Origin of the sequence: Pseudomonas sp. IT-P12 (genome assembly GCF_949767465.1) — a bacterium.
GTDB lineage: Bacteria > Pseudomonadota > Gammaproteobacteria > Pseudomonadales > Pseudomonadaceae > Aquipseudomonas.
Window position 1 is genome coordinate 171,673 of sequence record NZ_CATKPY010000028.1, and the last position, 41,646, is coordinate 213,318.

At 61.7% G+C, this 41,646-nt stretch carries 43 protein-coding genes (1 of these 43 only partly in view); 25 read left to right on the forward strand and 18 right to left on the reverse strand.

The features are described from left to right. From ACM6IM_RS29110 to tldD, 3 genes are all read left to right on the forward strand, one after another. Nucleotides 1-3,406: the 3' portion of a YhdP family protein gene (locus tag ACM6IM_RS29110; protein WP_414866993.1), read on the forward strand. The gene continues 398 nt to the left of window position 1, outside the view; only the last 3,406 of its 3,804 coding nucleotides appear in the window; its start codon lies beyond the left edge, outside the window; its stop codon occupies nucleotides 3,404-3,406. A gap of 71 nt (nucleotides 3,407-3,477) precedes the next feature. Next, complete coding sequence (locus ACM6IM_RS29115; protein WP_414866994.1) at nucleotides 3,478-4,326, forward strand: carbon-nitrogen hydrolase family protein; 849 nt, start codon at nucleotides 3,478-3,480, stop codon at nucleotides 4,324-4,326. 17 nt (nucleotides 4,327-4,343) lie between these two features. Beyond that, nucleotides 4,344-5,786 (forward strand): metalloprotease TldD, encoded by a 1,443-nt coding sequence (gene tldD, locus ACM6IM_RS29120; RefSeq protein ID WP_414866995.1) that lies wholly within the window; start codon nucleotides 4,344-4,346, stop codon nucleotides 5,784-5,786. A gap of 49 nt (nucleotides 5,787-5,835) precedes the next feature. On the opposite strand, the gene yjgA is transcribed toward tldD, so the two are convergent. Further along, nucleotides 5,836-6,360, reverse strand: coding sequence for a ribosome biogenesis factor YjgA (gene yjgA / locus ACM6IM_RS29125; protein ID WP_192309650.1), 525 nt, complete (start codon nucleotides 6,358-6,360; stop codon nucleotides 5,836-5,838). 108 nt (nucleotides 6,361-6,468) lie between these two features. Between yjgA and pmbA the strand changes: the two genes are divergently transcribed. The 6 genes from pmbA (at nucleotide 6,469) to ACM6IM_RS29155 (ending at nucleotide 11,724) form a co-directional block, all read left to right on the forward strand. Beyond that, the gene (gene pmbA / locus ACM6IM_RS29130) at nucleotides 6,469-7,815 is read left to right on the forward strand and encodes a metalloprotease PmbA (protein WP_414866996.1); all 1,347 of its coding nucleotides are present in this window, start codon (nucleotides 6,469-6,471) and stop codon (nucleotides 7,813-7,815) included. Between the two features lie 148 nt (nucleotides 7,816-7,963). Next, on the forward strand, nucleotides 7,964-8,371 hold the full coding sequence (locus ACM6IM_RS29135; protein ID WP_192309655.1) for a FagA protein: 408 nt from the start codon (nucleotides 7,964-7,966) through the stop codon (nucleotides 8,369-8,371). Continuing rightward, a complete protein-coding gene (locus ACM6IM_RS29140; protein WP_414866997.1) occupies nucleotides 8,352-9,728 on the forward strand; it encodes a class II fumarate hydratase in 1,377 nt (458 codons plus the stop codon). The genes ACM6IM_RS29135 and ACM6IM_RS29140 overlap by 20 nt, the downstream gene beginning before the upstream one ends. A 27-nt stretch (nucleotides 9,729-9,755) precedes the next feature. Then, nucleotides 9,756-10,187: a hypothetical protein gene (locus tag ACM6IM_RS29145; protein WP_414866998.1), complete on the forward strand. Its 432-nt coding sequence runs from the start codon at nucleotides 9,756-9,758 to the stop codon at nucleotides 10,185-10,187. 1 nt (nucleotide 10,188) lies between these two features. After that, nucleotides 10,189-10,800, forward strand: coding sequence for a superoxide dismutase (locus ACM6IM_RS29150; protein ID WP_414866999.1), 612 nt, complete (start codon nucleotides 10,189-10,191; stop codon nucleotides 10,798-10,800). A gap of 30 nt (nucleotides 10,801-10,830) precedes the next feature. Further along, complete coding sequence (locus ACM6IM_RS29155; protein WP_414867000.1) at nucleotides 10,831-11,724, forward strand: ZIP family metal transporter; 894 nt, start codon at nucleotides 10,831-10,833, stop codon at nucleotides 11,722-11,724. 46 nt (nucleotides 11,725-11,770) lie between these two features. Here ACM6IM_RS29155 and ACM6IM_RS29160 read toward each other — a convergent pair whose 3' ends face one another. The 10 genes from ACM6IM_RS29160 to ACM6IM_RS29205 all read right to left on the reverse strand — a co-directional run bounded on the left by ACM6IM_RS29160 (nucleotide 11,771) and on the right by ACM6IM_RS29205 (nucleotide 18,793). Next, the gene (locus ACM6IM_RS29160; protein ID WP_192309666.1) at nucleotides 11,771-12,043 is read right to left on the reverse strand and encodes an HPr family phosphocarrier protein; all 273 of its coding nucleotides are present in this window, start codon (nucleotides 12,041-12,043) and stop codon (nucleotides 11,771-11,773) included. Nucleotides 12,044-12,058: 15 nt separating this feature from the next. Next, nucleotides 12,059-12,916: an RNase adapter RapZ gene (gene rapZ / locus ACM6IM_RS29165; RefSeq protein ID WP_192309668.1), complete on the reverse strand. Its 858-nt coding sequence runs from the start codon at nucleotides 12,914-12,916 to the stop codon at nucleotides 12,059-12,061. Nucleotides 12,917-12,918: 2 nt separating this feature from the next. Next, a complete protein-coding gene (gene ptsN, locus ACM6IM_RS29170) occupies nucleotides 12,919-13,383 on the reverse strand; it encodes a PTS IIA-like nitrogen regulatory protein PtsN (RefSeq protein ID WP_192309670.1) in 465 nt (154 codons plus the stop codon). A gap of 12 nt (nucleotides 13,384-13,395) precedes the next feature. After that, nucleotides 13,396-13,704, reverse strand: coding sequence for a ribosome hibernation-promoting factor, HPF/YfiA family (hpf, locus tag ACM6IM_RS29175; protein ID WP_047537716.1), 309 nt, complete (start codon nucleotides 13,702-13,704; stop codon nucleotides 13,396-13,398). A gap of 74 nt (nucleotides 13,705-13,778) precedes the next feature. Beyond that, entirely contained in the window at nucleotides 13,779-15,272 is a 1,494-nt protein-coding gene (locus ACM6IM_RS29180) for an RNA polymerase factor sigma-54 (protein ID WP_192309672.1), read from the reverse strand. 182 nt (nucleotides 15,273-15,454) lie between these two features. After that, nucleotides 15,455-16,180, reverse strand: a complete 726-nt coding sequence (lptB, locus tag ACM6IM_RS29185; protein ID WP_192309675.1) for an LPS export ABC transporter ATP-binding protein — start codon at nucleotides 16,178-16,180, stop codon at nucleotides 15,455-15,457. Beyond that, nucleotides 16,180-16,728: a lipopolysaccharide transport periplasmic protein LptA gene (lptA, locus tag ACM6IM_RS29190; RefSeq protein WP_192309677.1), complete on the reverse strand. Its 549-nt coding sequence runs from the start codon at nucleotides 16,726-16,728 to the stop codon at nucleotides 16,180-16,182. The genes lptB and lptA overlap by 1 nt, the downstream gene beginning before the upstream one ends. Next, a complete protein-coding gene (gene lptC / locus ACM6IM_RS29195) occupies nucleotides 16,715-17,287 on the reverse strand; it encodes an LPS export ABC transporter periplasmic protein LptC (protein WP_192309679.1) in 573 nt (190 codons plus the stop codon). Before lptC ends, lptA begins: the two co-directional genes overlap by 14 nt. A 7-nt stretch (nucleotides 17,288-17,294) precedes the next feature. Further along, nucleotides 17,295-17,819, reverse strand: coding sequence for a KdsC family phosphatase (locus ACM6IM_RS29200; protein WP_192309682.1), 525 nt, complete (start codon nucleotides 17,817-17,819; stop codon nucleotides 17,295-17,297). Beyond that, on the reverse strand, nucleotides 17,819-18,793 hold the full coding sequence (locus tag ACM6IM_RS29205) for a KpsF/GutQ family sugar-phosphate isomerase (protein ID WP_192309684.1): 975 nt from the start codon (nucleotides 18,791-18,793) through the stop codon (nucleotides 17,819-17,821). Before ACM6IM_RS29205 ends, ACM6IM_RS29200 begins: the two co-directional genes overlap by 1 nt. A gap of 275 nt (nucleotides 18,794-19,068) precedes the next feature. On the opposite strand from ACM6IM_RS29205, the gene ACM6IM_RS29210 reads away from it, so the two are divergent. The 10 genes from ACM6IM_RS29210 (at nucleotide 19,069) to hisC (ending at nucleotide 27,018) form a co-directional block, all read left to right on the forward strand. Then, nucleotides 19,069-19,878, forward strand: coding sequence for an ATP-binding cassette domain-containing protein (locus ACM6IM_RS29210; protein ID WP_192309704.1), 810 nt, complete (start codon nucleotides 19,069-19,071; stop codon nucleotides 19,876-19,878). Next, nucleotides 19,878-20,675, forward strand: a complete 798-nt coding sequence (gene mlaE / locus ACM6IM_RS29215; RefSeq protein WP_192309706.1) for a lipid asymmetry maintenance ABC transporter permease subunit MlaE — start codon at nucleotides 19,878-19,880, stop codon at nucleotides 20,673-20,675. Before ACM6IM_RS29210 ends, mlaE begins: the two co-directional genes overlap by 1 nt. After that, nucleotides 20,675-21,142: an outer membrane lipid asymmetry maintenance protein MlaD gene (gene mlaD, locus ACM6IM_RS29220; RefSeq protein ID WP_007901560.1), complete on the forward strand. Its 468-nt coding sequence runs from the start codon at nucleotides 20,675-20,677 to the stop codon at nucleotides 21,140-21,142. Before mlaE ends, mlaD begins: the two co-directional genes overlap by 1 nt. A gap of 11 nt (nucleotides 21,143-21,153) precedes the next feature. Continuing rightward, a complete protein-coding gene (locus ACM6IM_RS29225; protein ID WP_192309708.1) occupies nucleotides 21,154-21,795 on the forward strand; it encodes a phospholipid-binding protein MlaC in 642 nt (213 codons plus the stop codon). Then, a complete protein-coding gene (locus tag ACM6IM_RS29230; RefSeq protein ID WP_192309710.1) occupies nucleotides 21,792-22,097 on the forward strand; it encodes a lipid asymmetry maintenance protein MlaB in 306 nt (101 codons plus the stop codon). The genes ACM6IM_RS29225 and ACM6IM_RS29230 overlap by 4 nt, the downstream gene beginning before the upstream one ends. 113 nt (nucleotides 22,098-22,210) lie before the next feature. Continuing rightward, the gene (locus ACM6IM_RS29235) at nucleotides 22,211-22,450 is read left to right on the forward strand and encodes a BolA family protein (RefSeq protein ID WP_192309712.1); all 240 of its coding nucleotides are present in this window, start codon (nucleotides 22,211-22,213) and stop codon (nucleotides 22,448-22,450) included. Between the two features lie 22 nt (nucleotides 22,451-22,472). Next, nucleotides 22,473-23,738: a UDP-N-acetylglucosamine 1-carboxyvinyltransferase gene (gene murA, locus ACM6IM_RS29240; RefSeq protein WP_192309714.1), complete on the forward strand. Its 1,266-nt coding sequence runs from the start codon at nucleotides 22,473-22,475 to the stop codon at nucleotides 23,736-23,738. A 128-nt stretch (nucleotides 23,739-23,866) separates the two neighbouring features. Further along, nucleotides 23,867-24,502 (forward strand): ATP phosphoribosyltransferase, encoded by a 636-nt coding sequence (gene hisG, locus ACM6IM_RS29245; protein ID WP_192309717.1) that lies wholly within the window; start codon nucleotides 23,867-23,869, stop codon nucleotides 24,500-24,502. Between the two features lie 126 nt (nucleotides 24,503-24,628). Beyond that, nucleotides 24,629-25,963, forward strand: a complete 1,335-nt coding sequence (gene hisD, locus ACM6IM_RS29250; protein ID WP_201194691.1) for a histidinol dehydrogenase — start codon at nucleotides 24,629-24,631, stop codon at nucleotides 25,961-25,963. A 2-nt stretch (nucleotides 25,964-25,965) separates the two neighbouring features. Further along, the gene (hisC, locus tag ACM6IM_RS29255) at nucleotides 25,966-27,018 is read left to right on the forward strand and encodes a histidinol-phosphate transaminase (protein ID WP_414867001.1); all 1,053 of its coding nucleotides are present in this window, start codon (nucleotides 25,966-25,968) and stop codon (nucleotides 27,016-27,018) included. Between the two features lie 85 nt (nucleotides 27,019-27,103). Here the strand turns inward: hisC and ACM6IM_RS29260 are convergent, their stop codons facing one another. From ACM6IM_RS29260 to algW, 4 genes are all read right to left on the reverse strand, one after another. Next, nucleotides 27,104-27,520 (reverse strand): hypothetical protein, encoded by a 417-nt coding sequence (locus tag ACM6IM_RS29260; RefSeq protein ID WP_414867002.1) that lies wholly within the window; start codon nucleotides 27,518-27,520, stop codon nucleotides 27,104-27,106. Nucleotides 27,521-27,735: 215 nt separating this feature from the next. Next, entirely contained in the window at nucleotides 27,736-28,455 is a 720-nt protein-coding gene (locus ACM6IM_RS29265; protein WP_414867003.1) for a DUF4198 domain-containing protein, read from the reverse strand. A 12-nt stretch (nucleotides 28,456-28,467) separates the two neighbouring features. After that, a complete protein-coding gene (locus ACM6IM_RS29270; protein WP_414867004.1) occupies nucleotides 28,468-30,573 on the reverse strand; it encodes a TonB-dependent siderophore receptor in 2,106 nt (701 codons plus the stop codon). 87 nt (nucleotides 30,574-30,660) lie between these two features. Then, the gene (algW, locus tag ACM6IM_RS29275) at nucleotides 30,661-31,821 is read right to left on the reverse strand and encodes a Do family serine endopeptidase AlgW (protein WP_192309730.1); all 1,161 of its coding nucleotides are present in this window, start codon (nucleotides 31,819-31,821) and stop codon (nucleotides 30,661-30,663) included. 102 nt (nucleotides 31,822-31,923) lie between these two features. Between algW and ACM6IM_RS29280 the strand changes: the two genes are divergently transcribed. The 3 genes from ACM6IM_RS29280 to cysN all read left to right on the forward strand — a co-directional run bounded on the left by ACM6IM_RS29280 (nucleotide 31,924) and on the right by cysN (nucleotide 35,742). Then, nucleotides 31,924-32,682 (forward strand): Nif3-like dinuclear metal center hexameric protein, encoded by a 759-nt coding sequence (locus tag ACM6IM_RS29280; protein ID WP_192309733.1) that lies wholly within the window; start codon nucleotides 31,924-31,926, stop codon nucleotides 32,680-32,682. A 234-nt stretch (nucleotides 32,683-32,916) separates the two neighbouring features. Beyond that, nucleotides 32,917-33,834 carry a sulfate adenylyltransferase subunit CysD gene (gene cysD, locus ACM6IM_RS29285; RefSeq protein WP_192309734.1) on the forward strand — a complete coding sequence of 306 codons (918 nt, stop codon included), beginning with the start codon at nucleotides 32,917-32,919 and terminating at the stop codon, nucleotides 33,832-33,834. Nucleotides 33,835-33,843: 9 nt separating this feature from the next. Continuing rightward, a complete protein-coding gene (cysN, locus tag ACM6IM_RS29290) occupies nucleotides 33,844-35,742 on the forward strand; it encodes a sulfate adenylyltransferase subunit CysN (RefSeq protein WP_192309735.1) in 1,899 nt (632 codons plus the stop codon). A 166-nt stretch (nucleotides 35,743-35,908) separates the two neighbouring features. On the opposite strand, the gene ACM6IM_RS29295 is transcribed toward cysN, so the two are convergent. The 3 genes from ACM6IM_RS29295 to ACM6IM_RS29305 are packed head-to-tail and all read right to left on the reverse strand — an operon-like array spanning nucleotide 35,909 to nucleotide 39,313. Next, nucleotides 35,909-36,814, reverse strand: coding sequence for an acyltransferase (locus ACM6IM_RS29295; RefSeq protein ID WP_414867005.1), 906 nt, complete (start codon nucleotides 36,812-36,814; stop codon nucleotides 35,909-35,911). Beyond that, a complete protein-coding gene (gene pta, locus ACM6IM_RS29300) occupies nucleotides 36,815-38,914 on the reverse strand; it encodes a phosphate acetyltransferase (protein WP_414867006.1) in 2,100 nt (699 codons plus the stop codon). Between the two features lie 60 nt (nucleotides 38,915-38,974). Further along, nucleotides 38,975-39,313, reverse strand: a complete 339-nt coding sequence (locus tag ACM6IM_RS29305; RefSeq protein ID WP_192309739.1) for a DUF3565 domain-containing protein — start codon at nucleotides 39,311-39,313, stop codon at nucleotides 38,975-38,977. On the opposite strand from ACM6IM_RS29305, the gene ACM6IM_RS29310 reads away from it, so the two are divergent. From ACM6IM_RS29310 to ACM6IM_RS29320, 3 genes are all read left to right on the forward strand, one after another. Continuing rightward, nucleotides 39,282-39,767 (forward strand): FKBP-type peptidyl-prolyl cis-trans isomerase, encoded by a 486-nt coding sequence (locus ACM6IM_RS29310; RefSeq protein ID WP_192309741.1) that lies wholly within the window; start codon nucleotides 39,282-39,284, stop codon nucleotides 39,765-39,767. The genes ACM6IM_RS29305 and ACM6IM_RS29310 overlap by 32 nt on opposite strands. Before the next feature lie 122 nt (nucleotides 39,768-39,889). Further along, on the forward strand, nucleotides 39,890-40,372 hold the full coding sequence (locus tag ACM6IM_RS29315; RefSeq protein ID WP_192309744.1) for a glutathione peroxidase: 483 nt from the start codon (nucleotides 39,890-39,892) through the stop codon (nucleotides 40,370-40,372). 140 nt (nucleotides 40,373-40,512) lie between these two features. Then, nucleotides 40,513-41,616, forward strand: a complete 1,104-nt coding sequence (locus ACM6IM_RS29320) for an NADH:flavin oxidoreductase (protein WP_414867007.1) — start codon at nucleotides 40,513-40,515, stop codon at nucleotides 41,614-41,616. The last annotated feature ends 30 nt before the right edge of the window (nucleotides 41,617-41,646 follow it).

Below are 41,646 nucleotides of genomic sequence, written 5' to 3' on the forward strand. Positions count from 1 at the left end.
GGAAGGCCTGCCGGTGCAACAGGACCAGCCGCTGGACCCGGAACAACTGCTCAATCGCATGCAGGCGGTGCAGCAACTGTCGGTGCTCGACAGTCAGGTGACCCTGCAGCCCTTGGACCAGCCACCGCTGACATTGACCTACGTTGGTTTGAACCTGAAAACCGGCGCCTACCGCCAGCGGCTCGATGCGCGGCTGAACCTGCCCGATGGCCAGCCCGTGGCGATGAGCCTGCGCACGCGTATTCGCGCCAGCCAGTGGCAGGACGGCGAAGCGCAGGCCTATTTGAGCCTGCCACAGAGCGATTGGTCGAAATGGCTGCCTGAGCGCATGACCCGGCAATGGAATTTTTCCCGGATCAAGGCCGGTGGCGAGCTTTGGTTCAACTGGGACAAGGGCGCGTTGCAGAGCGGCGCGGTCCGTTTGAACGCGCCGCAGATCAAGGGCGCCTACGCCGAGCGCAAACCGGTCCAGATCAACAACCTTGCGCTGAACGGTTACTTCCAGCGTGGCGCCGAAGGCCTCCTGGTGACCCTGGACTCCCTGGCCATGAATCTCGGCGAAACCCGCTGGGAGTCGCGCTTGCAACTGAGGCAGAGCCTGGCCACCGACAAGGCCCAGGAACTCTGGCACCTGCAAGCCGACCGCCTCGACCTGACCCCGCTGACGCCGTTGCTCAATGCCCTCGCGCCGCTCCCGCAGGGGTTCGCCACAGCGATAGAACGGCTCAAGGTCACCGGTGGCCTGCGCAACGTGCTGGTCGACTTTCGGCCCGGTGCCAGCGACGACACCAAGGTCAGCTTTGCCGCCAATCTCGAGCAGGTGGGTTTTGACGCCTACCACGGTGCGCCGGCCGCGCGTAATGTCAGCGGCAGCATCAGCGGTGACCTCGGTCACGGCGAGCTGCGGATTGACAGCAAGGATTTTGTCCTGCACCTGGACCCGATCTTCGCCAAACCCTGGCAGTACATCCAGGCCAATGCCCGTCTGACATGGAAGCTCGACAAGGAAGGCTTCACCCTGATCGCGCCCTACCTGAAGGTGCTGGGCGAGGAGGGCAAGATTGCCGGGGACTTCCTCATCCGCCTGCATTTCGACCACACCCAGGAAGACTACATGGACCTGCGGGTCGGTCTGGTGGACGGTGATGGCCGATACACCGCCAAGTACCTCCCCGAAGTGCTCAGCCCGGAACTCGATGAGTGGTTGCGCACCGCCATCCTCAAGGGCGCGGTCGATCAGGGGTTCTTCCAGTATCAGGGCTCGCTGAACCATGGGGCCGCCGACGCTGACCGCAGCATCAGTCTGTTCTTCAAGGTCCATGATGCCGAACTGGCGTTCCAGCCGGGTTGGCCGCATGTCAGCAAGGTCAGCGGCGATGTGTTCATCGAGGACAGCGGCGTACGGATTCTGGCGAGCAAGGGCCAGTTGCTCGACACCCAGGTCAGCGACATCTACGTCAACATCCCGCATGCGCCTGCCGGGAAGTCTGTCCATCTGTTGCTCGATGGCGGCTTCGCCGGGGGGCTGGGCGACGGCTTGAAAATCCTTCAGGAAGCGCCGATCGGCACCGCCGACACCTTCGCCGGATGGCAGGGCGAAGGGGATCTGCAGGGCAAGCTGAAGCTGGATATCCCGCTGGCCAAAGGCGAGCAGCCGAAGATTCTGGTCGACTTCAAGACCGCCAAGGCACGCCTGAGGCTCGCCGATCCGGAGCTCGAACTGACGCAGCTCAAGGGTGATTTCCGCTTCGACAGCGACAAGGGGTTGAGCGGGCAGAACATCGCCGCCCGGGCCTTCGACAAGCCGGTCACTGCGCAGATTTTCGCCGACGGCAGCCCGGGCCGGATCAAGACCCGGGTCAGTGCTTCGGGACAGGTCGAGGTCAAGAAACTCACCGACTGGCTGAAGGTGACGCAGCCGTTGCCGGTGTCAGGGTTGATCCCGTATCAACTGCAACTGAACCTGGGGGGCGACGACAGTCAGTTGCTGATCAATTCAAGCCTCAAGGGCGTGGCGGTCGACCTGCCTGCGCCGTTCGGCATGGCGAGCGATGTCGGGCGCGACACGATGTTCCGCATGACCCTGCAGGGGCAGGAGCGTCGTTACTGGGTCAAATATGGCGAGCTGGCGAGCTTCACCTTCGAAGCGCCACCGGCGAATTTTGCCGAGGGGCGTGGCGAGTTGTTCCTGGGTAACGGCGATGCAGTGCTGCCCGGCGCCAAGGGCCTGCGGGTGCGCGGCGCGCTTTCCGAACTGGATATCGGGCCGTGGAAAGACCTGGTGGACAAGTACGCTGGCCAGGACCCGGGCAGCAGTGCCAAGCAGTTGCTCAGCAGTGCGGACTTCAAGGTCGGCAAGCTCAGCGGCTTCGGGACTACGCTGGACCAGGCATCGGTGCAGGTGAACCGCAAGCCGGCAGCCTGGGCGCTGCAACTCGACAGCCAACAGGTCAAGGGCACCGTCGGCATTCCGGACGCAAAGGCCGCGCCGATCGCGGTCAATCTGCAATATGTGCGGTTGCCGGCGCCGGACCCGACGGTCCTGGCCGATGAAAACTCACCGGACCCGCTGGCCAGCGTCGATCCCACCCGGATCCCGGCACTGGATATCACCATCAACCAGTTGTTCCAGGGACAGGACCTGGTCGGTGGCTGGTCGCTGAAAGTGCGCCCGACCGGCAAGGGCATCGCGCTCAATACCCTGGACATGGGGCTCAAGGGCATTCTGTTGCAGGGCGATGGCGGCTGGGAAGGTCCTCCAGGTGCCTCAGCCAGCTGGTTCAAGGGGCGGGCCAGCGGCAAGAACCTTGCGGATGTGCTGAAGGGCTGGGGCTTTGCGCCGAGCGTCACCAGTGAAGAGTTCCACATGGACGTCGACGGCCGCTGGCCGGGTTCACCGGCGTGGCTGGCCACCAAGCGCTTCTCCGGCACCCTCGATGCCTCGCTGAACAAGGGGCAGTTCGTCGAAGTGGAGGGCAGCGCCCAGGCCTTGCGGGTGTTTGGCCTGCTCAACTTCAACTCCATTGGCCGTCGCCTGCGCCTCGATTTTTCTGACCTGTTCGGCAAGGGCCTGAGCTACGACCGGGTCAAGGGACTGCTGACCGCGACGAACGGCATCTACGTGACCAGCAAACCGATTGTGATGACCGGCCCGTCGAGCAACGTGGAGCTGGATGGCACGCTGGATCTGGTGAACGAGCAGCTTGACGCGAAACTGCTGGTGACCTTGCCGGTGACCAACAACCTGCCGATCGCCGCGCTGATCGTGGGTGCACCGGCCGTCGGGGGCGCCCTGTTCCTGATCGACAAGCTGATCGGTGATCGCGTGTCGCGTTTCGCCAGCGTGAAATACACCGTCAAGGGCCCCTACAAGGACCCGAAAATCACCTTCGACAAACCTTTTTGAAACGCCATCCTTCGGACCGATGGAGTAGCATGGCCGTAGCATCGTGTTGATTTCAAATAAGGATACAGCCCATGTCAGTCGCGGTGATTCAAATGGTCAGCCAGAGCGATGTGCTGGCCAACCTGGCCCAGGCCCGGCATCTGCTCGAACAGGCCGCTGCCCAGGGGGCGAAGCTGGCCGTGCTGCCGGAAAACTTCGCCGCCATGGGGCGTCGCGACATCGCCGACATCGGCCGCGCCGAGGCGTTGGGCGAAGGTCCGATCCTGCCCTGGTTGAAACAGACCGCCCGCGACCTCAAGTTATGGACAGTGGCTGGTACATTGCCATTGCCGCCGATGGATCGGCCGACGGCCAAGGTGCATGCGTGTTCGTTGCTGGTCGACGATCAGGGCGAGACAGTGGCGCGCTACGACAAGCTGCACCTGTTCGACGTGGATGTGGCGGACAGCCGCGGGCGTTATCGTGAATCCGATGACTATGCTTTCGGGAGTGGTGTGGTGGTGGCGGACACGCCGGTCGGCCGAGTGGGCCTGACGGTGTGTTATGACCTGCGCTTCCCCGAGCTGTACAGCGAATTGCGTGCCGCCGGCGCCGAGTTGATCACCGCGCCGTCGGCCTTTACCGCCGTCACCGGCGCTGCGCATTGGGAGGTGCTGATTCGTGCGCGTGCCATCGAGACTCAGTGTTATGTGCTCGCGGCCGCCCAGGGTGGAACGCATCCGGGGCCGCGGGAAACCTGGGGCCATGCCGCGATTGTCGACCCCTGGGGGCGGATACTGGCCCAACAGGATCAAGGCGAGGCCGTGCTGCTGGCCGAACGTGATAGCAGCGAACAGGCGTCCATCCGGGCGCGGATGCCGGTGTCCAGTCACCGGCGCTTTTTCTCGCAGGGCGCCCGGCGACCTGCCTCAGAACGATGAATTAAGGCGTAAAGCATATGAGCGAGTTGTTGTCCTCAGTCAGTGAACATCTCCTGGCGCCCGGTGGCGTCACCATCGAAAGCCTGCAAGCAGTGCTCGGTGATCTGGCCGGCCCGGGCATCGATGCCGCCGACCTGTATTTCCAGGGACAGATTTCCGAGTCGTGGGCGCTGGAAGACGGGATCGTCAAGGAAGGCAGCTTCAATCTCGACCAGGGTGTTGGCGTGCGCGCGCAATCGGGTGAAAAAACCGGATTTGCCTACAGCAACGCCATCACCCTGGAAGCCCTGGGCGCGGCGGCTCGCGCTGCCCGTTCCATCTCCCGTGCCGGACAGAGCGGCACGGTGCAGGCGTTCACCGCCCAGGATGTCGCTCAGCTCTACGCCCCGGACAACCCGCTGGAAGTGCTGACCCGCGCCGAGAAAGTCGAATTGCTCAAACGCATCGACGTCGCGACCCGCGCCCTCGACCCGCGAATCCAGCAAGTGACCGTGAGCATGGCCGGGGTCTGGGAGCGCATTCTGGTGGCCGCCACCGATGGCAGCCTGGCGGCGGATGTGCGGCCGCTGGTGCGTTTCAATGTCAGCGTGATCGTTGAGCAGAACGGCCGGCGTGAACGTGGTGGTCATGGAGGGGGCGGGCGTACCGACTACCGCTATTTCCTCGCCGAAGACCGCGCCATGAGTTATGCCCGTGAAGCGCTGCGTCAGGCGCTGGTCAATCTCGAAGCCATTCCGGCACCGGCCGGTACGTTGCCGGTGGTGTTGGGCTCGGGCTGGTCCGGCGTGCTGTTGCATGAAGCGGTCGGCCATGGCCTGGAAGGGGACTTCAACCGCAAGGGCAGCTCTGCCTACAGCGGTCGCATGGGCGAGCGCGTCGCGTCGAAACTCTGCACCATCGTCGATGACGGCACGCTGGCCGGTCGTCGCGGGTCGCTGAGCGTCGACGATGAAGGCACGCCAACCGAGTGCACCACGCTGATCGAAAACGGTGTTCTCAAAGGCTACATGCAGGACAAGCTCAATGCGCGCCTGATGGGCGTGGCCCGTACCGGCAACGGTCGTCGCGAATCCTATGCCCATCTGCCGATGCCCCGCATGACCAACACCTACATGCTGGCGGGCGAAAGCGACCCGGCGGAAATCATCGCTTCGGTGAAACGCGGCATCTACTGCGCCAACCTCGGCGGCGGCCAGGTGGACATCACCAGCGGCAAGTTCGTGTTCTCCACCAGCGAGGCGTACCTGATCGAGGACGGCAAGATTACCGCGCCGGTCAAAGGCGCGACGTTGATCGGCAACGGTCCGGAAGCCATGAGCAAGGTGTCGATGGTCGGTAACGACCTGGCGCTGGACAGCGGCGTGGGCACGTGTGGCAAGGATGGGCAGTCGGTGCCGGTGGGCGTCGGCCAGCCAACGCTGAAGATCGATGCGATTACCGTGGGTGGCACGGGCGCATAAAGGAAAGGAGCGGCGAGTGGGTCGCGTGGCGACTCACTCGCCTGGACACTCAACGCAGGCCGCGTTGCGTTTCGTCCAGCTCACGGATGTACTTGAAGATTTTACGGCTGGAGGCAGGAGGCTTGTTTTGCGCAACCTCGTGCTGGGCCTGACGGATCAGGGAGCGCAATTGCTGGCGATCGGCGTCCGGATATTCGCTGACGAATTTTTCCAGAACGGCATCGTCACCGGCAATCAGGCGATCGCGCCAGCGTTCAAGGTTGTGGAAGCGTTCGTTGTACTGGCGAGTGGAGGCATCGAGTTGATCGAGCAGAACCAGAATGGCGTCAGTGTCCTGATCGCGCATCAGTTTGCCGATGAACTGCAGGTGCCGTTTACGCGCGATGTGCGCAACGTGCTTGGGCGCATCGGCCAGGGCCCGGCGCAAGGCGTCGGTCAAGGGCAGTTTTGCCAGCAGGTCAGGCTTGAGTGTCGTGAGGCGCTCGCCGAGGTCAACCAGAGCATGCAGCTCGCGTTTGACCTGGGATTTGCTTTTTTCTCCCGTATCGAGGGAGTCGTCGTAAGAATCAACCATGGTGGCCGTCCGCATGAAAACGCCGCCATGATAACCAGTCGGGGGCCGCTTGTCCGGCCCGGTCGCTCGAAGGCCTTTACCGAAAGCAGAATTTGAGTGGAGAACAGCATGAGTGCAGTTGAAAGCGTCGGCCCACAAGCGTTGCCGGCACTGCAGGAACAAGTCGAGCAGATCATCGCTGAAGCCAGGCGCCAGGGCGCCAGCGCCTGTGAAGTCGCGGTGTCGCTCGAACAGGGCCTGTCGACGTCGGTGCGCCAGCGTGAAGTCGAAACTGTCGAATTCAACCGTGACCAGGGGTTTGGCATCACCTTGTATGTGGGCCAGCGCAAAGGGTCGGCCAGCACCTCGGCCAGTGGCCCGGACGCCATTCGCGAAACCGTTGCGGCGGCACTGGCCATTGCCAGGCACACCTCGGAAGACGAAGCCTCGGGCCTGGCCGATGCCGCGCTGATGGCCAAGGATCTGCAGGATTTCGATCTGTTCCACGAATGGGACATCTCCCCGGAACAGGCCATCGAGAAAGCCTTGCTCTGTGAGGCGGCGGCCTTCGATGCCGACGCCCGGATCAAGAACGCCGATGGCACCACGCTGAGTACTCATCAGGGCTGCCGTGTCTATGGCAACAGCCATGGTTTCATCGGCGGTTACGCGTCGACGCGTCATAGCCTCAGCTGCGTGATGATCGCCGAGGCCGACGGCCAGATGCAGCGCGATTACTGGTATGACGTGAATCGCCTGGGCCATCTGCTCGCCGACCCGGTGAGCATCGGCCAACGCGCGGCGCAGCGGGCAGCCAGCCGCCTGGGCGCGCGCCCGGTTCCGACCTGTGAAGTGCCGGTGCTGTTTTCCGCCGAGCTGGCCGGTGGCTTGTTCGGCAGTTTCCTGTCGGCGATTTCCGGCGGCAGCCTGTATCGCAAGTCCTCGTTCCTGGAAGGCACCCTCGGGCAGAAGTTGTTCCCGGAGTGGCTGACCCTCGATGAGCGTCCGCATCTGGCACGTGCCCTGGGCAGCGCGGCGTTCGATGGCGATGGCCTGGCCACGTACGCCAAACCGTTCGTCGAAAAAGGCGAGCTGGTGTCCTACATCCTCGGCACGTACTCCGGGCGCAAGCTGGGCATGCCGAGCACCGCCAACGCCGGCGGCGTGCATAACCTGTTCGTCAGCCACGGCGACGAGGACCAGGCTGCCTTGCTGCGACGCATGGGCCGCGGTCTGCTGGTCACCGAACTGATGGGCCAGGGCCTGAACATGGTCACCGGCGACTACTCGCGCGGTGCCGCGGGTTACTGGGTGGAAAACGGCGAAATCCAGTTCGCGGTCCAGGAAGTGACCATTGCCGGCAACATGCGCGACATGTTCAAGCAGATCGTCGCGGTGGGCAACGACCTGGAGGTGCGCAGCAACATCCGCACGGGCTCGGTGCTGATCGAGCGGATGACGGTAGCGGGCAGCTAAACCTTCTGCTTGTTTAAAAAAGGCGCGCCACCAATCGGGTGGCGCGCCTTTTTTATGGGCCGTTGTTGGGCGTCCAGACCATTGACGGGCTTGTTTTGGTTCTCATTATCATCTAATAATAAATCTCATTATCGAATGAGCCCGAGACATGAGTTCTGCCTTGCACGAGCAGCCGTACCTCGACAGCTGGCGCTGGATGAGTCGCCAGATCCGTTGCGCGCTGGACCCCAATGAGCCGCGCCTGATCGAACACTACCTCGCCGAAGGCCGGTATCTGGCGTGTTGCACGGCCACTTCACCCTGGACCATCGCCGAAACCACGTTCCGTCTGCTGCTCGACACCGCCGCCGATGTCGCGCTGCCGTGGCACTGGCGGACATTCTGCCTGGACCAGGCGTGGCGCCCGTTGCGCGATCTCGAACGCCTGTCGCTGTGCAAGTGCCGGCTCAAGCGCTGGCAGAGCTACACCTGGCAACTGGCGACCTGCGAGTTGCAACCCTCGATTCCCCTCATAGAACTGGTGCAAGGATTTTCAGATGAACAAGACTCGTATTGAGCGCGACAGCATGGGCGAACTTCAGGTCCCGGTGGATGCGCTCTACGGCGCCCAGACCCAACGTGCAGTGGATAACTTCCCGATCAGCGGCAGACCGATGCCGGTGCAGTTCATCCGGGCCTTGATCCTGGCCAAGGCCGCCGCCGCCCGGGCCAACATCGAACTCGAGCAGATCAGCGAGGCCCAGGGCCGAGTCATCGTCGACGTCGCGCTGGAGCTGCTCAAGGGCGATTTCATGCAGCACTTCCCGGTGGATATCTTCCAGACCGGTTCCGGCACCAGTTCCAACATGAACGCCAACGAAGTGCTCGCGACGCTCGCCAGCCGTCGGCTCGGCGAGCCGGTGAACCCCAACGATCACGTCAATTGCGGCCAGAGCAGCAACGACATCATCCCGACCACCATCCATGTCAGCGCGACGCTGGCGTTGCATGAGCAACTGCTGCCGGCGCTGACGCGCCTGGTCCAGGTGATCGAGCGCAAGGCCGAAGAGGTTCATCAGCATGTCAAAACCGGTCGCACCCACCTGATGGACGCGATGCCGGTGCGCATGAGCCAGGTGCTCAACGGTTGGGCGCAACAGCTCAAGGCCAATATCGGCCATCTGCAAGGGTTGCTGCCGAGCCTGCAATCCCTGGCGCAAGGCGGCACGGCAGTGGGGACCGGGATCAATGCGCATCCACAGTTTGCCGCGCGTTTCAGCGAGGAACTGACGCGCCTGACCCAGGTGCCGTTCCAGCCGGGGGCCAACCTGTTCGCCCTGATCGGCTCCCAGGACACGGCGGTGGCGCTCTCCGGGCAGTTGAAAACCACGGCGGTCTCGCTGATGAAGATCGCCAATGACTTGCGCTGGATGAACTCCGGACCGCTGGCCGGCCTGGGTGAAATCGATCTCGAAGCGTTGCAGCCGGGCTCGTCGATCATGCCGGGCAAGGTCAACCCGGTCATCCCGGAAGCGACGGCCATGGTCGCCGCCCAGGTCATCGGCAACGACACGGTGATCGCCATCGCCGGTCAGTCGGGCAATTTCGAACTGAACGTCATGCTGCCGATCATCGCCCAGAACCTGCTGAGCAGCATCGAACTGCTGGCCAACGCCAGCCATCTGCTGGGTGAAAAGGCCATCGCCAGCTTCAAGGTCAACGAGTCCAGGCTCAAGGAAGCGCTGTCGCGCAACCCGATTCTGGTGACCGCGCTCAACCCGATCATTGGTTACCAGAAAGCCGCCGAGATCGCCAAGAAAGCCTACCAGCAGGGGCGACCGGTCATCGATGTCGCGCTGGAACACACCGATCTGTCACGCAGTCAGCTGGAAGAACTGCTCAACCCGGAAAAACTCACCGCCGGCGGCGTGTAATCGCCACCACCGCTTTGGAGGCTCACCATGGAACACTGGAAACGCACAATCGAACGGGCAAACCGCTGTTTCATGCTGGGCGAACTGGTGGATGCCCGCGAGGCCTACCTGCAGGCGCTCGCCTTGGCCCAGGTGTTGTTCGAGCGCTGGCCCGATGCCGATGAAGCGGTGGCGGCCTGCGTGATCTCCCACCACAACCTCGCGGACCTGCACTTGCGCTTGAATCAGCCGGAGGAGAGCGCCGAGTACCTGTGTGCCATCCACCAGCGGCTGCTCAAGACCCTCCAGGATCCTCGAGTGGCAACGGCGCTGCGGGAAGCCGCGTTGCGCCAGAGCAGCAAAACCTATGTCGAACTGCTGAACTTCATCAGCGAACACGGCGAATACCCGCGCACCCATCGTTTGCTGCACATCGATGCGGCGTCGCCCCCTGCGCCTCACCATCACGGAGTTCATTGAAATGGCTTTTAGCTTGCCTGCCTTGCCGTACGCCTACGATGCCCTGGAACCGCACATCGATGCGCAGACCATGGAAATCCACTACACCAAGCACCACCAGACCTACATCAACAACCTCAACGCCGCCGTCGAGGGCACCGAGTTCGCTGAGTGGCCGGTGGAAAAACTGGTGGCGGCCGTCCAGCAGTTGCCGGAAAAGCTGCGGGCTGCGGTGATCAACCAGGGCGGTGGCCATGCCAACCATTCGCTGTTCTGGGCAGTCATGGTGCCCAACGGTGGCGGTCAGCCGGACGGCGCGCTGGCCCAGGCAATCGACGCGCAGTTGGGCGGTCTCGAGCGTTTCAAGGAGGCGTTCACCAAGGCCGCGCTGACCCGCTTCGGCAGCGGCTGGGCCTGGTTGAGCGTGACCCCGCAAAAGACCCTGGTGGTTGAAAGCAGCGGCAACCAGGACAGTCCGTTGATGAACGGCAACACACCGATCCTCGGCCTGGATGTCTGGGAGCACGCTTATTACCTGCAATATCAGAACCGCCGCCCGGAATACATCAACGCTTTCTACAATGTCATCAACTGGCCTGAAGTCGCTGCGCGCTATCAGGCTGCAATGGCCTGAGGCTTTTATCAAAAGGATCCAGGGCTGACTATGGGCACTGAAACACTGGCGATCGGAAGTGGGCGTATGTTTCGTTACGCGTTGGGATCGCTGTTGCTGCTGGCGGGTATGAGCTTGCTGGTCGCCCAGGGCCTGGCGTGGCTGGGTCTTGAACCGAAATTGCTGCGTGCGTTGCAGGGCGGTGCGATCTGCGCCCTGGGGACGGCGCTCGGGGCGGTTCCGGTGCTGGTGATCCGACGCATGCCCCAGGCGCTCAGCGATACACTGCTCGGCTTCGGTGCCGGGGTGATGCTCGCGGCGACGGCGTTTTCGCTGATCGTCCCCGGTATTGCGGCGGCAGAAAACCTCGGGATGACGCCTTGGGCGGCCAGCGGTCTGATCTGTTTCGGTATCATGCTCGGCGCGTTCGGCTTGTTTCTGGTGGATCTCAAGCTGTCCGGGGCCTCTCCCGAGATGCTCGTCGGCACCCTGGAGCGACCGGTCATTCCGCCACGGATCTGGTTATTCGTGTTTGCCATCATTGCCCACAACATTCCCGAAGGTATGGCTGTCGGGGTGTCGGCGGGTGGCGGCATGCCCGACGCCGACAGCCTGGCCATGGGGATCGCGCTGCAGGATGTGCCGGAAGGTCTGGTGATCGCCCTGGTGTTGGCCGGAGCAGGAATGTCGCGGGGCAAGGCGTTCCTGATCGGTGCGGCGTCAGGGCTGGTCGAGCCGGTTTTTGCGCTGTTGTGCGCCTGGCTGGTCAGCCTGGCCGAATTGCTCCTGCCGTTGGGGCTGGCGCTGGCGGCCGGGGCCATGTTGCTGGTGGTCACCCATGAGGTCATCCCCGAGTCGCGCCGCCATGGTCACGACAAGCTGGCCAGTCTCGGGTTGCTGATCGGGTTTTGCCTGATGATGGTGATGGATACGGCGCTGGCGTGACACGGACGATGCAGCAGCCGGGTGCCCGGCTGCTACGGGACGGACTTCATTCGCCTTCGTCGAAGTAGTTGTTGATTAACGCCACCAGCGCATCCAGCGCTTCCTGTTCCTGCTCGCCTTCCGTGCTTAGATGGATTTTGGTGCCCTTGCCGGCGGCGAGCATCATCATGGCCATGATGCTTTTGCCGTCGACCATGGAGGTCGGTGTGCGTCCGGCCCTGATCTGGCAAGGGAATTGACCGGCTACGCCGACGAATTTGGCGGAAGCACGGGCATGCAAGCCCAGCTTGTTGATGATTTCGATTTCCAGAGCAGGCATCGCGATGTGAATCCTTTAGCTGAGGTCGCGGTGGCGGACCTGGACGTTCTTCAGGGATTTTTGCAGGACCTGGCCCAGACGTTCGGTCAGGTAGACGGAGCGGTGGTGCCCGCCCGTGCAGCCAATGGCGATGGTGACGTAAGCGCGGTTGCTGGCGGCGAAGCGGGGCAGCCATTTGAGCAGGTACGTGGAAATGTCCTGGAACATCTCCTCGACGTCCGGCTGTGCCGCCAGGTACTCGGCCACCGGTTGATCAAGCCCGGACTGCTCGCGCAGTTCCGGCTTCCAGTAAGGGTTCGGCAGGCAACGTACGTCGAACACCAGGTCGGCATCCACCGGCATGCCGCGCTTGAATCCAAACGACTCCACCAGGAACGCCGTTCCGGGCTCCGGCTGGTTCAACAGGCGCAGCTTGATGGTATCGCGCAACTGATACAGGTTCAGATTGGTGGTGTTGACCTTGAGGTCGGCGAGGTCGGCAATCGGCCCCAGCAGGGCGGCCTCATCCTCGATCGCCTCGGCCAGGGAGCGGTTGGCGCTGCTCAGCGGGTGACGTCGACGGGTTTCCGAGAAGCGCTTGAGTAACGTCTCTTCATCGGCATCCAGATACAGGACGTCGCACTGGATATGCCGGCTGCGGACTTCCTCGAGCAGTTCGGGGAAACGGCTGAGATGGCTCGGCAGGTTGCGCGCGTCGATGGAGACGGCGACCAGCGGTTGCGTCAGTTCAGTATGGATCAGCGCGCGTTCGGCCAGTTCCGGCAACAACCCTGCCGGGAGGTTGTCGATGCAGTAGTAACCATTGTCCTCGAGCACGTCGAGCGCGGTACTTTTACCTGAGCCGGAACGGCCACTGACGATGATCAAGCGCATGATTAGTGCCCGTTCTGCTCGTCCAGGACAACCTGATACAAGGCTTCATTGCTCGAAGCGCTGCGCAGGCGATCACGGACTTCCTTGCGATCGAGCATGCTGGCGATCTGGCGGAGCAATTCAAGGTGCGCATCGGTAGCGGCTTGCGGGACCAGCAGAACGAACAGCAGGTCGACCGGAGCGCCGTCGATGGCGTCAAAATCGATGGGTGCATCCAGGTGCATCAAGGCACTGACGGGTGAGATACAACCTTTGAGCCGACAGTGGGGAATGGCGATGCCGTTGCCAAAACCGGTCGAGCCGAGTTTTTCACGGGCTATCAGGGCCTCGAAAACATCTTGCATCTCCAGATCGGGGACTTCCCGGGCGATCAGGTTGGCAATTTGCTCGAGGGCTTTCTTTTTACTGCCTCCCGGCACGTTCACCAGGGAACGGCCGGGGGTCAGGATGCTTTCAAGTCGGATCATGGGTTGGGGGTGTTAACGACCGGTTGCGCCCTGGAGGAGGCTCTGGGTCTTTTCCTTATGCTTTTTGAGTTGTTTATCCAGCTTGTCGGTCAATGCGTCGATCGCCGCGTACATATCGGTATGTTCCGCGTTGGCGACGACTTCATTGCCGGGAATATGCAGCGTGGCTTCGATTTTCTGCTTCAGCTTCTCGACCGTCATCGTGACCTGCACGTTGGTGATCTTGTCGAAATGCCGCTCCAGTCGTTGGAGTTTTTCGCCGATGTAGGTGCGAAGAGGTTCGGTCACTTCCAGTTGGTGTCCACTGATATTGACTTGCATACAGCTTCTCCTTCGTTGCCAGTGCATAAAGCGGTAGATCCGATGATCTACCACTGGAACGCTGTGGCGTGGCCCTACATCAACCGCTTGCGTTCGCTCGAAGGCGCGATCCCGAGGGATTCGCGGTACTTGGCGACGGTGCGGCGAGCCACCTGAATGCCTTGTGCCTCCAGTAAACCAGCGATCTTGCTGTCACTCAACGGCTTTTTCTGATTTTCCGCGGCAACCAGTTTTTTGATGATTGCGCGAATCGCCGTGGACGAGCATTCGCCGCCTTCGGAGGTGCTGACATGGCTGGAGAAAAAGTATTTCAGCTCATAGATGCCCCGGGGGGTATGCATGAATTTCTGCGTGGTCACCCGGGAAATCGTCGATTCGTGCATGCCCACCGCTTCGGCGATGTCATGCAGGACCAGCGGTTTCATGGCTTCGTCGCCGTATTCCAGAAAACCGCGCTGATGTTCGACGATCTGGGTGGCCACTTTCATCAGCGTTTCGTTGCGGCTTTGCAGGCTCTTGATGAACCAGCGAGCCTCCTGCAACTGATTGCGCATGAAGGTGTTGTCGGCGCTGGTGTCGGCGCGGCGCACGAAACCGGCATATTGGGCGTTGACCCGCAGCCGTGGCACCGACTCCTGATTCAGTTCCACCAGCCAGCGCTCGTTGTCCTTGCGCACGATCACGTCGGGAACGACGTATTCGGCTTCACTGGACTCGATCTGCGAGCCCGGGCGCGGATTGAGGCTTTGAACCAGTTCGATCACCTGGCGCAGCTCGTCTTCCTTGAGTTTCATGCGGCGCATCAGCTGGCTGTAGTCGCGACTGCCGAGCAGGTCGATGTAGTCGCTGACCAGGCGCTTGGCTTCGGCCAGCCAGGGGGTCTTGGCGGGCAACTGGCGCAATTGCAGCAGCAGGCATTCGCCGAGATTGCGGGCGGCAATGCCGGCCGGTTCGAATTGCTGGATGCGGTGCAGGACGGCTTCGATTTCGTCCAGTTCGATGTCCAGTTCCGGATCGAAGGCTTCGAGGATTTCTTCGAGGGTTTCGTCCAGGTAACCCTGGTTGTTGATGCAATCGATCAGGGTGACGGCAATCAGGCGATCGGTGTCGGACATCGGCGCCAGGTTCAGTTGCCACAGCAGGTGGCTTTGCAGGCTTTCACCGGCCGAGGTGCGGGTGGTGAAATCCCACTCGTCGTCATCGTTGCTCGGCAGGCTGCTGGCGCTGGTCTGGTAAACGTCTTCCCAGGCGGTGTCGACGGGCAGTTCATTGGGGATGCGCTCGTTCCAGTCGCCTTCCTCGAGGTTGTCGACCGTCGGCGTGCTTTCCTGGTAGGAGGGTTCCTGGATTTCGGTGTTGGGCTTGTGTTCGACGTTGTCGGCCATGGGGTCGGAGTTATCGAAGTCGTCGCCTTCTTCCTGGCGTTCGAGCATCGGATTGGACTCCAGGGCCTCCTGGATTTCCTGTTGCAGGTCCAGGGTCGACAATTGGAGCAGGCGGATGGCCTGTTGCAGCTGCGGTGTCATCGTCAGCTGCTGGCCCATTCTCAAGACTAGCGATGGTTTCATGGCAGGGGCTTAACACCTTATTCCGGCGCGCATGCGCCATCCACTACAGGGCGCCGGAGCGCCAAACATAAGCAAATTATATGCCCGAAATAACATCGTTTGCCTAGAGCGCTGTAACAATAAAAAAATCTTGATTTTTCATCGGTACGAGCGCTCGGCCGCCCAGCCCGTGGCCTCAGTGCTTACAGGCGGAACTCATGGCCCAGATAAACTTCCTTGACCAGGTCGTTGGCCAGGATGGTGGCAGAGTCGCCCTCGGCGATCAGCTGTCCATCGTTGACGATATAGGCGGTTTCGCAGATATCCAGGGTTTCGCGGACGTTGTGGTCGGTGATCAGCACGCCAATGCCCTTGGCCTTGAGGTGGTGAATGATCTGCTTGATGTCGCCCACGGAAATCGGGTCCACACCGGCGAAGGGTTCGTCGAGGAGGATGAATTTCGGGCTGGTGGCCAGTGCGCGGGCGATTTCCACGCGACGGCGCTCACCACCGGACAGGCTCATGCCGAGGTTGTCGCGGATATGGCTGATGTGGAATTCCTGCAGCAGGCTTTCCAGTTCCTTGCGACGGCCGGCCTTGTCGAGTTCCTTGCGCGTCTCGAGGATCGCCATGATGTTGTCGGCAACGGAGAGCTTGCGGAAGATCGACGCTTCCTGCGGCAGGTAGCCGATACCGGCCTTCGCACGGCCGTGCATCGGCTGGTGGCTGACGTCCAGGTCGTCGATCAGGACGCGGCCCTGATCGGCCTGGACCAGACCGACGATCATGTAGAAGCAGGTGGTCTTGCCGGCGCCGTTGGGGCCGAGCAGGCCGACGATCTGACCGCTGTCGATGGACAGGCTGACGTCGCGCACGACCTGGCGGCTCTTGTAGCTCTTGGCCAGATGCTGAGCTTTCAGAGTTGCCATTACTGGGCCTTCTGCTCGTCGGTTTTCTTTTTCGGCTGGATCACCATGTCGATCCGCGGACGCGACTCGGTCACGTTGGTGCCTGTGGCACGGCCGGCGCTGGCGAGCTTCTTGTTGGTGTCATAGACGATTTTCTCGCCCTGGGTCACGTTGCCGTCCTTGTCGACGACCTTGGCCCGATCGATCAGTACCACGCGGTCTTGCGTGGCGTGGTACTGGATGGTGACGCCCCAGCCTTGCACCGGCTTGGTGTCGCCCGCCGTTTGCAGTTGCTCGAAGTAGGCGAGGTTGCCGACCGAAGTCACCACGTCGATGTCACCGTTCGGGGCGCGGGTCATGGTCACCTTGTTGCCGGTGACCTTCATCGAGCCCTGGGTGATGATGACGTCGCCGGTGTAGGTGGCAACGCCATTCTTGTCGTCCAGCTGGGCGTCGTCGGCCTGAATGCGGATAGGCTGCTGCTGATCGGTCGGCAGAGCCCAGGCGCTCACGCTTCCCAGTGCTGCGCCCAGACCGAGCAAAATAGGGAGAGTTTTAACGAGCCTCATACTGTCCTCTTACGTTCGATAGCAGGTGTATCCTGCTGTCCTTCAAATACGCTTTCATGCCTACGCCAGTCGATACGCCACCGGCGCCGTCGATTCTAACGGGTTGCTGGGTCTGCGCATATTGCTGCTGCGGGAACACCGTCATGCGGGTGGAGGTGATGAGGGTGTCGCGTTTCTTTTCGTCGGTGCGCTTGACGCGCACGTTGTCGATCAGTTCGACCTCGGTACCGCCAGGGTTCACTTCACCGCGGTCGCTGGTGACATGCCACGGAAAGTCGGTGCCGCGGTACATGTTCAGGTCCGGCTTGGTGACCAGCGTGATATCGGTGGCTTTGACGTGCTCGGCCTTGTCGGACGTCATTTCGTACTGCACGCGTCCGTCTTCGAGGTATTGCAGGGTGTGAGTATTGGTCGCGTACCAGTCGATCGGGCTGTCCTGGGTCTTGGCCGCCGGCTTGTCGAGGAAGCGTTCCGGGCTGATGTTCCAGTAGCCGACCGCAGCGAAGATCGCTGCGATGCAACCGAACACCAGGACGTTGCGAAATTTCTTGCTCAGCATAGTTGGCTCACAGGTACGCGGCGTTGGCCGCATCGAGGCGGCCCTGGGCACGCAGGATCAGTTCGCAGAATTCGCGGGCGGCACCCTCGCCGCCACGGGCCTGGGTAACGCCGTGAGCGTGTTCACGGACAAAACTGGCGGCGTTGGCCACCGCAATCCCCAGGCCCACCCGGCGAATCACCGGCAGGTCGGGCAAGTCGTCGCCGAGGTAGGCGACGTTTTCATGGCTCAGGCCGAGCTGGGCCAGCAATCCGTCCAGCACCACCAGCTTGTCTTCGCGACCCTGATAAACATGGGGAATGCCCAGGTTCATCGCCCGACGTTCGACCGCCGGGGACTTGCGGCCGCTGATAATGGCTGTCTGCACACCCGCGGCCATGAGCATCTTGATGCCCTGGCCGTCGAGTGTGTTGAAGGCCTTGAACTCGCTGCCGTCTTCAAGAAAGTACAGGTGTCCGTCGGTCAACACACCGTCGACGTCGAAGACGGCCAGTTTGATCTGTTTGCCGCGTTGCAGCAGGTCAGCACTCATTACATTACTCCTGCACGCAACAAGTCGTGCATGTTCAGGGCGCCGACCGGACGATCGTCGCCGTCGACCACCACCAGTGCACTGATTTTATGGTCTTCCATGATTTTCAGGGCCTCGGCGGCGAGCATTTCGGCGCGGCCGGTCTTGCCGTGGGCGGTCATGACCTGATCGATCGTGGCGCTGTGGATATCGATGCTGCGGTCCAGGGTGCGGCGCAGGTCGCCGTCCGTGAAGATCCCGGCCAGCTTGCCGTCGGCTTCCAGGATGACGGTCATGCCCAGGCCCTTGCGCGTCATTTCCATCAATGCGTCCTTGAGCAGGGTGCCGCGCTGGACTTGCGGCAGCTCCTGTCCGGCGTGCATGACGTTTTCCACTTTCAGCAGCAGGCGTCGGCCCAATGCGCCGCCCGGGTGGGAAAACGCGAAGTCTTCGGCGGTGAAGCCGCGGGCCTCGAGCAGTGCAACTGCCAGGGCGTCGCCCATGATCAGGGCGGCGGTGGTCGAGGACGTCGGCGCCAGGTTGAGCGGGCAGGCTTCGTGCTCGACGTGCACGTTGAGGTTGACCTCGGCCGCCTTGGCCAGCGGTGACTCGGGGTTGCCGGTCATGCTGATCAACTGGATGCCCAGGCGCTTGATCAGCGGCAGCAGGGTGACGATTTCATTGGTGGAGCCGGAGTTCGACAAGGCCAGGATGATGTCGTCACGGGTGATCATGCCCATGTCGCCGTGGCTGGCTTCGGCCGGGTGGACAAAAAACGCCGTGGTGCCGGTGCTGGCCAGGGTGGCGGCAATCTTGTTGCCGATGTGCCCGGATTTGCCCATGCCGACCACGACCACTCGGCCTTTGCTGGCCAGAATCATCTCGCAAGCGCGTACGAAATCTGCGTCGATACGGGGCAGCAAGCCTTGTACGGCTTCCAGTTCGAGGCGGATGGTGCGTTGTGCCGATTGGATCAGCTCGCTTGATTGGCTCATGTCAGAAATCGTTTGGCCTGAGGAAAAGGCGGCGATTATAGCGGTAATGATCGAAACCCTCACGCAAGTTCGTCACGCTTTGTCATTCCTTGTTACTGAATGCGGGTAATTGACGTCATTTTTTTATCATCTGGTGGGGCAGGGTCGGCTTGACGCTTGGGCGCTCAGCCTTTGCAGTGATATAGTTCGCCGCCAGTTCGGCCCGCCCGGGGAGGTATGTGCTTTCGTCAGAAAGACAGGCGTCCGAGTGAGAGGCTGCATCGCAAGGAGTTTAGATGAGTGCCGATAACGCCTACGCGGTCGAGCTGAAGGGAGTGACCTTCAAGCGCGGTGCGCGCAGCATTTTCAATAACGTCGATATCCGTATTCCGCGCGGCAAGGTCACCGGCATCATGGGACCTTCCGGGTGTGGCAAGACCACGCTGTTGCGTTTGATGGGCGCTCAATTGCGTCCGGCCAAGGGCGAAGTCTGGGTCAACGGGCAGAACCTGCCGAAGTTGTCGCGCAGCGATCTGTTCGATGCACGCAAGCACATGGGTGTGCTGTTCCAGAGTGGCGCGCTGTTCACCGATCTCGATGTGTTCGAGAACGTCGCCTTTCCGCTACGGGTTCATACCGAGCTTCCGGAAGAAATGATCCGGGACATCGTGCTGCTCAAATTGCAGGCCGTCGGGCTGCGTGGTGCCATCGACCTGATGCCCGAGGAGTTGTCCGGCGGCATGAAACGCCGTGTCGCGCTGGCCCGGGCGATTGCCCTGGACCCGCAGATCCTCATGTATGACGAACCCTTCGTCGGCCAGGACCCCATTGCCATGGGTGTGCTGGTGCGCCTGATCCGTCTGCTCAACGACGCCCTGGGCATCACCAGCATCGTGGTTTCCCACGACCTGGCCGAGACGGCGAGCATTGCCGACTACATCTATGTCGTCGGCGACGGCCAGGTCCTGGGGCAGGGCACGCCGCAGGAGCTGATGAACTCGCAGGAACCGCGGATTCGCCAATTCATGACCGGCGAACCCGATGGCCCGGTCGCATACCACTTTCCAGCGACGGATTACCGCGCAGATCTTCTGGGGAAGCGTTGATGCGCAAGACTTCACTGCTGGAACGCGTACGTCGCTTCGGCCACGCCGGCATCGATGTGCTGGCCGCGTTCGGTCGTTCGACCATCTTTCTGTTTCATGCCCTTTTGGGGCGCGGCGGCATCGGCGGCGGTTTCGGCCTGCTGATCCGGCAACTGCATTCGGTGGGCGTGATGTCCCTGGTGATCATTGTGGTCTCCGGGGTATTCATCGGCATGGTACTGGCACTGCAGGGGTTCAATATCCTGTCCAGCTACGGTTCGGAGCAGGCGGTCGGGCAAATGGTTGCCCTGACCTTGCTGCGCGAACTGGGCCCCGTGGTCACCGCCTTGCTGTTCGCCGGCCGCGCCGGTTCGGCCCTGACGGCGGAAATCGGCAACATGAAATCCACCGAGCAGTTGTCCAGTCTGGAAATGATTGGTGTCGACCCGCTCAAGTACATCATTGCCCCGCGCCTGTGGGCCGGCTTCATTTCCCTGCCGGTGCTGGCGATGATTTTCAGCGTCGTGGGTATCTGGGGCGGTTCGTGGGTGGCTGTCGACTGGCTGGGTGTGTATGAGGGTTCCTACTGGTCCAACATGCAAAACAGCGTGACCTTCACCGACGATGTGCTCAACGGCATCATCAAAAGTGTCGTCTTCGCCTTTGTCGTGACCTGGATCGCCGTATTCCAAGGCTATGACTGTGAGCCCACTTCAGAGGGGATCAGTCGTGCCACTACCAAGACCGTGGTGTACGCCTCGTTGGCTGTACTCGGCCTGGACTTTATTTTGACCGCCTTGATGTTTGGAGATTTCTGATGCAAAACCGCACCCTGGAAATCGGTGTCGGCCTTTTTCTGCTGGCTGGCATCCTGGCTTTGCTGCTGCTGGCGTTGCGGGTCAGTGGCCTGTCCCCGAGCGCCACCACCGAAACGTATAAACTTTATGCCTATTTCGACAATATCGCCGGTTTGACGGTCAGAGCTAAAGTGACCATGGCCGGTGTGACCATCGGCAAGGTCACGGCAATCGATCTGGACCGCGACAGTTTCACCGGTCGGGTGACGATGCAGCTGGAAAAACGGGTGGATAACCTGCCGACTGACTCCACTGCATCTATTCTGACGGCTGGCCTGCTGGGTGAGAAATACATCGGCATCAGCGTGGGTGGCGAAGAAACCCTGCTCAAGGAGGGTGGGACCATTCACGATACCCAGTCATCGCTGGTGCTCGAGGACCTGATCGGTAAATTCCTGCTCAATACCGTTAGCAAAGACGCCAAATGAGGAGCTTTTGAATGATTTCTACCTTACGACGCGGCCTGTTGGTATTACTCGCGGCCATGCCGCTGATGGCTCACGCCGTGGCGGCGCCTTCCGCGCACGACCTGGTCGAGGACACCACGAACCGGTTGCTCCAGGACCTGTCGGCCAACAAGGAGAAATACAAGCAGGACCCGAACGACTTTTATACGGCGTTGAACACCATCGTCGGCCCCGTGGTGGATGCCGAAGGCATTTCCAAGAGCATCATGACGGTCAAGTACTCGCGCAAGGCCACGCCTGCGCAGATGAAGACCTTCGAGGAAAACTTCAAGCGAGGCCTGTTCCAGTTCTATGGCAATGCCCTGCTCGAGTACAACAACCAGGGGATCGTCGTCGATCCGCCCAAGGATGAGTCCGGCGACCGTACCAGCGTCGGCATGACCGTCAAGGGCACCAACGGCGCGATCTATCCGGTGTCCTACACCCTGGAGAAGATCAACGGCGAGTGGAAGCTGCGTAACGTGATCATCAACGGCATCAACATTGGCAAGCTGTTCCGCGATCAGTTCGCCGATGCGATGCAGCGCAATGGCAACGACCTGGACAAGACCATCAATGGCTGGGCCGGTGAAGTCGCCAAGGCCAAGGAAGCCAGCGAGAAGTCGTCCCAATGAGTGTGTCGGCCATTCGCATGACCGAATCCGGCGAGCTGATGCTCAGCGGCATGCTGGACTACATGACCGGCCCGGGCCTGCGCAAGCAGGGCCAGGCCTTGATCAAGGCGAGCAAGGCCAGCGCGTTGGTGGTGGATTGCTCGGCGGTGTTGAAGTCCAGCAGCGTCGGCTTGTCGCTATTACTGTGTTTCATGCGTGATGCCCAGCAAGCCGGCAAGTCGCTGAGCATCCGTGCAATGCCCGAAGACATGCGTGAAATCGCTCAGGTCAGCGAGCTGACCGAGCTGTTGGCGCATCCCTAACAGCATCAGCAGGGAAGCCCCCCGTCAGAGTCCTGCTTCGCGGGGTTCGCAGGCGCGGGGCTTTTTTGTATGATGTCCGACCCGCGCGCACAGGGCGCCGATTGAGGTTGAGCATGCAGGCCGTAGAAGTTAAGAGCTTCCTTGAAGCAAAGCTGCCGAACACGAAAGTGGAAGTTGAAGGCGAAGGCTGCAATTTCCAGCTGAACGTGATCAGCGATGAACTGGCGGCATTGAGCCCGGTGAAGCGTCAGCAGCAGGTCTATGCCCATTTGAACCCATGGATCACCGATGGCAGCATCCATGCGGTCACTATGAAATTTTTCAGCAGCACGGCCTGGGCCGAGCGCACCTGAGCCCAAGGGCGTCGAGATTCTTATGGATAAACTGATTATTACCGGTGGCACTCGTCTTGATGGCGAGATCCGCATCTCCGGGGCAAAGAACTCTGCCCTGCCGATCCTGGCGGCCACCTTGCTGTGCGACGGCCCGGTCACGGTTGCCAACCTGCCACACCTGCACGACATCACCACCATGATCGAGCTGTTCGGCCGCATGGGCATCGAGCCGGTGATCGACGAGAAGCTGGCAGTCGAAATCGACCCGCGCACCATCAAGACTCTGATCGCTCCGTACGAACTGGTTAAAACCATGCGTGCGTCGATCCTGGTACTGGGGCCGATGGTCGCCCGTTTCGGCGAAGCCGAAGTCGCGTTGCCTGGCGGTTGCGCCATCGGTTCGCGTCCGGTCGACCTGCACATTCGTGGCCTGGAAGCGATGGGCGCGGTGATTGACGTCGAAGGCGGCTACATCAAGGCCAAGGCCCCTGAAGGCGGCCTGCGCGGTGCGCACTTCTTCTTCGATACCGTCAGCGTGACCGGTACCGAGAACATCATGATGGCCGCTGCCCTGGCCAAGGGCCGCAGCGTGCTGGCCAACGCCGCACGCGAGCCGGAAGTAGTCGACCTGGCGAACTTCCTGAACGCCATGGGCGCCAAGGTTTCCGGTGCTGGCACCGACACCATCACCATCGATGGCGTCGAGCGCCTGCACACCACCACTTACAAGGTGATGCCTGACCGTATCGAAACCGGCACCTACCTGGTGGCCGCTGCCGTGACCGGCGGTCGCGTGAAGGTCAAGGACACCGATCCGACCATTCTCGAGGCCGTTCTGGAAAAACTTCGCGAAGCCGGCGCCGAGATCACCACCGGTGAAGACTGGATCGAGCTGAACATGCACGGCAAGCGGCCCAAGGCCGTGAACGTGCGGACCGCTCCGTACCCGGCGTTCCCGACCGACATGCAGGCGCAGTTCATTTCGCTCAACGCCATTGCCGAAGGCACCGGCGCTGTGATCGAGACGATCTTCGAAAACCGCTTCATGCATGTGTATGAACTGCACCGCATGGGCGCCAAGATCCAGGTCGAAGGCAACACCGCCATCGTCACCGGCACCGAAAAGCTCAAGGGCGCGCCAGTGATGGCCACCGACCTGCGTGCTTCGGCGAGCCTGGTGATCTCGGCGCTGATCGCCGAAGGCGACACCCTGATCGACCGCATCTACCACATCGACCGTGGTTACGAGTGCATCGAGGAAAAACTGCAGATGCTGGGCGCCAGGATCCGTCGCGTTCCGGGCTAGTTTCTGCGTCATGGGCACAAGGACGTGCCCGTCGAATTGTTCCAAGTCGAGGGTGGTTGCACCCTCGATCTGTGTCCGGCGCCATTTGCGATCGGGCATGAGTACCTTGATAAGGACTGACGTCTCCCATGTTGACCATCGCACTGTCCAAGGGCCGCATCCTTGACGACACCCTGCCGCTTCTCGCCGAAGCGGGCATCGTGCCGACCGAGAATCCGGACAAGAGCCGCAAGCTGATCATTCCCACGACCCAGGACGACGTACGCCTGCTGATCGTGCGCGCCACCGATGTGCCGACCTACGTCGAGCATGGTGCCGCTGATCTGGGCGTCGCCGGTAAAGATGTGTTGATGGAATACGGTGGCCAGGGCCTGTACGAACCGCTGGACCTGCAGATTGCCCGGTGCAAGCTGATGACGGCCGGCAAGGTCGGCGCGGTCGAGCCCAAGGGCCGCCTGCGTATCGCCACCAAGTTCGTCAACGTTGCCAAGCGTTACTACGCTGAACAGGGCCGTCAGGTCGACATCATCAAGCTGTACGGCTCGATGGAGCTGGCGCCGCTGATCGGTCTGGCCGACAAGATCATCGACGTGGTCGACACCGGCAACACGCTGCGTGCCAACGGCCTGGAGCCACAGGATTTCATTGCGGACATCAGCTCCCGGCTGATCGTCAACAAGGCTTCGATGAAAATGCAGCACGCCCGTATCCAGGCGTTGATCGACACCCTGCGCAAGGCAGTGGAGTCTCGACACCGCGGCTGATTCACCTGCGCGACGTTGAGTCGCGCCCGTCTATCCGCCTCATAGCCAGAATTCTCGGGTGCCCAAGCGGAAACGACTGCTAAGTTAGGGCGCCTGAGTTTTTGCCAATCCTATGAGGCTCTCGCTATGACCGCACTGACTGCAATTCGCCGACTCAACGCTGCTGACCCGGATTTCGCACATCATCTGGATCATCTGCTGAGCTGGGAAAGTGTGTCTGACGACTCGGTCAATCAGCGTGTGCTGGACATCATCAAAGCGGTGCGCGAGCGTGGCGATGCGGCGCTGGTGGAGTTCACCCGGCAGTTCGACGGCCTGGACGTCAAGTCCATGGCCGACCTGATCCTGCCGCGCGAACGCCTGGAACTGGCCCTGACCCGGATCACCGTGCCACAGCGCGAAGCGCTGGAAAAAGCCGCGGCCCGGGTGCGCAGCTATCACGAGAAGCAAAAGCAGGATTCCTGGACCTACACCGAAGCCGACGGCACCGTCCTCGGCCAGAAGGTCACGCCGCTGGACCGCGCCGGCCTGTACGTGCCGGGCGGCAAGGCGTCGTACCCGTCGTCGGTGTTGATGAACGCGATTCCGGCCAAGGTTGCCGGCGTGACCGAAGTGGTCATGGTGGTGCCGACCCCGCGCGGTGAAATCAATGAACTGGTGCTGGCTGCGGCCTGCATTGCCGGCGTCGACCGCGTGTTCACCATCGGTGGTGCGCAGGCTGTGGCCGCGCTGGCCTATGGTACGGAGAGCGTGCCGCAGGTGGACAAGGTGGTGGGACCGGGCAACATCTATGTCGCGACCGCCAAGCGTCACGTGTTCGGCCAGGTCGGCATCGACATGATTGCCGGCCCGTCGGAAATCCTCGTGGTGTGCGACGGCAAGACCGATCCGGACTGGATCGCCATGGACCTGTTCTCCCAGGCCGAGCACGACGAAGACGCCCAGGCGATCCTGGTCAGCCCGGATGCCGAATTCCTCGACCAGGTCGCCGCAAGCATCGCCAGGCTGCTGCCGACCATGGATCGCGCCGCCATCATCGAAACCTCGATCAATGGTCGTGGCGCCCTGATCCAGGTGCGTGACATGGCGCAGGCGATCGAGGTCGCCAACCGCATCGCGCCGGAGCACCTGGAGTTGTCGGTGGCCGATCCGCAGGCCTGGTTGCCGCAGATCCGCCACGCGGGTGCGATCTTCATGGGGCGCCACACCTCCGAGGCACTGGGCGATTACTGCGCAGGCCCGAACCACGTATTGCCAACGTCCGGCACCGCGCGGTTCTCGTCGCCGCTGGGTGTGTACGACTTCCAGAAACGCTCGTCGATCATCTTCTGCTCCGAAGCCGGCGCCTCCGAACTGGGCAAGACTGCCTCGGTACTGGCCCGTGGCGAATCGCTGAGCGCCCACGCGCGCAGTGCCGAATACCGCATCGCCGATAAAGACTTTCAAGGGCAGGGAAACTGAACATGAGTAAATTCTGGAGCCCGTTCGTCAAGAACCTGGTGCCCTACGTACCGGGCGAGCAACCGAAACTGGCGAAACTGGTGAAGCTCAACACCAACGAAAATCCGTACGGTCCATCGCCCAAGGCGTTGGCCGCCATGCAGGCCGAGCTCAGCGACAACCTGCGCCTGTACCCGGACCCGAACAGCGACCTGCTGAAGAACGCCGTCGCCCGCTATTACGGGGTGAAGGGCGATCAGGTGTTCCTCGGCAATGGTTCCGACGAAGTCCTGGCGCACGTTTTCCACGGCTTGTTGCAGCACGATAAACCGCTGCTGTTCCCGGACATCAGCTACAGCTTCTATCCGGTCTACGCCGGGTTGTACGGCATCACGTTCGAGGCGGTGCCGCTGGACGCGCAGTTCCAGATCGATCCGGCGGACTACGCGAAACCGAACGGCGGGATCATTTTCCCCAACCCGAACGCCCCGACCGGTTGCCTGCTGGCCCTGGACGCGGTCGAGCAGATCCTCAAGGCCAGTCCGGATTCAGTGGTCGTGGTGGACGAGGCCTACATCGACTTCGGGGGTGAAACCGCGATCAGTCTGGTGGACCGCTATCCGAACCTGCTGGTCACCCAGACCCTGTCCAAATCCCGTTCGCTGGCCGGCCTGCGGGTTGGCCTGGCGGTGGGGCATCCGGACCTGATCGAGGCGCTGGAGCGGATCAAGAACAGCTTCAACTCCTACCCGCTGGACCGCCTGGCGAACGTCGGGGCGGCGGCGGCCTTCGAAGATCGTGAGTACTTCGACAAGACCTGCCGCCTGGTGATCGAAAGCCGCGAATGGGTCACCGCACAACTGCAGGCCAAGGGTTTTGAAGTGCTGCCGTCGGCCGCCAACTTCATCTTCGCCCGTCATCCGCAGCACGATGCGGCAGGCCTGGCGGCGAAGTTGCGCGAGCAAGGGGTCATCGTCCGGCACTTCAAGCAGGAGCGCATTGCGCAATTCCTGCGAATTTCGATCGGTACGCCGGAGCAGAATCAGGCCTTGATCGAGGGGCTTGGGCAACTCTGACGGGTGGGTTAACGCGGTTCCCGGTTTTTCGTGGGAACTGCGTCATGCCGTGAGAATCGCCATGCGTCTTGCGCCCGGCTCGAGTTTAACGCTTGTCTGCTTTGAAGTTGATGATGGCGCTGTCATCGTCTCCAAATGTCATGACGATGTTGGCCTCGACTGTTCGATAAGCGTTCTTGAAGGCCCCGGTGATGGCACCCGTCCTTGGTTCATGACGGGTGTTGTCATAAACCAGAACCCAGCTGTAACGGTGCGGTGTTTTACCTTTCTCGTAAAACTCCTGAAAGTTCATCGGCGGATTGTCGGTAAAACTTGCAATGAATACATCGTTCTCCGTTCCGCCCCTCGAGCTGCCCTCTGCCTGTAAGAAGGTGGCGTAAACCAGGCTCTGGTTGAAATAGACGATCTTCGACTTGAGCGTCTGCCCCTTCCACTTGATGGTGGCCTCGCCTGTCTCGAATTCCCTGACGGATTTAACGTCAAACTCCTGTTGAGTTCCCATGAGCCTTCCTCACGCAGTTTGAAAGTTATCTGCCGAGAAAGCATAGGGTTGTGAATAGTTATCAGTCACTGTCAGAAATGACAGGGGTTTAGACCTTATTGAAATAAAGACAGGTGTGGGAGCGAGCCTGTTCGCGATAGCTATTTTCAACTCATGATCCGTGCCGGAATTGAGCTCCTGGCTCGAGCAGGCTCGCTCCCACTTTAGAGGGCGATCTATTCGTGGTGCGCTTCACCCAGGAAGGTCAATGAGCTGAACAACCCGCGACTGGTGATATCGGCACTGTCCTTCACCGGCACTTCCACCTGCGCCGCAATCACATTCAGCCCCTCATTGCGTACTAGCACCTGTGCACGGCCGTCCTTGTCGGTTTCGGTGGTCAAGGTGTTCGGCGCGTTGCGATAGTCGCCGATCAACTTCACGCCTGCCGCCGGCTTCCCATCCAGCAAGACCCGGACCGGCAGTGAGTTGCCCGGTCCGACGGTCAGTGGATCGACCTCCGGCAGAATCAGCAATTTGATCGAGTCGAGTTTGGGCAGCTTCGCCCCCGGCTGATAAATCGCCAGGCTGTACTTGAAGGTCTGGGTCGACTCGATGGCTCCCGGCACTTTGCTGCGCCCTTCGTTGATCCACTTTTTGTCCGCCGTCTGCGACCACATGCCGTTGTTCAGTGCCACGGCAATGACGGCGGGAGGTTTCAGCGATTGCAGGCGGGCGTGATCGGCCAGGCGCTGAACGGTCACCGGGATCATTCTGCCGTTGGCGTCATACGCCCAGGCACCGCTGATTTTTTGCGCCTTGAAAGCGTTGTCTTCGGCGCCGTGGCCGTAGATCACTTCGATGTTTCCGCGACGTTGTTCGGTCCACAGGCCATGGGCCGAGACCTGGGTGGCGAACAGCAGGCCGAGCAGGGCCAGGGATTTGACAGGGAGCATGGAGACGTCCTTTTACAGGGTGAGGGTCAGGCTGACGGTGAAATTGCGCGGCTCGCCGGGGTTGACCCAGTAGTTGCTGTACGAGCGCTCGAAGTATTTTTCGTCGAAAAGGTTGTTGAGGTTCAGGCCGACGGTGAGGTGGTCGCTGGCCTTGTAGTGCGCGAGCAGGTCGACGGTGTGATAGGCGGGCAGTTCGAAGTCGCTACCGGCCTCGCCCGAGCGGTCGCCGACATAGGTGAACGCCGCGCCGACGTCCGAGCCGCGCAGATGCCCGTCCTGGAATTCGTAGACCCCCAGCAGGCTGCCGCTGCGCTTGGCCACGCCGAGGATGCGGCTGCTGGCGGGAATCACCGCGTCGCCTTTGGTCACTTCGGCGTCGATGTAGGCGAAGGCGCCGATCACCCGCACGGCGTCGCTCACTTGCCCGCTGACTTGCAGATCGAAACCCTGGCTGCGGGCCTTGCCCATGGCGCGGCTGGTATCGGTGCCGGGATCGAGGGCGAGGACGTTTTCCTTGTCGATATGAAAGAAGGCGAGGGTGCTGCTCAATCGGTCGTCGAACAGCTGGTTCTTGATCCCGACCTCGTAGCCGACGCCTTCTTCCGGGTCGAAGGACCGACCGTTGGCGTCCAGGCCATTGTTCGGTTTGAACGAGGTGGAGGCATTGGCGAACACGCCGGTTTGCGGAGTCAGTTGATAGAGCAGACCGGCGCGTTGGGTCAGGGCATCGTGGGTCTGGCGGCTGGCAGCGGCCCGGGTGTGGTCGTCGATGCGTTGCTCGAAATGTTCGAAACGCGCGCCGATCATTCCGCGCAGTTTGTCGGTGAAGACGATCTGGTCCTGCACGTTCAGCGCATGGCTTTCGACGTGTTCGAAGAAATCAGTTCCCGAACGCGCGCCATTGGGTTTTGCCTGGCCGTAAACCGGTTGGTAGATGTCGATGGCGTAGGGGCCGCCGGCGAGGGTGGTGACACGCTCGTCCTTGCGATAGTTCTCGTACTCGCTACCGACCAGCAGTTCGTGCTGCCAGCTGCCGAGGTCGAACAGGCCGCGCAGTTCGAGTTGGGTGATGCTGTCGTGCCATTGGTTGTCACGCTCGCGATAACGCCGGTTGACCGTGTGGCCATCGGCATTGAGTGCGCGTTGTTCGGAGGCGAAGCCCCAGAGTTTGCCCTCCTTGTAATGGCTGGCCAGGCGCAGTTTCCAGCGGTCATTCAGATGATGTTCGAGCGCTGCCTGGAGCATGTTGTTGTGGTTGTCGATGTCGCCGTCGTTGGGTTCGCCGAGGAAGGTCGAGCGCGATACGCCGCTCCAGCGGTTTTTCGGCGCGACGATGCCGCGATCGAATGTCGAGCTGTGGCGCACGAACTCGCTTTCCATCAGCAGGGTCGTGTCGGGGTTCAGTTGCCAACTGAAGGAGGGGGCGATGAACACCCGCTTGCTCGTGACGTGATCGCGAAAGCTGTGGTTGTCTTCAACGGCGAGGTTGATCCGCGACAGCACATCGCCCTGTTCGTCCAGGGGCGTGTTGACGTCCAGTGCGGTGCGGTAGCGATCCCAGCTGCCAGCGCTGGTTTGCAGGGTGGTGAAGGCTTCGCGCTGGGGTTTCTTGGTGACGATGTTCACCGTGCCGCCCGGGTCGCCTCGGCCATAGAGGCTGGCGGCCGGACCCTTGAGCACTTCGATGCGTTCGATGTTGGCCACGTCCGGCGTGCTGGGATAGCCGCGATTGGCACTGAAGCCGTCCTTGTAGAACTCCGAAGTGGTAAAGCCGCGCACGCTGTATTCGTACAGCGTCAGGCCGCCGAAATCGTTCTGCTTCGAGACGCCGCCGGCGAAATCCAATGCGCGCTCGACGCTGGTACTGCCCAGATCCTTGAGCACGCTCGCCGGCACCACGCTGATCGCCTGTGTGATATCGGCAATGGCGGTGTCGGTCTTGGTGGCGCTAGATGAGCGGGTAGCGCGATAACCCTGGACCGGACCGGTGGGGGATTCGTAGTCGGAGGTGACGTTGATGGCGTCGAGTTCAAGGCGCAGTGGTTCTGCGGCGAGGAGCGGATCAGCCAGCAATCCAAGGGTCAGGCCAAGGAGCGAGGCCTTTTTGCGAGACGACATGTTATGTTGTTCCAATTGCGAGAATTGAAACAATATAACATGTCTAATGAGAATGTCTTCCAATGACCCGAAAGGATCGGGTCCGGCTTAGTTCTCTTCTTTTTCCTTCACCGGCGCCGGCGGCGGACGCAGGCCGATTTCCGCCGTGAGCTTGAGTTCCTTGCCGTTGCGCATCACCTGGATGGTGACCTTGTCGGTCGGTTTGATCCGCGCCACCTGGTTCATCGAGCGACGGCCATCACCGGCCGGTTCGCCATCGATGGTCAGGATCACGTCACCCAGTTGCAGGCCCGCTTTCTGCGCCGGGCCGTCACGGAAAATCCCCGCGACCACGATGCCTGGACGCCCAGAGAGGCCAAACGATTCCGCCAGTTCCTGGGTCAGCGGCTGCACTTCAATCCCGAGCCAGCCGCGAATCACCTGGCCGTGCTCGATGATCGACTTCATCACTTCCATCGCCAGTTTCACCGGGATCGCGAAACCGATGCCTTGCGAACCGCCGGACTTGGAGAAGATGGCCGTGTTGATGCCGGTCAGGTTGCCATTGGCATCCACCAGCGCGCCGCCGGAGTTGCCCGGGTTGATCGCTGCGTCGGTCTGGATGAAGTCCTCATAGTTGTTCAGGCCCAACTGGTTGCGGCCGGTGGCGCTGATGATGCCCATGGTCACGGTCTGGCCAACGCCGAACGGGTTGCCGATGGCCAGCGCCACGTCGCCGATGCGGATGTTGTCGGAACGGCCGACGGTGATCGAAGGAAGGTTCTTCAAATCGATCTTCAGTACCGCCAGGTCGGTTTCCGGGTCGCTGCCGATCACGCGGGCCAGGGTTTCCCGGCCATCCTTGAGCGCGACGACAATCTGGTCGGCGCCGCTGGTCACGTGGTTGTTGGTCAGCAGGTAACCTTCCGGGCTCATGATCACACCGGAGCCGAGGCTCGATTCCATGCGCTTCTGCTTGGGCGAGTTGTCGCCAAAGAAGCGCCGGAACTGCGGGTCTTCGAACAGCGGGTGGTTCGGCCGGCTGACCACCTTGGTGGTGTACAGGTTCACCACCGACGGCGCGGCGATGGTCACGGCGTCCGCATAGGACACCGGGCCCTGCTGCGTGGTGGTGGTTTGCGGGGCTTGCTGCAGGTTGACGTCGAGGCTCGGGAGCCCGACCCACTCCGGGTAACGCTGGATAATCAACAGAGCGATAAGCACGCCGGCCAACAGCGGCCAGCCGGAAAAACGCAGCGCCTTGAGCATGAAGCACGTCCTGAGAGGTTGCAGGCGGTATGAGACCGCCCATAATGTCGCGCATTATACGAGGCCGCGCGCGCCTCTGAACGGGATATTTAGGAGTCTTTTATGGCCGTCGCCCTGAGCACACTCGTCGAAGAAGCCGACCGTTACCTGAACAGCGCCAGGATCGCCGATTATTGCCCCAACGGATTGCAAGTCGAAGGTCGCCCGCAGGTCATGCGCATTGTCAGTGGCGTCACCGCCAGCCAGGCATTGCTGGACGCTGCCGTCGACGCGCAGGCCGACCTGGTGCTGGTGCATCACGGCTATTTCTGGAAGGGCGAAAACCCGTGCATCACCGGCATGAAGCAACGCCGGTTGAAAACCCTGCTCAAGCACGACATCAGCCTGCTGTCCTATCACCTGCCGCTGGACCTGCACCCGGAGGTCGGCAACAACGTGCAACTGGCGCGTCAGTTGGACATCACCGTCGAAGGTCCGCTCGACCCGGACAACCTGAAAGTGGTGGGCCTGGTCGGCTCGCTGAATGAGCCGGCGACCCCACGGGATTTCGCCCGCCGGGTGCAGGAGGTCATGGGCCGCGAACCGTTGCTGATCGAAGGCAGCGAAATGATCCGCAGGGTCGGCTGGTGCACGGGCGGCGGGCAGGGTTACATCGACCAGGCGGTCCTGGCCGGCGTCGACCTGTACCTCAGCGGCGAGGCTTCCGAGCAGACCTTCCACAGCGCTCGGGAAAACGGCATCAGCTTCATCGCCGCCGGTCACCACGCCACCGAACGCTACGGCGTTCAGGCACTGGGCGATTACCTGGCGCGACGCTTTGCCGTTGAACACATCTTCATCGACTGCCCGAATCCGATCTGAGCCAGCCTTGTTTCCCGGTGGGAGCGAGACCGGCTTGCCGGCGATGGCGTGCGCACACTCACACCGGATTTGCGAGCAGGCCCGCTCCCACAGGGCGCTGTGCGCCCAAACAGGCAGGCATATTCATATACCCTTTCGATCTATCCGGCGTCCTGATTAGAAGAGGTCGCTGTGCTAGGATTCCTCGCTCGAACACGGCCCGCTGGCCGTTCATAAAAGTTTTCGTGAGTAGCCATGGTCGACAAACTGACGCATCTGAAACAGCTGGAGGCGGAAAGCATCCACATCATCCGCGAGGTGGCCGCCGAGTTCGACAACCCGGTGATGCTGTACTCCATCGGTAAAGACTCCGCCGTGATGCTGCACCTGGCACGCAAGGCATTTTTCCCCGGCAAGCTGCCGTTTCCGGTGATGCACGTCGACACTCGCTGGAAATTCCAGGAGATGTACGCCTTCCGCGACAAGATGGTTGCGGACCTGGGCCTGGACCTCATCACCCACGTCAACCCGGACGGTGTGGCGCAAGGCATCAACCCGTTCACCCACGGCAGTGCCAAGCACACCGACATCATGAAGACCGAAGGCCTGAAGCAGGCCCTGGACAAGCATGGTTTCGACGCCGCCTTCGGTGGTGCCCGCCGCGACGAAGAGAAATCCCGCGCCAAGGAGCGCGTGTACTCGTTCCGCGACAGCAAGCACCGTTGGGACCCGAAGAACCAGCGTCCCGAGCTGTGGAACGTCTACAACGGCAAGGTCAACAAGGGGGAGTCGATCCGTGTCTTCCCGCTGTCGAACTGGACCGAACTGGACATCTGGCAGTACATCTACCTCGAAGGCATCCCGATCGTGCCGCTGTACTTCGCCGCCGAGCGTGAAGTGATCGAGAAGAACGGCACCCTGATCATGATCGACGACGAGCGCATCCTCGAGCACCTGAGCGATGAAGACAAGGCACGCATCGTCAAAAAGAAAGTGCGTTTCCGTACCCTTGGCTGCTACCCGTTGACGGGCGCGGTGGAGTCCGAGGCCGAAAGCCTCACGGACATCATTCAGGAAATGCTCCTGACGCGAACTTCCGAGCGCCAGGGCCGTGTCATCGACCACGATGGCGCAGGCTCGATGGAAGACAAGAAACGTCAAGGTTATTTCTAAGGGGCTGTCATGTCGCATCAATCTGATTTGATCAGCGAGGACATCCTCGCCTACCTGGGCCAGCACGAACGTAAAGAGCTGCTGCGCTTCCTGACCTGCGGTAACGTCGACGACGGCAAGAGCACCCTGATCGGGCGCCTGCTGCACGACTCCAAGATGATCTACGAAGATCACCTGGAAGCGATCACCCGCGACTCTAAAAAAGTCGGCACCACCGGCGAAGACATCGACCTGGCCCTGCTGGTCGACGGCTTGCAGGCCGAGCGCGAGCAAGGCATCACCATCGATGTCGCCTACCGCTACTTCTCCACCGCCAAGCGCAAATTCATCATCGCCGACACCCCCGGCCATGAGCAGTACACCCGCAACATGGCCACCGGTGCCTCCACCTGTGACCTGGCGATCATCCTGGTCGACGCCCGCTACGGCGTGCAGACCCAGACCCGTCGCCACAGCTTCATCGCCTCTTTGCTGGGCATCAAGCACATCGTCGTCGCCATCAACAAGATGGACCTCAAGGACTTCGACCAGGGCGTGTTCGAGTCGATCAAGGCCGACTACCTCAAGTTCGCCGAAGGCCTGAAGATGAAGCCGACGAGCATGCACTTCGTGCCGATGTCGGCGCTCAAGGGCGACAACGTGGTGAACAAGTCCGAGCGCTCGCCGTGGTACACCGGCCAGTCGCTGATGGAAATTCTCGAGACCGTGGAAGTGGCGGGCGACCGCAACTTCACCGACCTGCGTTTCCCGGTGCAGTACGTCAATCGTCCGAACCTGAACTTCCGCGGTTTCGCCGGCACCCTGGCCAGCGGCATCGTCAAGAAGGGTGACGAGGTCGTGGTCCTGCCATCGGGCAAGAGCAGCCGCGTGAAATCCATCGTCACCTTCGAAGGTGAGCTGGAGCACGCCGGTCCGGGCCAGGCGGTGACGCTGACCATGGAAGACGAAATCGACATCTCCCGTGGCGACCTGCTGGTTCACGCCGACAACGTGCCGCCGGTGACCGACAGCTTCGAAGCGATGCTGGTGTGGATGGCTGAAGAGCCGATGTTGCCGGGCAAGAAATACGACATCAAGCGCGCCACCAGTTACGTGCCGGGTTCCATCGCCAGCATCGTCAACAAGGTGGATGTGAACACCCTGGAAGAAGGTCCGGCCAGCGCGTTGCAGTTGAACGAGATCGGCAAGGTCAAGATCGCGCTCGACGCACCGATTGCTCTCGACGGTTACGACAGCAACCGCACCACCGGCGCGTTCATCATCATCGACCGCTTGACCAACGGCACCGTGGGCGCGGGCATGATCGTCGCGCAACCGCTGGCGCATGGCACCAGCACCCACCACGGCAAACTGGCCCACGTGGCGACCGAAGAACGTGCCCAGCGCTTCGGCCAGCAGCCGGCCACCGTGTTGTTCAGCGGCCTGTCGGGCGCTGGCAAGAGCACCCTGGCCTATGCGGTCGAACGCAAGCTGTTCGACCTGGGGCGTGCTGTGTTCGTGCTCGATGGCCAGAACCTGCGTCACGACTTGAACAAGGGGCTGCCACAGGACCGCGCCGGGCGTACCGAGAACTGGCGTCGTGCCGCGCACGTGGCGCGTCAGTTCAACGAAGCCGGCCTGCTGACCCTCGCGGCGTTCGTGGCACCGAGTGCCGAAGGGCGTGAGCAGGCCAAGGACCTGATCGGCAAGGAGCGTCTGCTGACGGTCTATGTCCAGGCCTCGCCGGCGGTGTGCGCCGAGCGTGATCCGCAAGGTCTGTACGCGGCGGCCGGGGACAATATCCCGGGCGAATCCTTCCCGTACGACGTGCCGCTGGATGCCGACCTGGTGATCGACACCCAGTCGGTGTCGCTGGAAGAGGGCGTCAAGCAAGTGCTCGAGCTGCTGCGTCAGCGGGGCGCGATCTAAGCTTCAGCGGCTAAAGAAAAACCCGCCGATGAGTGATCATCCGGCGGGTTTTTTGTGCGCGACTCGGTCCACTGTGGGAGCGGGCTTGCTCGCGAAGGCGGTGTGTCAGTCAACATCAAGCTGGCTGATCCACCGCCTTCGCGAGCAAGCCCGCTCCCACATGGGGTCAGCGGCGGTCAGGGAATTCGCGATGCATCTGCTCCAGCAACGCATCCTTGTCCTGCCACAACTGGTTGATCCAGCCCTGGAACTGCAAGCGGTATTCACCGTCCTGGTCGTAGTTCTTGCCAATGAACTGCGGCGGTATCTTCAGCTCTTCAAAGTGCACCACCACATCCTTTACGTTCCCGCACAGCAAATCCCAAAACCCGGGACGTCCGCCGGGATAATGGATGGTCACGTTGACGATGGACTCCAGCTGTTCGCCCATGGCATCGAGCACGAACGCAATGCCACCGGCCTTGGGTTTGAGCAGGTACTTGAACGGTGACTTCTGCTGGGCGTGCTTGCCTTCGGTGAAGCGCGTGCCTTCGACGAAGTTGAAAATGCCCACCGGGTTGTTGCGAAACTTCGCGCAGGTCTTGCGCGTGGTTTCCAGGTCCTTGCCTTTCTTCTCCGGGTGTTTTTCCAGGTACGCCTTCGAGTAACGCTTCATGAACGGAAAGCCCAGCGCCCACCACGCCAGGCCAATCACCGGCACCCAGATCAGTTCCTGCTTGAGAAAGAATTTCAGCGGCTGGATGCGCCGGTTGAGCACGTATTGCAGTACCAGGATATCGACCCAGCTCTGGTGGTTGCTGGTGATCAGGTACGAGTGCCGATAGTCCAGACCCTGCAGGCCGCTGAGGTGCCAGCGCGTGCGACGGACCAGGTTCATCCAGCCCTTGTTGTTGCTGATCCAGGCTTCATGGGTATGGCTCATCAGCCAGCCCGCCAGGCGCTGGGTCAGCGCGAATGGCAAGACCTTGACGAGCGCCACGCAGAACAGGAACGAGCAGAGCAGAATCGTGTTCAACGCCAAAAGCAGCGAAGCAATCACACCGCGTGCCGGTGCAGGCAGAAAATCCAGCATTTAAACATCCAGAGGTCGGTTGGCGGCTTGAATCGCGGTGAGGGCGATGGTGTACACGATGTCGTCGACTTGCGCGCCACGCGGCAGGTCGTTCACCGGTTTGCGCAGGCCTTGCAGCATCGGCCCGAGGCTGACGCAGTCGGCGCTGCGCTGCACGGCTTTGTGCGTGGTGTTGCCGGTGTTGAGGTCGGGGAACACGAACACCGTGGCGCGACCGGCCACCTGGCTGTTCGGCGCCAGTTGCCGGGCCACGGTCTCGTTGGCCGCCGCGTCGTATTGCAACGGGCCGTCGATCAGCAGCGAGCGTTGCTGTTCGTGGGCGAGCAACGTGGCCTCGCGGACTTTCTCGACTTCTTCGCCGCTGGCCGATTCGCCGCTGGAGTAACTGATCATCGCCACACGCGGCGTGATGCCGAATGCCGCGGCCGAGTCCGCGCTTTGCAGGGCGATCTCCGCCAGTTCGGTGGCGCTCGGGTGGGGGTTCATCACGCAGTCGCCGTACACCAGCACTTCTTCGGGAAACAGCATGAAGAACACCGACGACACCAGGGTGCAGCCGGGCGCCGTCTTGATTAGCTGCAGGGCCGGGCGGATGGTGTTGGCGGTGGAGTGGATGACCCCGGAGACCAGGCCATCGACTTCGTCCAGCGCCAGCATCATGGTGCCGATGACCACCGGGTCTTCCAGTTGCTGCTCGGCCATCGGCGCATTCAGGCTCTTGCTCTTGCGCAGGGCAACCATGGGCTCGATGTAGCGTTCGCGGATCAGGTCCGGATCGAGGATCTCCAGACCCGGCGGCAGCTCGATGCCCTGGGCGCGCGCCACGGCTTCCACCTCTGCCGGTTTGGCCAGCAACACGCAGCGGGCGATGCCACGGGCCTGGCAGATCGCCGCGGCCTGCACGGTCAGCGGCTCGCTGCCCTCGGGCAGGACGATGCGTTTGTTGGCGCCCTGCGCGCGCTGGATCAACTGGTAGCGGAACACCGCCGGCGACAGGCGCATTTCCCGGGGCGTGCCACAACGCTGGTGCAGCCAGTCGGCGTCCAGATGGCCGGCGACGAAGTCGGTGATGATTTCCGCACGCTCGCGGTCATCGATCGGGATTTCCTTGTTCAAACCGTTCAACTGGTTGGCGGTGTCGTAGGAGCCGGTGCTCACCGACAACACCGGCAAACCGGCCTGCAGGGCGCCGCGGCACAGGTCCATGATGCGCGGGTCGGGCAGGGTGTCGCTGGTCAGCAACAGGCCGGCCAGCGGCACGCCGTTGAGGGCCGCGAGGCTGACGGCGAGGATGATGTCGTCGCGATCGCCGGGCGTCACCACCAGTACGCCGGGCTTGAGCAGCTCCACGGTGTTGCGCATGGTGCGCGCGCAGATGATGATCTTGGTCATGCGCCGGGTTTCGTAATCGCCGGCATTGAGGATCTGCGCGCCCATCAGGTCCGCCACGTCGCGGGTACGCGGGGCGTTCAGTTCCGGCTGATAGGGAATGCAACCGAGCAGGCGGAAATCGCCGCTGCGCAGCAAGGGCGAATGCTCCCTCAGCCGCGAGGCGAAGGCCTCCATGCTTTCATCGGTCTTGACCTTGTTGAGAATCACCCCCAGGACCTTCGGGTCCTTCGGGCCGCCGAACAATTGCGCCTGCAGTTCCACGCGGCCGGAGAGTTCGGTCAGCACTTCGTTTTCCGGTGCCGAGACCAGAATCACGTCGGCGTCGAGGCTCTTGGCCAGGTGCAGGTTGACCCGGGCGGCGTAGCTGGCGCTGCGGGTCGGGACCATGCCTTCGACGATCAGCACGTCCTTGCCGATGGCGGCCTGCTGGTACAACGTGATGATTTCTTCGAGCAGTTCATCGAGCTGACCGTCGCCCAGCATGCGCTCGACGTGGGCCAGGCCCAGCGGCTGCGGCGGTTTCAGGCCGTGGGTGCGCGCCACCAGCTCCGTGGAGCGCTCGGGCCCGGTGTCCCCCGGATGGGGCTGGGCGATGGGTTTGAAAAAACCGACCTTGAGGCCGGCTCGCTCGAGGGTGCGGACCAGCCCGAGGCTGATGGAGGTCAGACCCACGCCAAAATCGGTGGGGGCAATAAAAAAAGTTTGCATGCGGATTCTCTAAGGGTGCATGGCAAAGGTGACCGTCTATATCTGACGATCTACCGGGATTCAGTCGCCAAGATTATCGCTAACCGAGCCTTGAGCGCACCAACCGCATTCAAAGCGCTGGCCGATTCTTCCAGCACGTTGCGCGGGGTCAAGGACCCAGGCACGCGATTGCCACGGCGGCTGGTGGCGCAGGTGCTGCGTATGGCCACAGGACAGCTCGGCCACCCAGTGCCCGTCTTCATCCTGATGAAACCCCGTGACTGTCGAGCCAGGCGTTGCGGTCCGTTTGTCCGGGTTGTGTTCGCTTTCGGACGATGGCTTCGCTAGACTTGGCCTTTCTATTTTCTTCTGCAAAAGGTCTCGCCCCATGCTGATCGCCGCCAATAAGGCTGTCTCCATCGACTATACCCTGACCAACGACGCTGGTGAGGTCATCGACAGCTCCGCCGGCGGCGCGCCGCTGGTCTACCTGCAAGGCGCAGGCAACATCATCCCGGGCCTGGAAAAAGCCCTGGAAGGCAAAGGCGTCGGCGAAGAGCTGACCGTAGCCGTTGAACCTGAAGATGCCTACGGCGAATACGCTGCCGAACTGGTCAGCACCCTGAGCCGCAGCATGTTCGAAGGCGTCGACGAACTGGAAGTGGGCATGCAGTTCCACGCTTCCGCCCCGGACGGGCAGATGCAGATCGTGACCATCCGCGACCTGGACGGCGACGACGTCACCGTTGACGGCAACCACCCGCTGGCCGGTCAGCGCCTGAACTTCCAGGTCAAGATCGTTGCCATCCGTGATGCCAGCCAGGAAGAAATCGCTCATGGTCACGTCCATGGCGAAGGTGGCCATCACCACTGATTTTCTGCGCTAAGCTCAGAGAACTGGAGAGGCGCCCGAGGGCGCCTTTTTAGTCCGCGGCTGTCCTTGGCGGCATTGCCAAGAGGCTGTATCGAGAAAAACACGGGAATCTGGAGTACGTCATGAGTGCTTTTCACGACCTGAAATTGACAGCCCTGAATGGTCAGGAGCTTCCGCTGGCGCCTTTCAAGGGCAACGTCGTGCTGGTGGTCAACGTGGCCTCCAAATGTGGCTTGACCCCGCAATACGCGGCGCTGGAAAACCTTTATCAGCAATACAAGGACAAAGGCTTCAGCGTGCTGGGCTTGCCGTGCAACCAGTTTGCCGGGCAGGAGCCAGGCACCGAGCAGGAAATCCAGGAGTTCTGCAGCCTCAACTATGGCGTGACCTTTCCGTTGTCCAGCAAGCTGGAAGTCAACGGTCATGAGCGTCACCAGTTGTACCGCCTGCTGGCGGGCGAAGGCGCCGAGTTCCCTGGCGACATTACCTGGAACTTCGAAAAATTCCTGCTGGGCAAGGATGGCCGCGTACTGGCGCGCTTCTCGCCGCGCACGGCACCGGACGATCCCTCCGTCATTCAGGCCATCGAAAAGGCCCTGAGCTGAAAGCCCCCTCGCCGTAGGAGCTCGCTCCTACGGTACGTCTTACCTTTTAGATCTTAATCACTGTAATCAATAGTGCTGTTCATCGCGGCTGACCCTCCATATTATCCTCGTCATAAAGTTACTCTCCGTGGAGCGCACTCATGCCCGTTCAAGCTTTGTTCAAACCGTTCCACCTTGGCACCCTCGAGCTGCCGACCCGCGTGGTCATGGCGCCCATGACCCGTTCGTTCTCGCCGGGTGGCGTGCCCAACTCTAAAGTCATCGAGTATTACCGCCGTCGCGCCGCTGCCGGCGTCGGCCTGATCATCACCGAAGGCACCACCGTCGGGCACAAGGCGTCCAACGGTTACCCGAACGTGCCGCACTTCTATGGTGAAGAGGCGCTGGCCGGCTGGAAAAAAGTCGTCGACGCCGTGCACGCCGAGGGCGGCAAGATCGTCCCGCAACTGTGGCATGTCGGCAGTGTCCGTCGCATCGGCACCGAGCCGGATGCGAGCGTGCCGGGTTACGGCCCGTCGGAAAAACTCAAGGACGGCCAGGTCGTGGTTCACGGCATGAGTCAGCAGGACATTCAGGACGTCATCGCCGCGTTCGCCCAGGCTGCCAGCGATGCGAAGCGCATCGGCATGGACGGCGTGGAAATCCACGGCGCTCACGGTTATCTGGTGGACCAGTTCTTCTGGGAAGGCAGCAACCAGCGCACCGACGAGTACGGCGGCAGCCTGGCCAACCGTTCGCGCTTTGCCATCGAGCTGATCCAGGCGGTACGTGCGGCGGTCGGCGAAGGTTTTCCGATCATCTTGCGCTTCTCCCAGTGGAAGCAGCAGGATTACACCGCTCGCCTGGTACAGACCCCGCAAGCGCTGGGGGAATTTCTCAAGCCGTTGTCCGACGCCGGCGTGGACATTTTCCACTGCTCGACGCGGCGTTTCTGGGAGCCGGAATTCGACGGCTCCGAACTGAACCTGGCCGGCTGGACGCGCAAACTGACCGGCAAGCCGACCATCACCGTGGGCAGCGTCGGCCTGGATGGCGAGTTCCTGCAATTCATGGTCAACACCGACAAGGTCGCGCAGCCGGCCAGCCTGGAAAAACTGCTGGAGCGCCTGAACAACGACGAGTTCGACCTGGTGGCGGTCGGGCGTGCGCTGCTGGTGGACCCGGACTGGGCGCAGAAGGTGCGTGACGGTCGGGAGGAAGACATCCTGCCGTTCAGCCGTGAGGCGTTGATGACCTTGGTTTAAGCGGCGCCTGGTCTAAAGCAATCGCGAGCG

Excerpts from the sequence above, each read along its gene's own strand:
- ACM6IM_RS29115 (WP_414866994.1), top strand. The coding sequence starts at position 3,478 with ATGTCAGTCGCGGTGATTCAAATGGTCAGCCAGAGCGATGTGCTGGCC.
- tldD (WP_414866995.1), top strand. The coding sequence starts at position 4,344 with ATGAGCGAGTTGTTGTCCTCAGTCAGTGAACATCTCCTGGCGCCCGGT.
- yjgA (WP_192309650.1), bottom strand. The coding sequence starts at position 6,360 with ATGGTTGATTCTTACGACGACTCCCTCGATACGGGAGAAAAAAGCAAA.
- pmbA (WP_414866996.1), top strand. The coding sequence starts at position 6,469 with ATGAGTGCAGTTGAAAGCGTCGGCCCACAAGCGTTGCCGGCACTGCAG.
- ACM6IM_RS29135 (WP_192309655.1), top strand. The coding sequence starts at position 7,964 with ATGAGTTCTGCCTTGCACGAGCAGCCGTACCTCGACAGCTGGCGCTGG.
- ACM6IM_RS29140 (WP_414866997.1), top strand. The coding sequence starts at position 8,352 with ATGAACAAGACTCGTATTGAGCGCGACAGCATGGGCGAACTTCAGGTC.
- ACM6IM_RS29145 (WP_414866998.1), top strand. The coding sequence starts at position 9,756 with ATGGAACACTGGAAACGCACAATCGAACGGGCAAACCGCTGTTTCATG.
- ACM6IM_RS29150 (WP_414866999.1), top strand. The coding sequence starts at position 10,189 with ATGGCTTTTAGCTTGCCTGCCTTGCCGTACGCCTACGATGCCCTGGAA.
- ACM6IM_RS29155 (WP_414867000.1), top strand. The coding sequence starts at position 10,831 with ATGGGCACTGAAACACTGGCGATCGGAAGTGGGCGTATGTTTCGTTAC.
- ACM6IM_RS29160 (WP_192309666.1), bottom strand. The coding sequence starts at position 12,043 with ATGCCTGCTCTGGAAATCGAAATCATCAACAAGCTGGGCTTGCATGCC.
- rapZ (WP_192309668.1), bottom strand. The coding sequence starts at position 12,916 with ATGCGCTTGATCATCGTCAGTGGCCGTTCCGGCTCAGGTAAAAGTACC.
- ptsN (WP_192309670.1), bottom strand. The coding sequence starts at position 13,383 with ATGATCCGACTTGAAAGCATCCTGACCCCCGGCCGTTCCCTGGTGAAC.
- hpf (WP_047537716.1), bottom strand. The coding sequence starts at position 13,704 with ATGCAAGTCAATATCAGTGGACACCAACTGGAAGTGACCGAACCTCTT.
- ACM6IM_RS29180 (WP_192309672.1), bottom strand. The coding sequence starts at position 15,272 with ATGAAACCATCGCTAGTCTTGAGAATGGGCCAGCAGCTGACGATGACA.
- lptB (WP_192309675.1), bottom strand. The coding sequence starts at position 16,180 with ATGGCAACTCTGAAAGCTCAGCATCTGGCCAAGAGCTACAAGAGCCGC.
- lptA (WP_192309677.1), bottom strand. The coding sequence starts at position 16,728 with ATGAGGCTCGTTAAAACTCTCCCTATTTTGCTCGGTCTGGGCGCAGCA.
- lptC (WP_192309679.1), bottom strand. The coding sequence starts at position 17,287 with ATGCTGAGCAAGAAATTTCGCAACGTCCTGGTGTTCGGTTGCATCGCA.
- ACM6IM_RS29200 (WP_192309682.1), bottom strand. The coding sequence starts at position 17,819 with ATGAGTGCTGACCTGCTGCAACGCGGCAAACAGATCAAACTGGCCGTC.
- ACM6IM_RS29205 (WP_192309684.1), bottom strand. The coding sequence starts at position 18,793 with ATGAGCCAATCAAGCGAGCTGATCCAATCGGCACAACGCACCATCCGC.
- ACM6IM_RS29210 (WP_192309704.1), top strand. The coding sequence starts at position 19,069 with ATGAGTGCCGATAACGCCTACGCGGTCGAGCTGAAGGGAGTGACCTTC.
- mlaE (WP_192309706.1), top strand. The coding sequence starts at position 19,878 with ATGCGCAAGACTTCACTGCTGGAACGCGTACGTCGCTTCGGCCACGCC.
- mlaD (WP_007901560.1), top strand. The coding sequence starts at position 20,675 with ATGCAAAACCGCACCCTGGAAATCGGTGTCGGCCTTTTTCTGCTGGCT.
- ACM6IM_RS29225 (WP_192309708.1), top strand. The coding sequence starts at position 21,154 with ATGATTTCTACCTTACGACGCGGCCTGTTGGTATTACTCGCGGCCATG.
- ACM6IM_RS29230 (WP_192309710.1), top strand. The coding sequence starts at position 21,792 with ATGAGTGTGTCGGCCATTCGCATGACCGAATCCGGCGAGCTGATGCTC.
- ACM6IM_RS29235 (WP_192309712.1), top strand. The coding sequence starts at position 22,211 with ATGCAGGCCGTAGAAGTTAAGAGCTTCCTTGAAGCAAAGCTGCCGAAC.
- murA (WP_192309714.1), top strand. The coding sequence starts at position 22,473 with ATGGATAAACTGATTATTACCGGTGGCACTCGTCTTGATGGCGAGATC.
- hisG (WP_192309717.1), top strand. The coding sequence starts at position 23,867 with ATGTTGACCATCGCACTGTCCAAGGGCCGCATCCTTGACGACACCCTG.
- hisD (WP_201194691.1), top strand. The coding sequence starts at position 24,629 with ATGACCGCACTGACTGCAATTCGCCGACTCAACGCTGCTGACCCGGAT.
- hisC (WP_414867001.1), top strand. The coding sequence starts at position 25,966 with ATGAGTAAATTCTGGAGCCCGTTCGTCAAGAACCTGGTGCCCTACGTA.
- ACM6IM_RS29260 (WP_414867002.1), bottom strand. The coding sequence starts at position 27,520 with ATGGGAACTCAACAGGAGTTTGACGTTAAATCCGTCAGGGAATTCGAG.
- ACM6IM_RS29265 (WP_414867003.1), bottom strand. The coding sequence starts at position 28,455 with ATGCTCCCTGTCAAATCCCTGGCCCTGCTCGGCCTGCTGTTCGCCACC.
- ACM6IM_RS29270 (WP_414867004.1), bottom strand. The coding sequence starts at position 30,573 with ATGTCGTCTCGCAAAAAGGCCTCGCTCCTTGGCCTGACCCTTGGATTG.
- algW (WP_192309730.1), bottom strand. The coding sequence starts at position 31,821 with ATGCTCAAGGCGCTGCGTTTTTCCGGCTGGCCGCTGTTGGCCGGCGTG.
- ACM6IM_RS29280 (WP_192309733.1), top strand. The coding sequence starts at position 31,924 with ATGGCCGTCGCCCTGAGCACACTCGTCGAAGAAGCCGACCGTTACCTG.
- cysD (WP_192309734.1), top strand. The coding sequence starts at position 32,917 with ATGGTCGACAAACTGACGCATCTGAAACAGCTGGAGGCGGAAAGCATC.
- cysN (WP_192309735.1), top strand. The coding sequence starts at position 33,844 with ATGTCGCATCAATCTGATTTGATCAGCGAGGACATCCTCGCCTACCTG.
- ACM6IM_RS29295 (WP_414867005.1), bottom strand. The coding sequence starts at position 36,814 with ATGCTGGATTTTCTGCCTGCACCGGCACGCGGTGTGATTGCTTCGCTG.
- pta (WP_414867006.1), bottom strand. The coding sequence starts at position 38,914 with ATGCAAACTTTTTTTATTGCCCCCACCGATTTTGGCGTGGGTCTGACC.
- ACM6IM_RS29310 (WP_192309741.1), top strand. The coding sequence starts at position 39,282 with ATGCTGATCGCCGCCAATAAGGCTGTCTCCATCGACTATACCCTGACC.
- ACM6IM_RS29305 (WP_192309739.1), bottom strand. The coding sequence starts at position 39,313 with ATGGAGACAGCCTTATTGGCGGCGATCAGCATGGGGCGAGACCTTTTG.
- ACM6IM_RS29315 (WP_192309744.1), top strand. The coding sequence starts at position 39,890 with ATGAGTGCTTTTCACGACCTGAAATTGACAGCCCTGAATGGTCAGGAG.
- ACM6IM_RS29320 (WP_414867007.1), top strand. The coding sequence starts at position 40,513 with ATGCCCGTTCAAGCTTTGTTCAAACCGTTCCACCTTGGCACCCTCGAG.